At 63.4% G+C, this 56312-nt stretch carries 54 protein-coding genes, 3 tRNA genes and 1 pseudogene (2 of these 58 running past the window's edge); 40 read left to right on the top strand and 18 right to left on the bottom strand.

Annotated features, from left to right (window positions below; translation table 11 throughout):
• Together mdoH and ACDA63_RS01695 are read left to right on the top strand one after the other, a co-directional pair.
• A protein-coding gene (mdoH, locus tag ACDA63_RS01690) for a glucans biosynthesis glucosyltransferase MdoH (RefSeq protein WP_373661430.1) crosses the window boundary here: on the top strand, nt 1-1243 show its 3' portion. 1049 nt of this gene lie to the left of the window's left edge; the window shows 1243 of its 2292 coding nt (coding positions 1050-2292); its start codon lies beyond the left edge, outside the window; the stop codon is at nt 1241-1243.
• A gap of 218 nt (nt 1244-1461) precedes the next feature.
• Complete coding sequence (locus ACDA63_RS01695) at nt 1462-1890, top strand: VOC family protein (RefSeq protein WP_373661431.1); 429 nt, start codon at nt 1462-1464, stop codon at nt 1888-1890.
• Here the strand turns inward: ACDA63_RS01695 and ACDA63_RS01700 are convergent.
• On the bottom strand, nt 1887-2609 hold the full coding sequence (locus tag ACDA63_RS01700) for a FadR/GntR family transcriptional regulator (protein WP_373661432.1): 723 nt from the start codon (nt 2607-2609) through the stop codon (nt 1887-1889). The genes ACDA63_RS01695 and ACDA63_RS01700 overlap by 4 nt on opposite strands.
• Before the next feature lie 254 nt (nt 2610-2863).
• Between ACDA63_RS01700 and ACDA63_RS01705 the strand changes: the two genes are divergently transcribed.
• From ACDA63_RS01705 to nagZ, 17 genes are all read left to right on the top strand, one after another.
• A complete protein-coding gene (locus tag ACDA63_RS01705) occupies nt 2864-4018 on the top strand; it encodes a mandelate racemase family protein (protein WP_373661433.1) in 1155 nt (384 codons plus the stop codon).
• 59 nt (nt 4019-4077) lie between these two features.
• Nucleotides 4078-5688, top strand: a complete 1611-nt coding sequence (locus tag ACDA63_RS01710) for an ABC transporter substrate-binding protein (RefSeq protein ID WP_373661434.1) — start codon at nt 4078-4080, stop codon at nt 5686-5688.
• A 69-nt stretch (nt 5689-5757) separates the two neighbouring features.
• Nucleotides 5758-6795, top strand: coding sequence for an ABC transporter permease (locus tag ACDA63_RS01715; protein WP_373661435.1), 1038 nt, complete (start codon nt 5758-5760; stop codon nt 6793-6795).
• On the top strand, nt 6795-7712 hold the full coding sequence (locus ACDA63_RS01720) for an ABC transporter permease (protein ID WP_373661436.1): 918 nt from the start codon (nt 6795-6797) through the stop codon (nt 7710-7712). Before ACDA63_RS01715 ends, ACDA63_RS01720 begins: the two co-directional genes overlap by 1 nt.
• Before the next feature lie 13 nt (nt 7713-7725).
• On the top strand, nt 7726-8565 hold the full coding sequence (locus tag ACDA63_RS01725; protein ID WP_373661437.1) for an ABC transporter ATP-binding protein: 840 nt from the start codon (nt 7726-7728) through the stop codon (nt 8563-8565).
• 16 nt (nt 8566-8581) lie between these two features.
• Nucleotides 8582-9358, top strand: coding sequence for an ABC transporter ATP-binding protein (locus tag ACDA63_RS01730; RefSeq protein WP_373661438.1), 777 nt, complete (start codon nt 8582-8584; stop codon nt 9356-9358).
• 23 nt (nt 9359-9381) lie between these two features.
• Nucleotides 9382-10170, top strand: a complete 789-nt coding sequence (locus ACDA63_RS01735; RefSeq protein ID WP_373661439.1) for an aldolase/citrate lyase family protein — start codon at nt 9382-9384, stop codon at nt 10168-10170.
• A 224-nt stretch (nt 10171-10394) separates the two neighbouring features.
• A complete protein-coding gene (gene garR / locus ACDA63_RS01740) occupies nt 10395-11288 on the top strand; it encodes a 2-hydroxy-3-oxopropionate reductase (protein WP_373661440.1) in 894 nt (297 codons plus the stop codon).
• A gap of 181 nt (nt 11289-11469) precedes the next feature.
• Nucleotides 11470-12647 (top strand): IS3 family transposase gene (locus ACDA63_RS01745; RefSeq protein WP_373661441.1). Its coding sequence is split into 2 segments (ribosomal slippage): nt 11470-11704 and nt 11704-12647, totalling 1179 coding nucleotides; the frame shifts between segments, so codons are not numbered across the junction.
• 577 nt (nt 12648-13224) lie between these two features.
• Nucleotides 13225-14238 carry a porin gene (locus tag ACDA63_RS01750; protein WP_373661442.1) on the top strand — a complete coding sequence of 338 codons (1014 nt, stop codon included), beginning with the start codon at nt 13225-13227 and terminating at the stop codon, nt 14236-14238.
• Between the two features lie 316 nt (nt 14239-14554).
• Nucleotides 14555-15682 carry an alginate lyase family protein gene (locus tag ACDA63_RS01755; protein ID WP_373661443.1) on the top strand — a complete coding sequence of 376 codons (1128 nt, stop codon included), beginning with the start codon at nt 14555-14557 and terminating at the stop codon, nt 15680-15682.
• A 39-nt stretch (nt 15683-15721) separates the two neighbouring features.
• Nucleotides 15722-16717, top strand: a complete 996-nt coding sequence (locus ACDA63_RS01760) for a mannonate dehydratase (RefSeq protein ID WP_373661444.1) — start codon at nt 15722-15724, stop codon at nt 16715-16717.
• Nucleotides 16718-17114: 397 nt separating this feature from the next.
• Nucleotides 17115-17276: a hypothetical protein gene (locus ACDA63_RS01765; RefSeq protein WP_373661445.1), complete on the top strand. Its 162-nt coding sequence runs from the start codon at nt 17115-17117 to the stop codon at nt 17274-17276.
• A 95-nt stretch (nt 17277-17371) separates the two neighbouring features.
• Nucleotides 17372-18103, top strand: coding sequence for a DNA repair protein RecO (gene recO, locus ACDA63_RS01770; protein WP_373661446.1), 732 nt, complete (start codon nt 17372-17374; stop codon nt 18101-18103).
• On the top strand, nt 18100-18852 hold the full coding sequence (locus tag ACDA63_RS01775) for a pyridoxine 5'-phosphate synthase (RefSeq protein WP_373661447.1): 753 nt from the start codon (nt 18100-18102) through the stop codon (nt 18850-18852). Before recO ends, ACDA63_RS01775 begins: the two co-directional genes overlap by 4 nt.
• Entirely contained in the window at nt 18849-19226 is a 378-nt protein-coding gene (gene acpS, locus ACDA63_RS01780) for a holo-ACP synthase (protein WP_373661448.1), read from the top strand. The genes ACDA63_RS01775 and acpS overlap by 4 nt, the downstream gene beginning before the upstream one ends.
• A 45-nt stretch (nt 19227-19271) precedes the next feature.
• Nucleotides 19272-20312, top strand: a complete 1041-nt coding sequence (gene nagZ, locus ACDA63_RS01785; protein WP_373661449.1) for a beta-N-acetylhexosaminidase — start codon at nt 19272-19274, stop codon at nt 20310-20312.
• A gap of 4 nt (nt 20313-20316) precedes the next feature.
• Here nagZ and ACDA63_RS01790 read toward each other — a convergent pair whose 3' ends face one another.
• Together ACDA63_RS01790 and alaC are read right to left on the bottom strand one after the other, a co-directional pair.
• A complete protein-coding gene (locus ACDA63_RS01790; protein WP_373661450.1) occupies nt 20317-20949 on the bottom strand; it encodes an FMN-binding negative transcriptional regulator in 633 nt (210 codons plus the stop codon).
• A gap of 150 nt (nt 20950-21099) precedes the next feature.
• A complete protein-coding gene (gene alaC / locus ACDA63_RS01795) occupies nt 21100-22326 on the bottom strand; it encodes an alanine transaminase (RefSeq protein WP_373661451.1) in 1227 nt (408 codons plus the stop codon).
• A gap of 205 nt (nt 22327-22531) precedes the next feature.
• On the opposite strand from alaC, the gene ACDA63_RS01800 reads away from it, so the two are divergent.
• Nucleotides 22532-24643 (top strand): YCF48-related protein, encoded by a 2112-nt coding sequence (locus ACDA63_RS01800; RefSeq protein ID WP_373661452.1) that lies wholly within the window; start codon nt 22532-22534, stop codon nt 24641-24643.
• 76 nt (nt 24644-24719) lie between these two features.
• Here the strand turns inward: ACDA63_RS01800 and ACDA63_RS01805 are convergent, their stop codons facing one another.
• Nucleotides 24720-25898, bottom strand: coding sequence for a pectate lyase (locus ACDA63_RS01805; protein ID WP_373661453.1), 1179 nt, complete (start codon nt 25896-25898; stop codon nt 24720-24722).
• A gap of 563 nt (nt 25899-26461) precedes the next feature.
• Between ACDA63_RS01805 and ACDA63_RS01810 the strand changes: the two genes are divergently transcribed.
• Nucleotides 26462-26731 (top strand): hypothetical protein, encoded by a 270-nt coding sequence (locus tag ACDA63_RS01810; protein WP_373661454.1) that lies wholly within the window; start codon nt 26462-26464, stop codon nt 26729-26731.
• 137 nt (nt 26732-26868) lie between these two features.
• Here the strand turns inward: ACDA63_RS01810 and ACDA63_RS01815 are convergent, their stop codons facing one another.
• On the bottom strand, nt 26869-27453 hold the full coding sequence (locus ACDA63_RS01815; protein WP_373661455.1) for a YSC84-related protein: 585 nt from the start codon (nt 27451-27453) through the stop codon (nt 26869-26871).
• Nucleotides 27454-27679: 226 nt separating this feature from the next.
• Here ACDA63_RS01815 and uvrC point away from each other — a divergent pair, with 226 nt between their 5' ends.
• From uvrC to ACDA63_RS01845, 6 genes and pseudogenes are all read left to right on the top strand, one after another.
• A complete protein-coding gene (gene uvrC / locus ACDA63_RS01820) occupies nt 27680-29479 on the top strand; it encodes an excinuclease ABC subunit UvrC (protein WP_373661456.1) in 1800 nt (599 codons plus the stop codon).
• A 28-nt stretch (nt 29480-29507) separates the two neighbouring features.
• Nucleotides 29508-30077 (top strand): CDP-diacylglycerol--glycerol-3-phosphate 3-phosphatidyltransferase, encoded by a 570-nt coding sequence (gene pgsA / locus ACDA63_RS01825; RefSeq protein ID WP_373661457.1) that lies wholly within the window; start codon nt 29508-29510, stop codon nt 30075-30077.
• 62 nt (nt 30078-30139) lie between these two features.
• Nucleotides 30140-30215, top strand: a tRNA-Gly gene (locus ACDA63_RS01830).
• A gap of 81 nt (nt 30216-30296) precedes the next feature.
• A tRNA-Cys gene (locus ACDA63_RS01835) sits at nt 30297-30370 on the top strand.
• Nucleotides 30371-30466: 96 nt separating this feature from the next.
• On the top strand, nt 30467-30913 hold the full coding sequence (locus tag ACDA63_RS01840; protein WP_373661458.1) for a low affinity iron permease family protein: 447 nt from the start codon (nt 30467-30469) through the stop codon (nt 30911-30913).
• A gap of 376 nt (nt 30914-31289) precedes the next feature.
• Nucleotides 31290-32129, top strand: a pseudogene (locus ACDA63_RS01845) (alginate lyase family protein); the annotation flags it as partial.
• Nucleotides 32130-32384: 255 nt separating this feature from the next.
• Here the strand turns inward: ACDA63_RS01845 and ACDA63_RS01850 are convergent.
• Nucleotides 32385-33101 carry a SapC family protein gene (locus ACDA63_RS01850; protein ID WP_373661459.1) on the bottom strand — a complete coding sequence of 239 codons (717 nt, stop codon included), beginning with the start codon at nt 33099-33101 and terminating at the stop codon, nt 32385-32387.
• A gap of 209 nt (nt 33102-33310) precedes the next feature.
• Here ACDA63_RS01850 and ACDA63_RS01855 point away from each other — a divergent pair.
• The 3 genes from ACDA63_RS01855 to ACDA63_RS01865 all read left to right on the top strand — a co-directional run bounded on the left by ACDA63_RS01855 (nt 33311) and on the right by ACDA63_RS01865 (nt 35000).
• Nucleotides 33311-33386 (top strand) — tRNA-Gly (locus ACDA63_RS01855).
• 52 nt (nt 33387-33438) lie between these two features.
• Nucleotides 33439-34662 (top strand): alkaline phosphatase family protein, encoded by a 1224-nt coding sequence (locus ACDA63_RS01860; RefSeq protein ID WP_373661460.1) that lies wholly within the window; start codon nt 33439-33441, stop codon nt 34660-34662.
• Nucleotides 34663-34802: 140 nt separating this feature from the next.
• A complete protein-coding gene (locus tag ACDA63_RS01865) occupies nt 34803-35000 on the top strand; it encodes a hypothetical protein (RefSeq protein WP_373661461.1) in 198 nt (65 codons plus the stop codon).
• A 12-nt stretch (nt 35001-35012) separates the two neighbouring features.
• Here ACDA63_RS01865 and ACDA63_RS01870 read toward each other — a convergent pair whose 3' ends face one another.
• Nucleotides 35013-35573: a DUF1178 family protein gene (locus tag ACDA63_RS01870; protein WP_373661462.1), complete on the bottom strand. Its 561-nt coding sequence runs from the start codon at nt 35571-35573 to the stop codon at nt 35013-35015.
• Between ACDA63_RS01870 and ACDA63_RS01875 the strand changes: the two genes are divergently transcribed.
• Genes ACDA63_RS01875 through ACDA63_RS01885 form a run of 3 tightly spaced genes read left to right on the top strand, consistent with a single transcriptional unit; the run spans nt 35557 to nt 37547 of the window.
• Nucleotides 35557-36477, top strand: a complete 921-nt coding sequence (locus ACDA63_RS01875; protein ID WP_373661463.1) for a tRNA dihydrouridine synthase — start codon at nt 35557-35559, stop codon at nt 36475-36477. The two genes, ACDA63_RS01870 and ACDA63_RS01875, sit on opposite strands and share 17 nt — an antisense overlap.
• A 6-nt stretch (nt 36478-36483) precedes the next feature.
• The gene (locus tag ACDA63_RS01880; RefSeq protein WP_373661464.1) at nt 36484-37191 is read left to right on the top strand and encodes a tRNA (guanosine(46)-N(7))-methyltransferase TrmB; all 708 of its coding nucleotides are present in this window, start codon (nt 36484-36486) and stop codon (nt 37189-37191) included.
• Entirely contained in the window at nt 37188-37547 is a 360-nt protein-coding gene (locus tag ACDA63_RS01885; protein WP_373661465.1) for a YkgJ family cysteine cluster protein, read from the top strand. Before ACDA63_RS01880 ends, ACDA63_RS01885 begins: the two co-directional genes overlap by 4 nt.
• A gap of 53 nt (nt 37548-37600) precedes the next feature.
• Here ACDA63_RS01885 and lysM read toward each other — a convergent pair whose 3' ends face one another.
• From lysM to ACDA63_RS01900, 3 genes are all read right to left on the bottom strand, one after another.
• Entirely contained in the window at nt 37601-38074 is a 474-nt protein-coding gene (lysM, locus tag ACDA63_RS01890; RefSeq protein WP_373661466.1) for a peptidoglycan-binding protein LysM, read from the bottom strand.
• A gap of 221 nt (nt 38075-38295) precedes the next feature.
• Nucleotides 38296-39648 carry a glucuronide transporter gene (gene uidB / locus ACDA63_RS01895; protein WP_373661467.1) on the bottom strand — a complete coding sequence of 451 codons (1353 nt, stop codon included), beginning with the start codon at nt 39646-39648 and terminating at the stop codon, nt 38296-38298.
• 45 nt (nt 39649-39693) lie between these two features.
• Complete coding sequence (locus tag ACDA63_RS01900) at nt 39694-40584, bottom strand: LysR substrate-binding domain-containing protein (RefSeq protein WP_373661468.1); 891 nt, start codon at nt 40582-40584, stop codon at nt 39694-39696.
• Nucleotides 40585-40849: 265 nt separating this feature from the next.
• Here ACDA63_RS01900 and ACDA63_RS01905 point away from each other — a divergent pair, with 265 nt between their 5' ends.
• Nucleotides 40850-43447 carry a beta-glucosidase gene (locus ACDA63_RS01905; protein ID WP_373661469.1) on the top strand — a complete coding sequence of 866 codons (2598 nt, stop codon included), beginning with the start codon at nt 40850-40852 and terminating at the stop codon, nt 43445-43447.
• 117 nt (nt 43448-43564) lie between these two features.
• Nucleotides 43565-44383 carry a peptidyl-prolyl cis-trans isomerase gene (locus ACDA63_RS01910; RefSeq protein ID WP_373661470.1) on the top strand — a complete coding sequence of 273 codons (819 nt, stop codon included), beginning with the start codon at nt 43565-43567 and terminating at the stop codon, nt 44381-44383.
• On the opposite strand, the gene sixA is transcribed toward ACDA63_RS01910, so the two are convergent.
• The 3 genes from sixA to moaC form a co-directional block, all read right to left on the bottom strand.
• On the bottom strand, nt 44380-44850 hold the full coding sequence (gene sixA / locus ACDA63_RS01915) for a phosphohistidine phosphatase SixA (RefSeq protein WP_373661471.1): 471 nt from the start codon (nt 44848-44850) through the stop codon (nt 44380-44382). The genes ACDA63_RS01910 and sixA overlap by 4 nt on opposite strands.
• A gap of 17 nt (nt 44851-44867) precedes the next feature.
• A complete protein-coding gene (locus ACDA63_RS01920) occupies nt 44868-46349 on the bottom strand; it encodes a CHAD domain-containing protein (protein ID WP_373661472.1) in 1482 nt (493 codons plus the stop codon).
• 72 nt (nt 46350-46421) lie between these two features.
• On the bottom strand, nt 46422-46931 hold the full coding sequence (moaC, locus tag ACDA63_RS01925; RefSeq protein WP_373661473.1) for a cyclic pyranopterin monophosphate synthase MoaC: 510 nt from the start codon (nt 46929-46931) through the stop codon (nt 46422-46424).
• Nucleotides 46932-47046: 115 nt separating this feature from the next.
• On the opposite strand from moaC, the gene ACDA63_RS01930 reads away from it, so the two are divergent.
• The 5 genes from ACDA63_RS01930 to ACDA63_RS01950 all read left to right on the top strand — a co-directional run bounded on the left by ACDA63_RS01930 (nt 47047) and on the right by ACDA63_RS01950 (nt 51081).
• Entirely contained in the window at nt 47047-48459 is a 1413-nt protein-coding gene (locus ACDA63_RS01930) for a M48 family metalloprotease (RefSeq protein WP_373661474.1), read from the top strand.
• Nucleotides 48460-48524: 65 nt separating this feature from the next.
• Nucleotides 48525-48755, top strand: a complete 231-nt coding sequence (locus tag ACDA63_RS01935) for a sulfurtransferase TusA family protein (protein ID WP_373661475.1) — start codon at nt 48525-48527, stop codon at nt 48753-48755.
• A gap of 9 nt (nt 48756-48764) precedes the next feature.
• The gene (locus ACDA63_RS01940; protein WP_373661476.1) at nt 48765-49307 is read left to right on the top strand and encodes a YaeQ family protein; all 543 of its coding nucleotides are present in this window, start codon (nt 48765-48767) and stop codon (nt 49305-49307) included.
• Nucleotides 49308-49309: 2 nt separating this feature from the next.
• Entirely contained in the window at nt 49310-50608 is a 1299-nt protein-coding gene (locus tag ACDA63_RS01945; RefSeq protein WP_373661477.1) for a DNA recombination protein RmuC, read from the top strand.
• An 8-nt stretch (nt 50609-50616) separates the two neighbouring features.
• Entirely contained in the window at nt 50617-51081 is a 465-nt protein-coding gene (locus tag ACDA63_RS01950) for a tRNA (cytidine(34)-2'-O)-methyltransferase (RefSeq protein ID WP_373661478.1), read from the top strand.
• An 85-nt stretch (nt 51082-51166) separates the two neighbouring features.
• On the opposite strand, the gene ACDA63_RS01955 is transcribed toward ACDA63_RS01950, so the two are convergent.
• The 5 genes from ACDA63_RS01955 to ACDA63_RS01975 all read right to left on the bottom strand — a co-directional run.
• Nucleotides 51167-52285, bottom strand: a complete 1119-nt coding sequence (locus ACDA63_RS01955; RefSeq protein ID WP_373661479.1) for a GNAT family N-acetyltransferase — start codon at nt 52283-52285, stop codon at nt 51167-51169.
• A gap of 171 nt (nt 52286-52456) precedes the next feature.
• Nucleotides 52457-53737, bottom strand: a complete 1281-nt coding sequence (locus ACDA63_RS01960) for a TRAP transporter large permease (RefSeq protein WP_373661480.1) — start codon at nt 53735-53737, stop codon at nt 52457-52459.
• On the bottom strand, nt 53734-54243 hold the full coding sequence (locus ACDA63_RS01965; RefSeq protein ID WP_373661481.1) for a TRAP transporter small permease: 510 nt from the start codon (nt 54241-54243) through the stop codon (nt 53734-53736). Before ACDA63_RS01965 ends, ACDA63_RS01960 begins: the two co-directional genes overlap by 4 nt.
• 69 nt (nt 54244-54312) lie before the next feature.
• Nucleotides 54313-55281: a TRAP transporter substrate-binding protein gene (locus ACDA63_RS01970; RefSeq protein WP_373661482.1), complete on the bottom strand. Its 969-nt coding sequence runs from the start codon at nt 55279-55281 to the stop codon at nt 54313-54315.
• A gap of 43 nt (nt 55282-55324) precedes the next feature.
• On the bottom strand, nt 55325-56312 hold the 3' portion of the coding sequence (locus ACDA63_RS01975; RefSeq protein WP_373661483.1) for a Zn-dependent oxidoreductase. Its footprint extends 29 nt past the window's final position; 988 of the gene's 1017 nt are visible here — the last part of the coding sequence; its start codon lies off the right edge, out of view; the stop codon is at nt 55325-55327.

Genomic DNA, 56312 nt, shown 5'->3' on the forward strand with positions numbered 1-56312 from the left:
GCCCTTCATGCAGTTCTGCGCGCTCGCGCCGGTCAACGGCCGCGACATCATGTCGCACGACTTCGTCGAAGCCGCACTCATGCGCCGTGCCGGATTCCACGTGTGGGTCGCGCACGACCTGCCGGGCAGCTACGAACAACAACCGCCGCACCTGGCCGCCGAACTGCAGCGCGACCGCCGGTGGTGCCAGGGCAACCTGCAGAACGCACAGCTCATTACCGAGCCCGGTCTGCATGCCGTGCATCGCGCCATGCTGCTCACCGGCGCCCTGGCGTACGGTTCGGCGCCGCTGTGGATGCTGTTCCTCGTGATGGGCGCGGCGGCGTGGATGATCCCGGAAGAGACCGCCGCCTACTCGGCCGTCAACGCACTGTTCTGGCTGTGGTGCGCCGTCATGTCGGTCCTCATGGCGCCGCGCGTGCTCGGCGCGCTGGCCGTGGTCGTCAAAGGCGAACAAGCGCAATACGGCGGTATCCTCGGGCTGGTGCGCAGCACCGTGCTCGAAGCGCTGATGTCGGCCTTCCAGGCGCCGATCCGCATGGTCGGCCACACCCTGTTCGTGATCGCCGCGTTGACCGGCCTGCGCATCGAATGGAAGTCGCCGCCGCGTGAGGCGAGCGCCTTGCTGTGGCGCGACGCCATCGGCCACTTCGGCACGATGTCGGTGATCGCCGGCGCGCTGACCGTGACGGCTCTCTTCCTCGACGCGGTTTCCGCCGTGTGGCTGTTGCCGGTGGTGTTGCCCATCGCCTTGTCGGTGCCGCTCACCGTGCTGACCAGTCGTGTCGGTCTCGGTCGCGATCTGCGTCGGGCACGTACGCTGTTGATTCCGGAAGAGGTCTTCGTGCCGGCCGTGATCCAGCAAGCCGAAGCGCACGCCGCCGCTGTACCGGCATCGCCCGGGTGGCGCGACGTCGTCGGCAATGCGTGGTTGCTCGGCGTCGTGCGCAACGCGCTGGGCCGTCGCGACACATCACGCGGCATGCGTGGTCGGGCGCGTCGTCACTATGTCCGCGCCCTGCCGCTGGGACAGACGCTGGAAGCGATGCCCGCCCCAGCGCGCATGCGTGTCCTGAACGAACCGTACTTTCTCAACCAGCTTCATCTGCGTGCCAGCGTGGCCGACACCTTGGTACCGGCGCCGACGCCCGCGCGGGTGCAGGCGGAAGGGGCGGTCCCATTGCGCGTGCCTGCGATGGCGCAGGTGCGGGATGCGTCGTTTGGTATGCGGGGGATGGCTTAGGTTTTCAGACTTTGCTGTTCGCATGACCAGAGAGCGCACCTTGGTGCGCTCTTTTTCGTTTGCGCGGCACGTCGTGATGGGCACCCGCAACGTGCACACCGCCAGGCAGCGACCTGGCACAGACCACCCGCGAAACGGCCTCCGATCCCTTCGCATTGGCTCAGCAAGGACGACGCTGCTATGGTGGTCAGAATCCCCAACAACACGGAGCGCGCATCATGGAAACCCAACAACTCCACCGTGGCCGCCTCATCGACCACATCCAGCTCGTCGTGCGCGATGTCGCGGCGAGCCAGCGCTTTTATCAGGCGGTATTCGATGCGCTCGGAATCCCCATGGGCGGAACGGGGCCGGGCTTTTTCTGGGCGGATGAACTGTTCATCTCGTCGGCCGATAGCCCCGCTGCGCACGGTGAATTGACCGGTCGTTGCCATCTCGCTTTCCAGGCCAATGACAAAGGTATGGTCGACGCTTTCCACCGCGCTGCGCTGGCCCATGGCGGGCGCGACAACGGCGCGCCGGGCGAACGTCCGTATCATCCGGGCTACTACGCCGCTTTCGTGCTCGACCCGGATGGTAACAACATCGAAGCCGTCTTTCATGGCGAGGCACGCCGTAGCGCCTCGTCGGTGCTGATCGATTTCTAGCCCTGCGACGACATCTGCGACAGGCTCTGTTCCAGCCGCTGCTTGCTGCGTGACAGGTGCATGCGCAGCGCGGCGCGGGCCGCTTCGGAGTCGCGCTGTTCGATGGCGTAGTAGATCTGTTCGTGCTCGCGCTGGATGCGATCGAGGTATTCGCGCGAGGGGTGCTGGATGCGCGCGGCCTGCAACTTGGCGCGTGGGATGAGCAGTTCGCCGAGGTAGTTGAAGAGTTTCAGGAAGTGATCGTTGCCCGACGCTTCCGCGATCGAGCGGTGGAAGTCAATGTCGGCCTGCACCGCGTCTTCTCCTTTCGCCACGGCGTCGCCGAACGCTCGCAGCGCTGTATGCATGGCGCTCAGTTGGGCGTCGGTGCGGCGCTGTGCGGCGAGCACGGCGGCTTCGGACTCCAGCGCGATGCGCAGCTCCAGCGCCGAAACCATCTCTTTCACCAGCGACAAGGCCCCCGCGTCGATGGTGAACGCTGCGACTTCATCCTGCTTCATCACGAAAGCGCCAACGCCTTGCATGGTCGTGAGCCAGCCGCCAGCGCGCAGGTTGGCGATGGCTTCGCGCACCACCGTGCGGCTGACGTTGAATTCGTCGATCAGTTCCTGCTCGCTGGGCAGGCGCTGGCCGAGCTTGTACTGCCCGGATGCGATGCGCTCGGTGAGCGATTTCACGACCTGGTCGGAGAGGGTTTCGCGGCGGCGCAATGTCTGCATGATGGTGTCGATTCAAATATCCAGATTGTTGCCCTATTGTAGCGCTGCTTGTATGACAGGCAATCCATTTCTGGTTGTTGCTTGTGTGACGTGTTTATTTATGATCCACGTTGTAGGAATGTGGTCATTTCCCGTTTTCCATTTGATGTGCAGTAATGGTGAGCGTATACCCCAGTCAAAATCCCGTTGACGCGTTCGTTTGCCGCTTCTAAAGTTCGATCAACTTGTATGATGACATACGACATGGGGGTGGTATGAAGATCGAAAAAGTAGAAGGCAGAGTATTTACGTATCCGGCCAAGCGCTCGGTGGATTCGGCCGGGCATGCGCACCCAGGCCCAGAAATTCAGGCCAGCATGGGTATGGTCACGATCACCGCAGACGACGGGACACAGGGGCACGCTTTCGCGCTGCCGGAGATCATTCGGGCGCATGTTCTGAATGCTTTTGCCCGCAAGGTGCTCATCGGTCAGGACCCGTTCGACCGCGAACGGCTGTGGCAAGAACTCGAGCATTGGCAGCGAGGTAGCCAAGGGCAATTGACTGATCGGGCGCTTGGCGCTTTCGAATCCGCCTTGTGGGATCTGGCTGGCCGCAAGCTGGGTTTGCCGGTCCACAAACTCATTGGCTCGTACCGCGAGAAGGTGCCGGCCTACGGCAGCACGATGTGCGGTGATGAACTCGAAGGCGGCTTGAAGACGCCCGAGGACTATGGCCGCTTCGGCGAGAAACTCGTCAAGCGCGGCTACAAGGCGATCAAGCTGCATACGTGGATGCCGCCCGTTTCCTTTGCGCCCGATCCCCGCATGGACGTGAAGGCCTGCGCCGCCGTGCGCGAGGCCGTTGGGCCCGACATTGCGCTGATGCTCGATGGCTATCACTGGTATAGCCGCACTGACGCGCTGTATATCGGGCGCGAATTGCAGAAGCTCGACTTTGCCTGGTTTGAGGAGCCAATGAACGAGCAAAGCACAGCGTCATACGCCTGGCTATCCGAGCAACTCGACATTCCGGTCATCGGACCTGAATCCTTGGCGGGCAAGCATTTCTCACGAGCCGATTGGGTGACGGCCAAGGCTTGCGACATTCTGCGTGCCGGCGTGCCGGGCGTAGGAGGCATCGGGCCATGTCTGAAGGCCGCGCATCTGGCCGAGTCGTTCGGCATGGATTGTGAAGTGCACGGCAACGGCGCGGCCAACCTCGCGGTGACGGCGGCCATCAAGAATTGCCGCTGGTACGAGCGTGGGTTGCTGCACCCGTTCCTCGACTACGACGTTCCGCCTGCCTATCTCAACAGCCTTGTCGACCCCATGGACGAAGAGGGATTCGTGCATCTGCCGACCCGCCCCGGCCTCGGCGAGGACATAAATTTCGAGTACATCGAAGCCCATACCACCTCGCGCTACTGATATCGCATGTCGATGGCGTCGGAACAGGCGCCAAGCATTCAATCTGGAGGAGACACACCGTGAGATTCGCCAAGCTCTTGTCCGCGTGCGCCGTGGCCGCCGCGCTGGCCGCCGTGCCGCTGGCGCCGGCCCAGGCCGCAACACCCGCTGACCAGCTCATCATCGGCATGAGCATGAATAACCTGCTATCGCTAGATCCCGCTGCCGCCACTGGCAACGATGTGGTCGAAATCGACGCCAACTTGTATGACGCGCTGGTCGAACTCGATCCAAAGAACCCGTCGAAGGTCTTGCCAGCTCTGGCCGAGAGTTGGGCGGTGAGCGATGACAACAAAACGCTGACGTTCAAGGTTCGCAAGGGCGTCAAGTTCCAGTCTGGCAACCCGCTGACTGCCGACGATGCCGCGTGGTCGCTGCAACGCGTACTCAAGCTGAATATGGCATTGGCGAGTGCATGGAAGTCGTACGGCTTCACTGCACAGAACGTCGACAAGCTGATCCGTGCAACCGACCCGACCACCCTCGTCATCGAATTCCCGCAGCCCACTGACCCCAAAATGGTGGTCTATTCGCTGGCCACTTCGGTTAGCGCCAACGTGCTCGATCGCAAGAAGGTCATGGAAAACGAGAAGAACGGCGATCTGGGCAATGCGTGGCTGACTACGCACGCCGCCGGCTCCGGTCCGTTCGTTCTCAATGACTGGCGCGCCAAGGATGCGCTGATCGCGACGCGCTTCGACGGGTACTGGCGTGGTGCGCCCAAGCTGCGCCGCGTCATCTGGCGCCACATGACTGAGTCGCAGGCGCTGCGGCTGATGATCGGTCGCGGCGACATCGACATCGCTGCCGGCATGTCGGTGCCGGACGTCGAAGCTATGAAGCGCGACGCCAACGTCAAGATCGAATCAGTCCAGCGCGGGACCTTGTATTACGTGGCGGTGAGCATGAAAGACCCGCGCTTCGCCAACAAGAGCGTGCGACTGGCCCTGCGCAACTTGATCGACTACAAGGGCATCAACGATACCGTCATGCCCAACTACGGTGTGCTGCATCAGCGCCCAATCTCGCTCGGTCTGCCGGCAACACTGCCCGAGCCGGGCTACAAGCTGGATGTGGACGCCGCGAAGAAGCTGCTTGCCGCGGCCGGCTATCCGAATGGATTCAAGACCACCATCCGTGTGCTTTCCGATCCGCCGTTCATCAACATCGCAACGTCGTTGCAGGCCACGCTCGCCAAGGCCGGCATAGAAGCCAGCGTGATCTCCGGCACCGGCAACCAGATCTACGGTGCGATGCGCGATCGCAGTTTCGAGATCGTCGTCGGCCGCGGCGGTGGCGGAGCGGAGCCGCATCCGCATTCGAGCCTGCGCGCCTTGATCTACAACCCGGATAACTCTGATGCGGCCAAGCTCACCAACTTCCAGGGCTGGCGCACTTCGTTCTATAGCCCGAAGCTGAACGAGCTCATCGATGGGGCACTCATCGAAAAGAACGAGGTCAAGCAGAAAGAGATGTACCAGGAGATCCAGCGCGTCTATGACAGCGAAGTCGGCGCCATTCAGCCGGTCTCTCAGATGGTCGACACGGTCGTCATCCGCAAGGACATCCGCAACTACGCGGGCCATCCCTCGGCCACCACGCATCTGCGTGACGTCTTCAAGCAGCGCTGATCAATCGGTGCCTCGTTCCAATACCGGCGCGGCTGATGTTCGCGCCGGCTTTGCGGGAGATCTCGCTTCATGAGCGCTTCTCACATTCACGTATCGGGCCAGACTTTGCGTGCAGCAGGGCAGCGGCTTGCCACGGTGCTGGCCACGCTTTTCGGTCTGCTCGTACTGACTTTCTTCATCGGGCGGGTTATGCCACTCGATCCGGTGCTGGCCATCGTCGGACCCGATGCCGATCATTCCACCTACCAGCAGGTATTCATCCGTCTAGGGTTGGATCGCCCGCTGTACGTCCAGTTCGCGTACTACGTGCGCGACCTCTTGCATGGTGATCTGGGCAACGCGCTACTGACCGGCCACGCCGTCGTGGACGACATCCGGCGCGTGATGCCCGCAACCATCGAGTTAGCGACCATCGCCATCATCGTGGGTACGGGCGTAGGGGTGCCGCTTGGCGTGTATGCCGCGACCCGCCACGGTCGAATGGCCGATCAGGTAGTGCGTCTCATCAGCCTGTTTGGCTATTCAGTGCCGGTGTTCTGGTTCGGCATGATGGGGCTGTTGGTGTTCTATTCGTGGCTGGGTTGGGCTGGCGGTTCGGGGCGCATCGATCTTGCTTACGATGGCCTGATCGATTCGCGCACCGGATTCCTTGTGCTCGACGCCTTGTTGGCCGGCGATTGGGAGGTTCTTGCCAGCGCGCTGTCGCACATCTGGTTGCCGGCCTGCATTCTCGGCCTGCATTCGATGGCTTACATCAGCCGCATGACGCGTAGCTTTATGCTCGGCCAGCTCAAGCAGGAATACATCATCACCGCACGGGTGAAGGGCCTGCCGGAACGCACCATCATCTGGCGCCATGCCTTCCGCAACATCCTCGTGCAGTTGCTGACCATCGTGGCGCTGGCCTACGGCTCGCTGCTAGAAGGCGCGGTGCTGATCGAGACTGTGTATTCGTGGCCCGGCTTCGGTTCGTACCTCACCAGTAGTCTGCTGCTCGGCGACATGAACGCCGTGATGGGCTGCGTGCTGCTGATCGGGATCATTTTCGTCACGCTCAACCTGGTGGCCGACGCGCTGTACCGGGTGTTCGATCCGAGGACTCGTTGATGAGCAACCAAGCAAGCATCATCATGCCCGCCGAAGCGGCACCCGCTCGAACGGCGCCACATTCTGCGACTCAGGCCATGCGCGAAAGCACGGCCCGTGCATTGCGCCGGCTATTCCGCAATCCGCTGACCGTCGTTGGACTGATCGTCGTGGCCCTGTTGATTCTGGTGGCGATCTTCGCACCGCTGCTGGCCAACCACGATCCGCTCGTGCAGAACCTGCCGCGCGCATTGATGGCGCCCAGTGCCGATAACTGGTTCGGGACCGACGAGTACGGGCGCGACATATACAGCCGCATAGTCTACGGTTCGCGCATCACGCTGTACGTCATTGGGTTGGTGACGATCATCGTTGGACCGGTGGGGCTCGCCATCGGTACGACGTCGGGCTATTTCGGTGGCTGGGTCGACACGCTATTCATGCGGGTGACGGATATCTTTATCTCATTCCCAAGTCTGGTGCTGGCACTGGCTTTTGTTGCCGCGCTTGGACCGGGGCTGGAGCATGCGGTGATCGCCATCGCGCTCACCGCATGGCCACCCATCGCGCGCTTGGCACGCGCCGAGACACTCTCGATCCGCAAGGCCGACTTTGTCGCTGTCGCGCAATTGCAGGGCGCCTCGCCGCTACGAATCATTGTGCGCTACATCGTTCCCCTCTGCCTGTCGTCGGTGATCGTGCGCCTGACCATGAACATGGCAGGGATCGTGCTGACGGCCGCCGGTCTTGGCTTTCTCGGGCTGGGCGCTTTGCCGCCAGCGCCCGAATGGGGGGCGATGATTTCGGCGGGACGCCGCTACATGATGGAGTGCTGGTGGCTGGTAGCCATGCCCGGCATGGCGATCATGATGGTGAGCCTCGCGTTCAACCTTCTTGGCGATGGGCTGCGCGATGTTCTCGATCCGCGAAATGACTGAAGGAGGCTCCTGCATGACGCCGCAACTGGAAATCAATGATCTGCGCGTGAGCTTCAAGACACCGGACGGGTATGTCGACGCGGTGCGTGGCGTGTCCCTGCAACTTGGGCGCGAGAAGCTGGCGATCGTAGGTGAGTCTGGCTCGGGCAAATCGACAGTGGGGCGTGCCATCCTGCGCCTGCATCCGCACAGTGCGCGTATCACGGCGAAAACCATGCGTTTCTGTGAGGTCGACCTGCTGAGCGCTTCCGAAAAGACCATGCGCAGTATTCGAGGGGCGCGCATTTCGATGATCCTGCAAGATCCGAAGTACTCGCTCAATCCGGTCGTCCGGGTCGGCGATCAGATCGCCGAGTCGTATCTTGCACACCACCCCAAGGCATCGCGCGCCGAAGCACGCGAGCGCGCACTGGCAATGCTTGAGACCGTCCGCATACGCGATCCCCAACGCGTGTTTTCTCTGTACCCGCACGAAGTCTCGGGCGGTATGGGACAACGCATCATGATCGCCATGATGCTGATCACCGAGCCGGACATCATCATCGCGGATGAGCCGACTTCGGCGCTGGATGTCTCAGTGCGCACGCAGATTCTCGCCATTCTCGATGACCTCGTCGGTGAGCGTGGCCTGGGTCTGCTCTTCATCAGTCACGATCTGAATCTGGTGCGCAGCTTCTGCGACCGCGTGATCGTGATGTATGCCGGGCGGATCGTCGAAACGATCGATGCCGATCGTCTGGGGGAGGCGACTCATCCTTACACGCGCGGCCTATTGGACTCGCTGCCCGAAATCGACCATCGCCGCGCGCGCTTGCCGGTTCTGCAGCGCGATCCGTCGTGGCTGACGGCCTAGGAGGAAGAGCATGTCAATGATCAAGTCAAAAGGCCTGTCGATGGCTTTCGGCATCGGCAGCAAGGCACGCGACGTGCTCACGGATGTGAACTTCAGCGTTGCCGAAGGCGAAGTGTTTGGCCTCGTGGGAGAGTCCGGCTCCGGCAAGACCACGGTCCTACGCTGCCTCGCCGGCCTATACACGCACTGGCGTGGTGAGCTCGAAATCGCAGGCAAGCAACTGGAGCATCGTCTGGACCGATCGCAATGCCGGATCGTGCAAATGGTCTTCCAGGATCCGTACGGTTCGCTGCATCCGCGCCACACAGTCGCTACGGCGCTGGCCGAGCCGCTTCGCATCCATGGCATCGGCGACGTGGATCGCCGCATAGATGAGACGCTGGAACGCGTGGGACTGAACGGGAGTTTTCGTTATCGCTATCCGCATCAGTTGTCAGGCGGTCAGCGTCAGCGTGTCGCGATTGCTCGCGCGCTGATTCTTGAGCCACGCGTGCTATTGCTGGATGAGCCCACGTCGGCGCTGGACGTTTCCGTGCAGGCGGAAATTCTCAATCTGCTGGCAGACCTCCGCGCACGCGACGGGCTGACCTATCTGCTCGTGACTCACGATCTGGGTGTGGTGGCACATCTATGCGACCGACTGGCCGTCATGCAGAGCGGGCGCATCGTCGAGACACTGACCGTCGACACCTTGTGCTCTGGTGCTGCCGCCGAACCCTACACACGGACGCTATTGCAGGCCAGTCGTCAATACAGCCGCGAGTTGGCGACCGCAACGGCCATGGAAGCATGACAACAACCATTCGGGGAAACGCAATGGATATGCCAATCAACACCTTCAAGCGGGCCATCGTTGAACGCAAGCGCCAGATCGGACTGTGGTCGCATCTTTCGAGCTACGTCAGCATGGAGGTCATCGCGGGTGCCGGTTTCGACTGGATACTCATCGATATGGAGCACTCGCCCAATGAACTATTTCAGGTACATCAGCAACTGTTGGCAATGGCCGAATACGCCACACAGCCCGTTGTTCGTGTCGCGTGGAACGACAAAGTCATGATCAAGCGAGTCATCGACATTGGTGCGCAGACCATCCTGGTGCCGTATGTGCAGAACGCCGACGAGGCGCGTGCCGCGGTCGCCGCGACCCGCTACCCGAGCGGAGCCGGCGGATTGCGGGGTTTCACCGCGCAGTCGCGTGCTTCGCGTTTCGGCCGCGTGAAGGACTACCACCAGCGAGCCGCTCAAGAGATGTGCGTCATTGTGCAGGTCGAGACGCGCGAAGCCCTCGACAACATTGAAGCCATCGCGGCCGTCGATGGCGTCGATGGCGTGTTCATTGGTCCGGGAGATCTGTCGGCTTCGCTCGGATTTCTTGGTGACGCGGGGCACGCCGACGTGCAACGGGTGGTCATTGAGTCCATCGACCGTATCGTGGCTGCCGGCAAGCCCGCCGGCATCCTGACCGGCGATCGTTCTCTGGCCAAGAACTACATCGAACGCGGTTGCACTTTCGCAGCGGTTGGCGCGGATATCGCTCTGCTTGCGCGAGCGGCGGAACAGTTGGCGCAAGAATTTGGGTGCGCGTCCGGTGCTCGACGTTGAGCGCGTCAAACTGACTGTGAGGGGCCCGACAGCCCCTTTCCTTGATTGAATGTCTTTCGCTTCAGACCATGTTGGCATCCCGATCCCTCCTCGACCCCGAGAGGCGAGGTCATCGAAATGACGTGATCTGAAAATTGACACGCCTACAACTCGGCGCGAACTCACGGATGCGACTGATCCCGCAGAAACGTGATGCGCCGGACACACCAGCTAAGGATATGGATATGAAAATAGGATTTATTGGGCTCGGCATCATGGGTCGCCCCATGAGCAAGAATCTTCTCAAAGCGGGTTATTCGCTGGTCGTGCTCGACCGCAACGCGGACAGCGTGCGGGATGTCACCGCCGCAGGTGCGGCGGCTGCCGCCACGCTCGCCGAACTGACCGCGCAGGTGGACCTAATCATCACCATGCTGCCCAACTCGCCGCAGGTGAAGGAAGTCGTTCTTGGCGAAGGCGGCGTGCTGCAGCATGCGCGCGCCGGGCAGGCAGTGATCGACATGAGTTCGATCGCGCCCCTGGTGAGCCGCGAGGTCGGCGCGGCATTGGCGAAGAAGGGCGTGGACTTTCTCGACGCGCCGGTGAGCGGCGGCGAGCCGAAGGCCATCGACGGCACGTTGTCCGTGATGGTCGGCGGCGCGCAAACGGTGTTCGACAAGTACTACGCGGTCATGAAGGCCATGGCGGGCTCGGTGGTGCGCACGGGGGACGTGGGCGCCGGCAACGTGACCAAGCTCGCCAACCAGGTGATCGTGGCGTTGAATATCGCGGCAGTGTCCGAAGCGATGATTCTCGCCACCAAGGCGGGCGTGGAGCCCGACCTGGTCTATCAGGCCATCCGCGGCGGACTGGCCGGCAGCACGGTGCTCGACGCCAAGGCGCCGCTGATGATGGACCGCCGTTTCGCGCCGGGCTTCCGCATTGAACTGCACATCAAGGATCTGGCCAACGCGCTGGAGACATCGCATGAAGTCGGCTCCTCTCTGCCGCTGACCGCCGCCGTCATGGAGATGATGCAGGCACTGCGTACGGACGGTTGTGGCGGTGAAGACCACAGCAGTCTCGTCAAATACTACGAAAAGCTCGCCAAGGCAGAAGTACATCGCACACGCTCGTGATGACACGAGGAGCGTTTTCCGGTCCGGCATACGTCATGGCGAGCAACGCAGAACACGCGAGCATGCTGACGTATTTCTGAGTGATTTCCGTCCTCAGATAGCCGGGCCGAGCGTGAGCCCGTTCCGGCCGTTCTGATACATCGGGGCCGGGCCACACAAGCGCAAGCAAGAGGAACCATCTGTGAGCAGCAAGCGTTACGCGGAAGCATTCAAGCTCGAAGCAGTTAAACAAGTCATTGAATACGGTCAAAGCGTACCCGATGTGGCCGCGCGCCTGAACGTGAGTCCTCCGACCTTGTACGCATGGCTCAGACGCTATGGCGTGCCCATGCATGCGCGACAGACGCACGATCAACAGCAGGCAGAACTACGGCGCTTGCATGCCGAACTCAAACGCGTCACCGAAGATCACGACATCTTAAAAAAGGCCGCAGCGTACTTTGCCAATCAGTTCGGGTGAAGTACGCATTCATTGAGGCCCACCACGGTCAATGGCCCATCCGTCGCCTATGCAGGGTCCTGAATGTTCACCCGAGTGGATACTACGCTTGGGCGAGCCAACCTTTATCTGTGCGCGCCGAGGACGACGCGCGCATGCGGAGGCTGATCAGCCGGAGCTGGCTTGAGAGCGGCGGCGTATACGGGTATCGCAGGATCACGCGTGAACTTCGCGAGTTAGGGGAGGGTTGCGGCAAGCATCGGGTCGCTCGATTGATGGGTCAGATTGGACTTCAATCGGCAATCGGATACCTCCGCCATCCTGGGAAAGATGGGAAACGTCCCATGCAGCCGCCTGCCTATCATCAGTGGCACGAACTCAGTGTCTCGCAGCCAAACATGGTCTGGATGATAGAGGTTACGTACATTCGAACCTACCAGGGCAAGCTGTTCGTGGCGACCGTGTCGGATGTGTTCTCACGCAAGGTGGTGGGTTGGTCGGCAGAAGCGGCCATGTCGCCGGAACTGGTGCTCAAGGCTCTGGCGATGGCCGTCCTGCGACGAGAGCCCGCGCCAGGCGTCCTCGTGAATTTCGGTCAAGGCAGTCAGTTCAGCCGCCATGATTTGCGACTCTTTTTGCGCGCGTTTCGCCTTAAGGCCTACATAAGCAGGCGCAAGGATCGCCATCGAAATGGCATTGCCGATGGCTTCTCACAGTATCTTCAGCGCGAACGCGTAAGGCGAAAAATCTATCGCACGTCCGAGGAAGCCCGACGAGAAGTGTCGGACTACGTTGAGACGTTCTACAACCCCATGCGACGCCATCGTCATACGGGTGGGTTATCTCCCGACGAGTACGAGAGGCGGCATTTCGAGAAGCTCAATGGGCTGCCTCGGCGTCATGATGCGTCTCACCTATAGATCGTGAGACCGCATAGATCTCCGGTTTGAGGCCATCCAAGCGCGCACCAGCGGGAAATCTGGTTGGCGCGCTCGAGCGTTCGCTCATTTCTTCAGTCTGCTCGATCAAGGCGTAGTCATCGCCGTGAGACGGATGCCCATGTCCCGGCTGGCGCTTGGACAGGGGGCTTAGCGGCCGAGTCAATGTACTCCCCGTGGCTTCTCCATCCCAATCATCCATCGGAACGCGAGTCGTTTTCTGACTCTCGCGCATTCACTGCGTTGCTGTCGCCACGTTGATGCGCCACTAGCGCGTCGCACGTCGGAACCACAACTGATCGTAGAACTGCTCACAACGCGACTTCTTTCTTTCGCTCCTGTCTGCGCAGTTGCCCCCCGGCGAACGCGTCGACGGCGCGAGACGTATCCACTTGAAGCTCAGAGCGATCTACAGAACCCGGGGCGATTCGGCAAGCCATGTTCTGCGATGACATTTGTCTGCCGTTTTACTCCTGGCGCTGATCACCATGCTCTCGCACGCGCGCAAGGCGTGCCGGGGGGCGTATCGCACCCCCGAGTCAATCGAGGAGAACAAGTGATGCAAGCAAGATTGATCGGCGCAGCAATGTGCCTTTCCTTTATGGTCCCCGCTTTTGCTCAGTCGAATGTGACGGTCTATGGTCGCGTCGACATGGGATATCGCACATTCACCAATGATGGAAAGGCAACGCTGGAGGATCAAGAGTCAGGCAACCGTTGGGGCCTGATCGGAGAGGAAGATCTTGGAGATGGATTGAGTACATTCTTCCAGTTGGAGAATCGCTTCTATCTTGACACCGGGATGCAGGACAGTGACCGTCAATGGAAGGACAAGGCATTTGTCGGTCTGAAGAGCAAGCGCTGGGGCTCGGTGACGCTGGGCCGTCAGTCCTCCGTGTCCGATCTGCTCTACGGCGGGGGCGATTTCGAAGCTTTCGGTGGCGACACAATCGGCAAGATGCCGAATCGTCGTGCCAGGTCCGTTGCCAAGTGGGACAACGCATTCAAGTATGAAAGCCCCTACATTGGCGGCGTGGTCCAGGCCATCGCCACCGTGGGCCTGAAGGAGAATGCAGTCGTCCAGAAGAACCCCTGGGGTGTAGGCGCAAAGGTGAACCTGGGCGCCTTCAAGGCAGACCTGGTCTATCAAAAAGATGCTGTCGACGGCACCAAGGCAGCGCTGTGGAAGACTTGGTTCGTAGCGGGTTCCTATGACTTTCAGGTTGTGAAGGTCATGGCTGGGGTCGCCCGCTCCAAGGGGTATGAGTGGGCGGGAATGGGTGACAAGAACGCGACCCAGACGGCGTACCAGATGGGACTTCGTGTTCCGTTCGGGGCCAACACGATCATGGCGACACTCGGTCGGATCGAAGACAACGCGAGCGGCACCAAGACCAAGAGCAACCACGTCGGACTGGGCTATTGGTACTCGCTGTCAAAGCGAACGACCTTGATGGCTAACCTGAGCTACGACTCGATCGACCGCGACGGTGCGGCCCTGCTGTATGGCGAACCCAAGGGTGCAAAGGAGAACTCAATGGGTACAGAACTGGCCATTCGCCACACCTTCTAAGCGCGGGCACTCGGGAACATCGGATCCTGTTCGGGTCCGATGTTTATTTCATCTGGCGGACTGGACTCGACGAAAGGCGATACGTGCTCCCGCAATGGATGGTCTCCCGACACGCTTCCCCTTGGCCTCGCGTGCTGCGCATTCATATCAGGCGGCCAGGTGCGCCGGAAATCTTTCCGAGGCTGAAGGTGCGTCCGTTGGTGACCCGGCGCATCTCTCCGGATTGCGCACAATACCGTTCCATCGGGAAAATACGTGTAGCTCGCCGATCTGTTGGTGCCGAGTTATTTCATTCCCGAACAAGGAAGCAACAACGATGACTTATCCGCTGTCGTTCGATATTGCCGCATACGAAAGGGACCGGCTCGTATGCAATGCCATGGCAGCCCTTGGCGCGCCGGTGCGCAGCATCGTCCAGTCGGTCAACCCGCGCAGCCCCGGTTCGCCGCACGATTTTTCCTCCGAGGCCGATTACTGGTGGCCCGATCCGGACAATCCCGAGGGGCCGTACATCCAGCGCGACGGATTGACCAATCCGGACAACTTCACCGCCCACCGCGAGCTGATGATCGACTTTGCTCGCGACGTCGGGGCGCTGGCGGGCGCGTGGCTGGTCAACGGAGATGCGCGCTTCATCGACGCCGCGCGTCGCCACCTGATGGCGTGGTTCGTCGATCCGGCCACGCGCATGAATCCGGATCTCCAGTACGCGCAGGCCATCAAGGGCGTGTGTACGGGCCGCGGTATCGGCATCATCGACACGGTGCATCTGGCCGAGGTCGCGCTGGCGGTGAAAGCGGCACACGCCGTGGGTGGAATTCCGGATAGTGAATTCGGAGCGATCCAGGCGTGGTTCGCCGACTATCTCGCATGGATTTCCACGCACCCGTATGGCGTTGCGGAGAGCAACTGGCACAACAACCACGGCACGTGCTGGGCCCTGCAGGCTGCGGCGTTCGCACATCTGACCGGCAACGCGGCCGCGCTGGCCGATTGCCGTCGCCGTTTGCTCGAGGTGCTCATGCCGCAGCAGATGGCAGCCAACGGCGGCTTTCCCAAGGAGCTGGCGCGCACCAAGCCATTCGGCTATTCGATCTTCAATCTCGACGTCATGAGCGCGTTGGCGCAACTGCTGTCGACGCCGGACGAAAACCTGTTGCGTCACGAATTGCCCGATGGTCGCTCGATGGTGCGTGGCATCGAATTCCTCGCGCCATTTCTTGCCGACAAGGACACGTGGCCGGGCGCGGAGGACGTCATGTACTGGGACGAATGGCCTGTCCGGCAGCCCGCACTGCTGTTCGGCGCGCTGTCGGCGGGGCGCGAGGATTGGCTCGCGCTGTGGCAGCGCCTGCCCGCGGACCCCGAGGTTTTCGAGGTGCGCCGCAATTACCCCGTACGCAACCCATCGATCTGGCTGGCCGTGGTGCCGCTCGCGCGCTGACGCCGCCCCAATACCAGGCTGACCTGGAGGAGATAACGCATGTACATCGGGACGCAATTCCCTGCCCGCAACGATGACGACTACCGCGTCATGGCGCAGCTCGGGCTCAAGCGCATCTGCGCCAACCCGCCGGGCCACCCGCGCGAATGGACGCTGGATGCGCTGCTGCGCCATCGCGAGCACATCGAGAGCTTCGGGCTCGAACTGGACATGATTCAGTTGCCCATGTCGCCACGCGTGGTGGAAAAGCACGACTTCCCGGACATCATGATGGCCGGCCCCAAGCGCGACGAGCAGATCGACTTCATCTGCAAGCTCATCGAGAACGCAGCGCGCGTGGGTATTCCCGCTGCGCGCTACAACCTCAACATGATCGGCATTCCGCGTTCAGAACCGGAACTTGGCCGGGGTGGTTCGATCAACGACGCCTTCCGCTGGGACAAGATGGACCAGAACGCACCGCCGACCGCTGCGGGCGTCGTCGACGAAGACGAAAACTGGGCGCGCATCGATTACTTCCTCGAACGCGTGGTGCCGGTGGCCGAATCGAATCGTGTACGCATCGCATGCCATCCGCATGATCCGTACACGCCCGATGGCTATCGGGGCGTGAAGCGCGTGCTGGGCACTGTCGAAGGGCTGAAGAAATTCGTGCAGATGCATGAGAGCCCGTACCACGGACTCAACTTCTGCCAGGGTACGGTCGCCGAAATGCTCGAGGACCCGGCCACCGAGATCTTCGACGTCATCCGCTGGTTCGGCGAGCGCGGCAAGATCTTCAATGTGCACTTCCGCAATATCCGCGGCTGTCGTCTGTCGTTCATGGAAACCTTCCCCGACGAAGGCGACATGGACATGTGGAAGTCGCTGCTCACGTATGCCGAGGTCGGCTACCAATACATGCTCATGCCCGACCACGTACCGCATGTATCGGGCGGCGACTCGAAAAATACGGCCTTCGGTTTCACGTACGGTTACATCACCGCCATGCTCGAAGTGCTGCGCAGCATGCCGAAAAATGCGGTGGCAAGATGAAAGACAACGCGTTCATCGGAGTAGGGGCGCCAATGTCAGCCGGGGCGGACATCATCCCCTGACCCAGCACCACGTTGTCGCCGGTCACAAGCGCTAAGCTTCCTGCTTTGAGGGGATTGTCGATGCGTCGGGTTCTATTGCGGTGGACAAGGGGTTGCGTCCTCGCCGGCCTCGTCGGTGCGCTGGCCAGTTGCGGCTATGTGAGCTGCGCGGCCCGCGGCGGTTCCGGCGGGGGCGTGCAGGGCGGTTGCGGGGTGGGGGTCGGGGTGCGAATCTAGCCGACCGCCTCGGGCGAAACAGGCGTACGCTGGACAAGGATCGTTTCGGCGGCACGGCCCTTGCCGCATACGGGAAACCGGCGCTGTGCTGCGCTGCCACCTTCTTGCAGGAGGTCGCCATGACATCCATTCGCCCTATTCTTGTCCGCCTGGCTCTTGCTGGCTTGACGGCCGTACTGCTGCCAGCGTGCGCGCTGAGTCCGAACACCGGCGTCGGCTGCGCAGCGCGTACCGGCAGCGGTGGCACCGCAGCCGGCTGTGGTGGCGGCATGGGCTTTTGAGGCTGTGGGCCGCCGGTAAACACGGACCGGCCTGCATCCCGTAACATAGGCGACCGTTTTTTCCTCTCGACCGGACCGCAATCGGCGGTCGTCCCATGAGCCGTCAGCGCATCGACGAACAGGCCGCTTTCGTTTTGCACACGTACCCTTGGCGCGAGACCAGTCTCGTCGTCGAGGTGTTCTCGCGCGAGCACGGCCGTCTGCCGCTGGTGGCCAAGGGCGCGCGGCGCCCGGGCTCGCAACTGCGTGGCGTGCTGATGGCATTCCAGCCTTTGCAGGTATCGTGGAGCGGACGCGGCGAGGTAAAGACCCTGACCGGGGCGAACTGGCGCGGCGGTCAGCCCTTGCTGGGCGGCGTGGCCCTGTTGTCGGGCTATTACCTCAACGAGCTGCTGCTGCGCTTGCTGCCGCGCGAGGACGCGCATGTTGCGCTGTTCGACCACTACGCGGCGACCCTGCTGCAATTGGCGCACGGCGAGCCGCATGCGCCGCTGCTGCGCGCGTTCGAGCTGGCCTTGTTGCGTGAGCTGGGGTATGCGCCCACGCTCGATCGCCTGGCCGACAGCGGCGAGCCGGTGAGTCCGCAGGGCACCTACCTGTATCTTGCCGAGCGCGGGGTGATCGCGGCGACGGATAATTTTGGCGACGCGCCGACATTGTCGGGGCGCGTGTTGCTGGATATGGCGCGCGGGGATTTTTCCGCCGCCGATACACTGGTGCAGGCGCGCGCCCTGATGCGCCGCCTCATCCAGCATCATCTGGGCGGGCAGACGCTGGAGTCCCGCCGCATACTTATCGAATTGCAGGACATAGGAGCCGGATTGTGATTGAACTGGGCGTCAACATCGACCACGTCGCCACGCTGCGCCAGGCGCGCCGCACCTACGAACCGGACCCCGTCTGGGCCGCGGTGGAAGCCCACCTTGGCGGTGCCGACGGCATTACCGTCCACCTTCGCGAAGACCGCCGCCACATCCAGGACGCCGATGTGCGCCGCCTGCGCGAGCTCACGCACATCAAGCTGAACCTCGAAATGGCCGCGACCGACGAGATGGTCGACATCGCCCGCGAACTCAAGCCGGAGATGGCGATGCTGGTGCCGGAAGGCCGCCAGGAAGTCACCACCGAAGGCGGGCTCGACATCGTCGGGCAGGAATCGCGCATCCGCGACGTGGTGGCGCGACTGGCCGATGCGGGCATCATGACGAGCGTTTTCATCGATGCCGAAATCCCGCAGGTCGAAGCCGCTGCACGGGTGGGCGCGCGCGTGTGCGAAATCCACACCGGTCCGTACGCGCACGCTTTCTTCGCGCGCGGACGCGACGCCAAGAGCCCGGCCGTACTCGAAGAAATCGCACGCATCCGCATGGCGGGCGAAGCGATCATCGGGCTGGGCATGCGCTTCAACGCGGGTCACGCGCTCAACTACTTCAACGTGCAGCCGATCGCAGCGCTGCCGGGCGTGCGCGAGCTGCACATCGGCCACGCCATCATCAGCCGCTCCGTGTTCGTCGGCCTGCGCGAAGCGGTTGCCGAAATGAAGCGCCTGATGCGTGAAGCGGCGCCGCGCGAATGATCTACGGCATCGGGACCGACATCGTGGCGGTGGCGCGCATCCGTAGCGCCATCGAACGGCATGGCGAACGCTTTGCCGAACACATCCTGACCGAAGCCGAACTCATCGAGCTGGCGCGTGCGCCCGACGCCGCACGCTTTCTCGCCAAGCGCTTTGCCGCCAAGGAGGCGTTCGCCAAGGCGTATGGCACGGGCCTGCGCGCGCCGGTGACGCTGCATGCGATGGCCGTCACGCACGACGCGCTCGGCAAGCCCTTTTTTGTGTACGACGAAACGCTCGACGCGCTGATGGAAGAGGACGGGTTGCATTGCTTCCTGTCGATCAGTGATGAGCGCGAGCACGTTGTCGCCATGGCGGTGATCGAGCGCCGCTGATACTGATTGCAGACTGCGCCCCTGCGTGGCGCGGTGGAGAACGATATGCCTTTGTCTTTGCCGCTTGGTCCCGTCATGTGCGACGTGGCGGGCTTTTCGCTGACCGACGCCGAGCGTGAGACGCTATGCCATCCGCTGGTCGGCGGTGTGATCCTGTTCACCCGCAATTACCAGAGCCCCGAGCAGCTTGAAGCGCTGACGGCGGAAATCCACTCGCTGCGGACCCCCGCGCTCATCATCGCCGTCGACCACGAGGGCGGCCGCGTGCAGCGCTTCCGTCCGAATTTCACCAGACTGCCCGCGATGCGCGTGCTGGGCGAGTTGTTCGACCAGGACGAACACCGTGCGCGCGACGCCGCCCGCGACACGGGTTTCGTGCTTGCCGCCGAGTTGCTGGCGCACGGGCTGGACCTGTCTTTCACACCGGTGCTGGATCTCGATTACGGCCGCAGTGGCGTCATCGGCAACCGGGCTTTCCATGGCGATCCGCTCGTCGCCGCGGACCTGGCCTACGCGCTCGCCACCGGCCTGCGCGAAGCGGGCATGAGCTGCGTGGGCAAGCACTTTCCCGGCCACGGTTTTGCCGAAGCAGACTCGCATGTGGCGATGCCGGTCGACGCGCGCGATTTCGACACCATCTGGGAGCAGGACATCGCTCCGTACCGCCAGAGCATCGGGCGCATGCTGGGCGGCGTGATGCCGGCGCATGTGGTCTACGAAAAGGTCGATCCGAATCCGGCCGGGTTCTCGCGTTATTGGCTGCAGGACGTTCTGCGCGGCAAGTTGCGGTTCAAGGGCGTGATCTTCAGCGATGATCTGACGATGGAAGGCGCGACCACCGTCGGCGGTATCGTGGCGCGTGCCGAGGCCGCGCACAGCGCCGGCTGCGACGTGGTGCTGGTATGCAATCGCCCCGATCTCACCCACGAACTGCTCGCCGGCTGGCAGCCGCAAGTGAGCGACGAATCGCGCGCCCGCATCACCGCGCTGGCGCCGACCGGTCGCCCCGATCACACCGCACTGTCGCTGGATGCGCGCTTCCAGCAAGCGTGGCAGACGGTGCAGGGGCTGACGGAAGTCGCCTGATCGCTCAGTCTTTCTTTTCGCGCATCGCACTCGCGATTGCGCGTTCCCCACGATCCTCCAGCGCCTGCGCGGCGCTGGCGCGGTCGCGCCCATCGCGGTTCTGGCCCAGCTTCCACTTGGCTTCGATACGCGTGATGGCGATCTCCAGCCCGATGATGTGAGCGAGCAATCCATCGATGTAATCGGCTGGCGCGTCACCCATCTTCCACGCGCGTTCCCCGTTGACGGCGGCTTCATGCTTGCGCATCAGACGGGCCACCACGCCACGCACGAATCGTTCGTCGTCGCGCACGGTGAGCTTGCCGTGCACATGCGCCACGCGGTAATTCCACGTCGGCACCTGTCGGTGCATCTCTTGTTTGCTCGGATACCAGTTGGGCGAGATGTAGGCGTCCTCGCCGCGGAATATCACCAGCACTTCGGCGCCATCGCACGCGTTCCGCCACACAGAATTGGCACGCGCGACGTGGGCGATGAGGCGGTCGTGCGGGCCATCGTTGCGGTCGAGCAGGAAGGGAATATGGTTGGCATCGAGCCCGTCGGGCCCTAGCGTGACGAGCGCGCCCAGCGGATGGTCTTCGATGAGTTGGTGGATCTGCTGGAGATCGGGGGCTTCGAAATGGCGAGGGAGGTACATCGTCGCTTTCTCCGTGTGGAGCATGCTCCGCTTTCCACAGAAGCTGTGGACAACCTTGGGGACGCTGCGCGGACAGTGGTGCTAACTACTTGATACGCAAACAAGGTGCGGCACCTGCTCAAAGTTTCAGCAGATGCCGCGGGGTGTTTCTCATGCGCTGCGGGCAGTGGCCGGTGCCACGAGTCCGTCGGCCTTGAACATGGCCTTGATGCCGCGCACGGCCTGACGGATACGCGATTCGTTTTCGATCAGCGCGAAGCGCACGTGGTCGTCGCCGTGGTCGCCGAAGCCGATGCCGGGCGATACCGACACCTTGGCCTTTTCCAGCAACTGCTTGGCGAATTCCAGCGAGCCGAGTGCGCGATACGGTTGCGGGATGCGCGCCCAGATGTACATCGATGCGCGTGGGAGTTCGACCTCCCAGCCCGCTTCGATCAGCCCCTTGTAGAGCACGTCACGACGGCGCTCGTAGGTGGCGGCGATCTCGCGCACGCATTGCTGGTCGCCTTCGAGCGCGGCGATGGCGGCGACCTGCACCGGCGTGAAAGTGCCGTAGTCGTGGTAGCTCTTCATGCGGGCCAGTGCGGCGACGAGGTCCGGATTGCCGACCATGAACCCGATGCGCCAGCCGGCCATGTTGTAGCTCTTCGACAGCGTGAAAAACTCCACTGCCACGTCCTTCGCGCCCGGCACCTGCATGATCGAAGGTGCCTTCCAGCCGTCGAACACGATGTCGGCGTAAGCCAGGTCATGCACGACGAGGATGTCATGCTTTCTGGCCAGCGCGACGACGCGCTCGAAGAAATCCAGTTCCACGCATTGCGCGGTCGGGTTGGAGGGAAAGCCGAGCACCATCATCTTGGGCTTGGGGTAGCTGCCACGGATGGCGTCTTCGAGTTCGGCGAAAAAGTCCACGCCGGGGACCAGCGGCACCGAGCGCACGTGTGCGCCGGCAATGACCGCGCCGTAGATGTGGATCGGATAGCTCGGGTCCGGCACCAGTACGGTGTCGCCGCGATCGAGCGTGGCGAGCATGAGGTGCGCCAGCCCTTCCTTGGAGCCGATGGTGACGATGGCTTCGGCGTCTGGATCGATATTGACGTCGTAGCGTTCCTTGTACCAATGCGCGATGGCGCGACGCAGGCGCGGGATGCCGCGCGATGCAGAGTAGCCGTGCGTGTCCGGACGCTGGGCGACTTCGACGAGCTTGGCGACGATGTGCGCGGGCGTGGCGCCATCGGGGTTGCCCATGCTCATGTCGATGATGTCTTCACCGCGACGGCGGGCGGCCAGCTTGAGTTCGGCGGTGATGTTGAAAACGTAGGGCGGAAGGCGATCGATGCGCGCAAAGCGGCGCTTGCCTGAGAGGGCTGACATGGTGATCCTTGACGTAAGCGCCCGGAACCGTCCGAGCGACGCGGGCCGACTGTCTTCGGCCCGGCAAGCATGCTAACCGATGTTGGCGCCGCTGTGTCCGCCTGCGTGCGAAATTGGCGTGGCGCCGTGCGTCGGTTGGGCGCTCCGCCGGGTCGCCTGATGTCACAATCCGCTCACGACAAGAACATATCGACGGAGACATCGCGTGACTGCACGACCCCATCGTTTGTGTGCCGTGGCACTGGCCTGTGCGCTGGTTTTTTCGTCTGCGCCCGACGCGCGCGCCGCGACCTTGGCGCTGCCCGTCGCAAGCGCCGACGCGGGAATCGACGGCGCACGGGTGGTCAACGCCTCACTTTTCGTCGGGCACTACGACGCGGTTCGCGGCGCGCTGCTCATTGGCGGCACCGACGGCGCGATCATCCGGTCGATCGATGGCGGGCAGCGCTGGCAAGCGGGTGCAACGCCGGGCGGCATGGTCATCGGCGCGATCGCCGACGACGGTCGCGGGGGCACTTTGCTGGCGGTGGGAGCCGGGCCGGATGTGTGGCGTTCGACCGATGGTGGCGCGACGTGGCTCGCACACCCAAGCGGCGCGCAATCCGCGTTGCGCACAGTGTTGCGGGATGCGCGGCGCGCAGCCTGGCTGGCGGCGGGGGCTCGCGGCACGATGCTGCGGTCGAACGACGATGGCCGTACCTGGATGACTCTCGATACGCCGGCCGCTGGCGCCATCGCGGCGATGCTGCAGACCGCGAGCGGTACCTTCATTGCGGCGGGCGAGCGCGGTCTGCTGATGCGTTCGGAAGATGGCGGCACCACGTGGCGCGCGTTGCCGATTGAAACGGACGCAGGTGTCACGCGACTGGCGCAGCGCGGTTCGCTCCTGCTTGCCACGTGCACGGACGGGCAGGTACTGCGCTCGTTCGATGACGGCCGCAGTTGGCAACGTGTGGCGACCGGGGCCGACGACTATCTGACGACGGTACTTGCTCCGTCGCACTTCTCGCGCATTTTCGTGGGTACCGCCAAGGGCGCGGTGCTCACATCCGACGACATGGGCGCGCACTGGCGACGTATTCCGCTGGGCGCGTCGATCTATGTGAGTGCCCTGGTGGCCGATGGGGCCACGGTGTACGCGTCCGGCGACCATGGTGTCGTCATGCGTTCGACAGACGGGGGCGACCATTGGCAACCGTTCAGCACCGGCGAGGTCACCAACATTGAATCGCTTGCGCTGGACCCCACTCTGCACACGCTGACGGCTTTCGGCGGAGGAGGGCTGCTGCTGACAAGCAGGGCCGGTGCGGCGTGGTCACGGGTGCAGGCGGATATCGGCCGCTACGTACACGACATTGTGACCGTGCCGGGGTCGGACGATCTGGTCGGCGTGGGTGTCGAAGGCGCGGTGATCCGCTCGCGCGACGGCGGGCGCAGTTGGCAGCCGGTTCAAGCGGGGCTCGGCGGCGCGAGTTATCTGATGACCGCCGTGACGACACGCGGTGGTGCGATTCTGGCGGCCGGCCCCGGCTTCATCGTTCGCTCCACCGATGGCGGCCTGTCATGGCCGAAGGTCTTTGCGGTGGACGATGCCGCGCGCGCGAACTTCCAGAAACTCATCCTCCTGCCGGACGACGATGGCATCGTCGCCCTCGCCAGTCCTGGCGTGGTGATGGTGTCGCACGACGATGGCAAGACGTGGCAGTCGACGGACGCTGACACCCGACGCCATTTGTTCTCGGGGGTCGCGCTGCGTGGTGGTGTCATGATCGGGGTCGGTAATGCCGGCGCCATTGCGCGCTCGGTGGACGGCGGGCATCGCTGGTCGATGGTCGATGCCGGCGTCACGGAAAGCGTGGACGGCGTCTATTCGCCCGACGGCGTGCGCGAGGTGTGGGCCATGTCCGGCAAGAACCTGCTGCATTCGAGCGATGCCGGTGAGCACTGGACCATCCAGCCGACGCCCGCGACCGGGCCGTTGCGGTTCATGCTGGCGCTGCCCGGCGCGCGCACGCTGGTGGCAGTGGGCGGGGACGGCGCCATCGTGCGTTCGACCGATGCGGGGACGACCTGGCGTGCCGTGGCTTCGGGCGTGCAGTCGAATCTGCGCGGACCCTTGCGCGAGCCGCGCGGTGGCGATCTCTACGTGCCGGGGCGTGACGGTGTGCTGCTTCGCTCCGTCGATGATGGCGCGCATTGGTCACAAGTGGCGACCGGTACGCAGAAGCATCTCAAGTCGCTTGTCATCGATCCGCAGGGCGATGCTCTGTTGAGCACAGGGGAACGCCTTGTGCGCATTCCGCTGCCGCGTCCTTGAGCTGCTCACGACAACAAAAAACCCCATCGTCCCTGGAGGACGATGGGGTTGCTCAAGGTGGTGGGATGACGACGACTCAGAAGCTCGTCACGTCGGTGGTCTTCACGTCGCAGGCCGTGGTGTTCCATTGCTGGCCGATCTTGGTCGACGCGTTGTGCGTGCGAGTGCCGACGTAGGCGTCGCAGACCGTCGGCGTGCTCTTCACGCCATCGCTCGACAGCTTGTAGTCCTGGATCCGCAGGTTGCGCAGGATCGCCTTGTCGGGCGTCGCATCCGAACCGGTGACGGTGCTGTCCCATTGCACGTTGATGCCGACGATGGTGCTGATGCCGGCACCGGAGGAGCGGGTCACGCGGTCGCTCTGAACGTGCTTGACGGTCAGGCCGTCCATGTCGAGCGTGCGCGGGCCGGCGTTGGTCGAGCAGTCGCCGCAGGTGCGCAGGATCTTGCCCGAGCTGGACAGGCTGCCGTCCGTGTCGACCATGACGGCGGTGAAGTTGCGCACCACCATCTTGGAGTTCTTGGCGTTGTCCTGGAAGAACTTGTCCGGCTTGCCGCCGTCAGCCGTTGCCGAATCGAGGTTCTGATAGGCGGTGCTGTTGGTGATGGTGTAGACCGAACCTTCGCCGTAGTTGCCGGCGGCGTGTTCGCACACTTCGTCCCAGGTCACGTTATCCAGCGTGCAGTTGCCCGACAGGCACGAGATGCCATGACCGCCGCCGCCTGCCGCCACGTGGAGATTTTTGACGGTGGCATTATTGAGCGACAACACGGCGGGCTGCCCTTCGGCATCGCCGTCGCACGACAGACCCAGGGTCTTGCCGCCGCAGTCGACGATTTCGTTGGTGAAGGTCGCACCGGCTACGCACTTGCTGCTGCCGGCGACGCTGGACGAAGAGGATGACGACGACGAGGCCACGCTGCTCGACGACGAAGCGGCGCTGGACGACGAGGACGAGGCCACCGACGAAGAGCTGCTCGAGGATGAACTGCTCGACGCATCAGGCGCGTATGAACACCACACCGAATTGCTCGGCGCCCCCGGGAAATTGGCCAGATCGCAGACCACGCTATTGGTATAGGTGGCGTAGGCGAATACGCCGGCCTTGCCCATGGCCACTTGGCGCGTTCCAGTGAATGTGCACGTGCCCCCCGGCTGTGCACACTTGGTGAAGCCGCTCGGCGCGTCTGACAGCGCGTACGCGGACGTGACGCTGAGAGCGGTAACAAAGCCGATCAACAGTTTGCGAAGCATTGTTTCTCCTTTGATGAGGTGATGCTCCTGCGAGTGACCCACGCGCTGCAATGGATACCAGGCGTGTGCCACGAATCCAGAAGCCGGGGCGGTGGATTGATTGTTAGACAAACCGCCCGGCGCAAGAGTATGTCAATCGAATTCAGACGGTCAATACCAGTCGTGTAGGAAAAAACGCATGGCGCAAAGATGCCAAATAGATTTGATGTATTGCATTGTTGCGCGGCCAAAAGTGCATTCAACCCAATGAAATATAACGTAATGTGGCGTCAATCCTCGAGGTGTGCATGTCCGGGCACGGCATTGTCATCCCTCTCTGCATGGATTGATGATATGCGTGCTGCATTGCGCAATTTGCCCAAATGTTGTCTGGCATGTCGGTGCGCGAAGAAACATGCGCTATGACGGCTGCAATGTGTGGCGCAGATACTACGCCGCGCAAGGAGAACCGATGACGCCCCTTTGCCATGTGTCCTACAGGCGTGCGGTCGCGGGATGGCGATGATGGAAGCGTCGCCGCTGGATGCGTGCGGCTGTCTCGCTAATAGAAGAGGAGAAACGCCATGGACAAATCGATCAAGACGATGACCATCGCCGGCTCACTGGCCGCCTTGCTGACGGTGCCGGCCTTTGCCCAGACCGCCACGGCTCCGAGCAATGCCACATCGGACCCGTATGTTCAGCGTCGCGTCGAGAACAAAGCGGCCAAGGATGAATACAACGCCAAGAAGGACGCCGCAAAGGGCGAGTACAAACAGCAGGTCGATTCCGCCAAGACGCAGTTGAAGACGGAAAAGAAGCAGAACATGGATGAGCTGAAGGCCAACAAGTAACGGCGCTTCCGCGCGAATGAAACGGCCATGCGCAGCGCATGGCCGTTTTTTTTGTGCGCAATCGCAAGGCAATCCGACGGTACGACAAAAAAAAAGGCAGGCCTGATGGCCTGCCTTTGTTGCACGGACGCGGGCGATCAGTTCAGGTCGTCCGACTTCCAGTACTTGCGGCCTGCAGCGGCGGCGCCGACCGCCAGGCCTGTCTTGGTCATGGGATAGATGGTGATCCGGTCTTGCTTGGCTTCTTCGCGCTTGCCGCCAGCGGCCGCTGTTTCGGCCGTGGCGCCGGTGCTGCCGGCCTTGGCGGTGGCTTGCGCGCCGCCCGAGAATTCCCAGCCGGAATTGATGAACTTGTCCAGGGTGGCCTTATCGAGGAAGACCAGCACTTCGCGGTAGTCCTTGATGCCAATGTCCACACCGGCGGAGGCCTGGCCCATGTTCATGAAAGTGTCGTGCTTGGCCTTGTTGTCATGGACAAGTCCGCTGCCGCCTGCGCCGCCGATCAGGAATGAGATCCCGAAGCTGGAAAAGCAGCCGTAGCCGGCCGACGATTCCACTTGCTTGCGCGCCTCGGGCTTGGCCTTGTAGAGCGTAGCCAGGGCCTCGTCGCACATCTTGCGTACTTGGGCTTGCTTCTCGGCTTTGGAAGCGTCGGCGGCCAATACCGGCTGAGCGATCAGCGTCGACATCACAATGGCTGCACAGATGCTGAGTTTGTTCATGGTTTTGTCCTGTAGGCAATGGATGCGTCATGCCGCACGAGAACGCCGATGCGCCTCGGCGGCGGATATCGTCGCTTCGTCCTTCACCCGACGATGATTCATCGTAGTTCACGATTTGGCCGAATTTGATGCTCCGATGGAGTTTGTCCTACGCAGCCTTGTCATCTCCTCGGGCACCGGGCAGGTAATAATGTCGGACCTAACGTTTTCCGACATCGCGGTTCCAATGCCCTTTGACGCCAAGACCTTTCTCCGCAGCCTGACCGAGCAGCCGGGCGTGTATCGCATGATCGGCGCGGACGAAGAGGTGCTCTACGTCGGCAAGGCCAAGAACCTCAAGCGGCGCGTCAGCAATTACTTTCAGAAGACGCCGAGCAGTCCGCGCATCGGTCTGATGGTGCAGCGCGTGGAGCGGGTGGATATCACCGTGGTGCGCTCCGAGGCCGAGGCGCTGATCCTCGAAAACAACCTCATCAAGACGTATCGCCCGCGCTACAACATTCTGTTCCGCGACGATAAGTCGTATCCCTACATTGCCATTTCGGGCGACGATTTCCCGCGTCTCGCCTATTACCGCGGGGCGTTCGAGAAGGGTGTGCGCTATTTCGGACCCTATCCGAACGGCGGTGCCGCGCGCGAAAGCATCCATCTTCTGCAACGCCTGTTCTTGCTCCGTACGTGCGAGAACAGCATGTTTGCCAATCGTTCGCGGCCGTGCCTGCTCTACCAGATCAAACGGTGCACCGCTCCGTGCGTCGGGCATATCGATGCGGAAGGCTATGCCCGCGATGTGCGGCTGGCGACGATGTTCCTGAACGGGCGTCATAACGAGGTTGTCGATCAACTGGCCAACCGGATGCAGGATGCATCCGAGCGCCTGGCCTTCGAGGAGGCTGCCGCGTTTCGTGACCAGATCCGCTCAATCCAGACGATCCTGCACAAGCAGTACGTGGATTCGGGCAAGGACGAGAACGTCGACATCGTCGTTGCTGTCGAGCGCAATGGCACCGTGTGCCTGAACCTCGCCATGGTGCGCGGCGGCCGGCACCTGGGCGACCGGCCGCAGTTTCCGCAGACGGGCGAGGGGTTGGGGGCGGTCGACGCGTTGCTGGCTTTTGTCGAGCAGCACTATCTGGAGCATCCGCTGCCCGAGAAGATCATCGTTGCCGCGGCAGAGCCGGACGATGTGCGTGCCGCGCTGGAGGACTCCGTCGATGCCATGCCGATCGTGGCCCAGGCCCGCTTTGCCGCCGAAAAGGCCTGGGTCGAGATGGCCGAGAACAACGCGCAACTGGCCATTGAAACGCGCGTGCGCGAGACTGGCCGCGCCGGCGCGCAACTCGAAGCGTTGCGGGTGGCGATGGAGCTGGCCGAGCCGATCGAGCGGATCGAGTGCTTCGACATCAGCCACACCATGGGCGAGGCGACGGTGGCGTCATGCGTGGTGTGGGATGACGGGGGGATGAAGAAGTCCGAGTACCGGCGCTTCAACATCGCTGGTATCGAGCCCGGCGACGACTACGCTGCGATGCGTCAGGCGCTCACGCGTCGCTACGAGAGGGTGGCGAGCGGCGAGGGCGTGCGGCCCGACCTGATCCTCATCGACGGCGGCAAGGGCCAACTGGGCGTGGCGCTCGAAGTGCTCACCGAACTGGGACTGGAGTCGATCCGCATGGTGGGCGTGGCCAAGGGCGAGGAGCGCAAGGCCGGCATGGAGCAACTCATCTTTACCGACGGGCGAGAGCCGGTGCGGCTGGGCGGCGAGCACCCCGCGCTGCACCTGATCCAGATCGTGCGCGACGAGGCGCACCGTTTTGCCATTACCGGCCACCGCGCCCGTCGCAACAAGGCGCGCCTGTCATCGAAGCTCGAAGACATCCCCGGAATCGGGCCCACGCGCCGCAAGCGACTCATCGAAACCTTCGGTGGGCTGGCGGGCGTACGGGCAGCAACAGTCGAAGATCTCTGCCGCGTGGAAGGGATCAATCGTAAAATCGCGGAACAGATCTACAACGCACTGCGCTGAGCGGTCCGCAAAAGAACATACGCCATACATGCCCAATAACATTCCCAACGCGCTGACCTGGGCGCGCATCATCATGATCCCGTTCTTCGTGGGGATCCTGTATCTGCCCGATCACGTGCTGGCACCGCACTGGCAGAACCTTATCGCGTGCGTCACCTTCGTGGTGGCTGCCGTTACCGACTGGTTCGACGGCTATCTTGCGCGCGCTTGGGGGCAGACTTCGGCCTTCGGCGCCTTCCTCGATCCGGTCGCCGACAAGCTGATGGTGTGCGCGGCGCTGGTGATCCTGGTGCAGTTGGAGCGGTGCGATGCCATCGTCGCCTTTGTCATCATCGGTCGCGAAATCACCATCTCGGCCCTGCGCGAATGGATGGCCAAGATCGGCGCCGCCAAGAGCGTGGCGGTGTCTTTCGTTGGCAAGCTCAAGACGGCCGCCCAGATGACCGCCATCCCCATGCTGCTGTATCGCGACGACCTGTTTGGTCTGCCGATCCTCAAGATCGGTACGGTGCTGATCTTTGTCGCGGCCGCGCTCACGGTATGGTCGATGGCGTACTACCTGCGCCGCGCGGCGCCCGAGTTGATGCGGCATTCCTGAACGTGCGCTGCATGCGGATGTTGACTTTGTGACCGCATGCATTAAAATGCGCGGCTCCTAACGCGGGAGTAGCTCAGTTGGTAGAGCGCAACCTTGCCAAGGTTGAGGTCGCGAGTTCGAGACTCGTCTCCCGCTCCAGATTCCGAAAGGGAAAGCAGCGCTTTCCCTTTTTAGTTTCAACGGCGCATTCGGCAAACAGCCGAATGTCCGTCGCCAGACGGCGCGATAGCAAAGCGGTTATGCAGTGGATTGCAAATCCATCTAGGTCGGTTCGACTCCGGCTCGCGCCTCCACTCCCTCTTCTCTGAATCAGCCTGGCGTCGGTCGTCGGGAATACGCCTTGCGCATCCGTTTTCGTCGAAGCTTCGGCTTCATGACGGAGACGTGGCATGCCTACCGATGCAGTTCGCGCCGGTTCCAATTGGTTCGGCGATTTGTCCCGCTGGCTCTCTGACCTCACTGGCAAGGCCGGTGCATTCATCGCAGCACTGACCTTCGTACTCGCCTGGGCCGTGAGCGGGCCGATTTTTGGCTTCAGCGATACTTGGCAACTGGTCATCAACACCTCTACGACCATCATCACTTTCCTGATGGTCTTCCTGATGCAGAGCTCGCAGAACCGCGATACGCGGGCACTGCAGATCAAGCTGGATGAATTGATCCGCGCAACGCAAGGCGCCCACAACGCCTTGATGAGCCTGGAAAGCCTCAGCGAAGATGAGCTCGCGGTATTCCAGGACCGCTTCGCCTGCCTCGCCGACAAGGCCAAGCGGGCGCTCAACGCCGGCTTGCGGGATACCGATTCGCCAGAACTCGACGAAAGCGCCAAGGCTTGACAGAGCGCGAAGCCCTTCCGGCAATGCTCCACATTCGACTCCTGCTCCGTTCGGGTTAGCGCTGAGTGCAAGCCGGCGGATAAACGTTTACCTTTCCGGTTTATTCGGGAATTTTCCGCAAGCATTGGAAAAATTTCCGAATCCAGACAAGACAACAATGGAGAAAGACGTGGGCGGAGAAGTTTCAGTCAAACGATTTATCGGTGCAGTGGCGCTATCGGGCGCGATGTCGATGGGCGCGCAGGCGGCCGCACCGGCGGTGATCACCATGGACGGGGCCTACCTGGAGATCGCCCGCGCGCGCATCGCCGAAAAAGCCCCTGAACTGCAGCCGGCGTATGCCAAGCTCATTGGCGATGCCAATGCAGCGCTGTCGATGAAGGCGGAGTCGGTCACCTACAAGAAGATCACACCGCCTTCGGGCGACATGCACGACTACATGAGTCTGGCTCCGTACTGGTGGCCGGACCCATCCAAGCCGGACGGCCTGCCCTACATCCAGAAGGACGGCCAGTTCAATCCTTCGTCCAAGAACGGCGATACCGACTCGGTGCGCATGCAACTGATGTGCCTCGGCGCGCAGACGCTGTCGCTGGCCTATTACTTCTCGGGCGACGCCAAGTACGCCAAGAAGACGGCCGAGGTGATCCGCACCTGGTTCCTCGACCCCAAAACGCGCATGAATCCCAACCTGCGCTATGGCCAAGCCGTGATGGGGCGTGTGGATGGGCGCGGCATCGGCCTGATCGACACGCGCAACATGTGGATGGTGATCGACGCCGTGCAGCTCGTCCAGGCAAGCGGGGAACTGAGCGCGGACGAAGTCTCGCAGATGAAGACCTGGTTCCGGGAGTTCACCAACTGGATGCTCACCAGCGACACCGGCATCGAAGAGTTCAACGCGCACAACAACCACGGCACGTTCTACGACATGCAGGTGGCCAACTACGCACTGTTCTACGGTGACAAGGAACTGGCCAAACGCACGGTCGAGCGGGGCATGGACCTGCGCATCGCCAGCCAGATTTCGATCGAAGGCAAGCAATACGCCGAACTGGAGCGCACCACGCCGTTCCATTACGCGTCCTTCAACCTCGATGCCATGACCAACATCGCCCGCTACGGCGAACAAGTCGGCGTGAAGGTGTGGACGACGCGGGCCAAAACGCGCGGCCTGCGCAATGGGATCGACTACATGGTGCCGTTCTCCAACGGCAGCCAGCCCTGGCCATACAAGGAACTGAAAGAGGCCGAAACCGAACTCATGCTGCCCGTGCTGCTGCGCGCGGAGCGGGCTTACCAAGGCGGCAAGTACGCGGCGGCCGCTGCCGCGTTGCCGGTGCGCAAGCTCGACACGCAGGAGATCATTGCGTTCTCGAAGACCTTGGGCGTCGAGCAGCCGACCACGGTCAACTCGGTCGATCGCCTGATCTGGCCTGTCAAGTAAGCACGTGCGGGGGCACGGGCAGCGTCAGTGCTGTCCGTGCATATCGATGAGCCGTCTGAAGGCGCGCTGCGAATGCAGGTGCGCGATGATCGTGTCCATTTCGCCAGTGCGCACCAGCTCGCCCAGTCGCGAATTGCTCAGCGAATTCAGGAAGGGCCGGTCGACGATATAGAACGGGCCGAGGCGCATCGACGCGCCGCCTTTGACGAAGGCATCGACGTGCATCGCTTGCAGCAGGTCGAGGTGAGCCAGCGAGCTGGCGAATGCCTCGGTAGCCATCCGGTCGGTCTCGTACTGCCGCATGAAGTCGATGACTTCCTGCAGATATGGGCTGGGAGCGCCGTTGGCAAACAACGGTTGTCCGCGGCCCGCCCGGTTGATGCCCGGATGACCGGCGTCGACGCACAGTCGGTTGTCACCTTCGCCTGTCGCGACGAGGGCGAAGGGATAACGCCGGACATACGCCGGGGTGTAGTCGCCGAGCCAGCGTCCATCGGCACTCACGAAATTGTTGGTCTTGTCACGCAGGCCGAGGATCGCGACGGGAAACCAGGATTTTCCGCCCCGCACGAAGACCACCGGATATTCGCTGGACGCCGAAACGAATTCCTGCATGTTGATGCGAACAGCGTTCGTCTGCCGCGCGAAGGAGAACTGGTGTCCGTCTTCTTCGATCCAGATGTCGGCATGCCGTTGGGCGTTGAGCACCACGGGGCGCCGATAGAATAAAGGAAAGCTCATTCGGGAACAGTTGGAGTGTGGCTGTCTGGCCCCTGATTCTGTCTGGCTTTGCTAAACGCCGGAATCAGAGCATTCTGACTAGTAGTGTCGAATTGAGGCAGGAATTCGCCGTCCAATCACTTTTGCCGAAAAACTTTGACTTTCCCGAAATCGATGCTAATATTTCGCTCCTCAGTTCGCTGCGCATCGCAGTGAATTGAAGACTCCAAGCGGGAGTAGCTCAGTTGGTAGAGCGCAACCTTGCCAAGGTTGAGGTCGCGAGTTCGAGACTCGTCTCCCGCTCCAGAATATGCAAAGGGGGAAGGTGAGAGCCTTCCCCCTTTTTGTTTGTTCGCCCATGAGCCTATCCGCACCCGGCGCTTGTCCGCCTGTTCTTCAGCCGGCCGTGGTCAATGGCAGCATCGTCCTGCCGGACTACCAGGGTGGCGGGCTTTTCAATCTTGCCGTTTCGGTGGCGCGGCTCTGCGGCGCGGACACGCCGGGCGACTACGCGGACTTGTCTCTGCCCAATGTCGGCAACGCCAGCAACGCATGGGCGCGGCATGACAGCGTCGTCCTTTTCCTCGTCGACGGCCTGGGCGATGAATTCCTGTCCCGTCATCGCGACATGGCGCCCAACCTGTGGCGCGACCGCGCAACGCGCCTGACTTCAGTCTTTCCCAGTACCACCGCGACCGCCATCACCACGCTGATGACGGCTCGGCCGGCATCCCAGCACGGTCTGCTGGGATGGTTCGTTCGCGAAAGCCACTCGGGCCGGCTCGTGGCGCCCCTGCCGATGCGCTACCGCAACGATGGGCCCGTGGACGATCCAGAGATCGTCCGGCGCATCCTGAGCGAGCCGCCCACGTTCGGACGTGCTCGCCGGCAAGGGCACATCGTCACTCTGCCGTATCTCGCGGGAGGGCCGTATTCCGCGCATCACACGGGCGCGGCGAGCGTGCACCCTTACGCCGATCTGGCGGCGCTGCCGCAGGTCGTCGCCAGTGTGAAGGCTGCCTGCGCGGCACCGCACTTCATCTACTGCTACACGCCTTTGCTCGACGCCATGGGCCACGACCACGGCACGCACTCGCCCGAGGCGCTGGCGGCGTTGGCGCAGGTCGATGCAGCCTATGCCGCCTTGCGGCAGGCCTTGCCGGATTCGCTCATCGTCCTCACCGCCGACCATGGTTTCGTCGATTCGCCACCGGAGCGCAACGTCGACCTCGGCACGCATTCCGCGCTCCATTCCATGCTGGCGGCGCCGCTGTCCGGCGAGGGGCGCTGCGCGTATTGCCACGTCAGGCCAGGCATGGTCGCCGCATTCGGCGAAGCGGCAGAAGCGGCGCTGGGCCGCATCATGCATGTCGTGCCCTCCGCCCAATTGTTCGATGCCGGACTGTTCGGCCCGGGCGAAGAACAGCCCGCACGCGAGCGAGCCGGAGACTGGGCGCTGATCGGGCGTGACGATTGGACGGTCTACGATCGTTTGCCCGGCGAGCGCCGCCATCCCATGCTCGGCGTTCATGGCGGCCTGTCGCCGGCCGAGATGTACGTGCCGCTGGTCCTGAGCGCCTGACACCACACCGGGCTTGCCGACCGCGACCGCTGGTCTTTGTTTCGACCCCAGATGGCGTTTGTGCGCTTTCGATGACTTGTCACATCCGTCCGCTAGGCTACAAAGGATGTTGGGGGCGTCATTACGCAAGGGAGAGCGCGATGAGACTGACTCAAACGGTACAGGGGTGGTGGCGGCCCGGCGCTGGCAAGGTGTCGGAACAGGAACGCGGGGGCTGGTGGAAGACGGCGGGTGTGGAGCCCCTGTTCGCCGTCCCCGAGAGAGTATGGGCAGACCGCGAGGCCGAAGCCGCGCCGGTCGAGCCGATGGAAGCCGACGAATCGCAGCGACGCGCCTGAACGGCGCGCCGTTCAGTGCATGTTTTTCTTGGATGGAGGCACCGGCAGGACCGCGATGCCTTCTTCGAGGAGGGATTTCATTTCATCCGTCGACGCCTGCCCCTTGATGGCGCGATCTTCCGCATCGCCACGCTGGATGCGGCGTGCTTCTTCGGGGAACTGCTCGCCGACGTCTTCGGACTGCGCCGCCACCGCGCGCAACTGATCCATCAGCTTTGCCAGTTCAGGGATCTGCTCGGCCGACTTGGGGCCCTCGTAGCGTTCCATGGCGCGCACGCGCTGCACATGCGGAGCCGAGGGCAGCTTGCGGATTTCGTGGCCGCCGCAGACAGGGCACAGCACCATGCTCGATTCCAGTTGCTTCTCGAAGGCCTCGTGCGAGGCGAACCACCCCTCGAACCGGTGATCCTGTCCGCAGGACAGATTCAAAACAATCACGACAGACACTTTCAACTGCAAAGGCGCGAAGATAACATGCGCCCCCATGTCAGACATCCGGGCAAGCAACAAATTCGGTGACGAGGCGCCGCGCATCCTGCTGGCGCCCATGGAGGGCATGGTCGACGAGATCATGCGCGACGTCCTCACGCGCGCCGCACCTTACGACTGGTGCGTGACCGAGTTCGCCCGCGTTTCGGGCACCTTGCTGCCCGTGCGCTTCTTCAATCGCCTCGTGCCGGAACTGCGCCACGGGTCGCGCACTGCTGCCGGCACGCCCGTGCGCGTGCAACTGCTCGGCTCGGATCCCGAGAGCATGGCCGAGAACGCCGATCGTCTGGCCAGCCTCGCGCCGGCCGGCATCGATCTGAACTTCGGCTGCCCCGCACCGACGGTCAACAAACATCGTGGCGGCGCCGTATTGCTCGACGAACCCGAATTGCTGCACCGGATTGTCTCGGCGCTGAATCGAGCCATCGGCGGACGCGTGCCGCTGACCGCCAAGATGCGCCTGGGCGTGCGCGACACGCATCGTGCCGTGGAGGCCGCACAGGCACTGGCCGACGGCGGCGCCGAGATGCTGGTGGTGCATGCCCGCACCAAGGAAGACGGCTATCGTCCGCCCGCGCATTGGCCGTGGATCGCCCGCATTGCAGAGAGCGTGCGCGTGCCCGTGGTCGCCAACGGCGAAATCTGGACCGTCGATGACTACGAACGCTGTCGCAGTGAAAGCGGCATGCGCGACGTGATGCTCGGACGCGGGGCGGTGGCGGACCCGTTCCTGGTAGAACGCCTGCGCGCCCATCTGGCCGGTACTGAAGTGCGCTCGCCGGATGGTGACTGGAACCGGGTCAAGCCGCTGATCGATACCCACTGGCAAGCGGTGCTGCAGAAGGTCGAGCCGCGCCACGCGCCCGGTCGGCTCAAGCAATGGCTGAATTTGCTGCGCCGTCACTACTCACAGGCCGAAGCCTTGTATGCGCGCGTGCGCCCGCTACGCATGCCGGACGACATCACGCCGTTGCTGGCGCAGGCTTGACGGCCCATGTACGGCAACTCCTACGTCATCCAGAGCGCGCAGACTGGGCCGCACGAAAAGCTCGCCGAGGTCGTGCTCCGCCATCGCGACACCGTATTCCGCAAGCCTGTCGCCGCCCACAGCCGGCACGCGTTCGACGAGGCGATGTCGCATTGGGACGGCCGCGCGCCGATCGTGCTTGATGCCGGCTGCGGCGTGGGCTGGAGCACGTTGAACCTGGCGCGGGAATTTCCCGATCATCTGGTGCTGGGCGTGGACCAATCGTCCGATCGGCTGGCGCGAGGCAAGCCTGAAACGCGCGACAACGCGCATTTCGTGCGCGCTGACCTGGTCGATTTCTGGCGCCTGCTGCATGCCGCCGGCGTGCGCGTGGCGCGCCACTACATCCTGTATCCGAATCCGTGGCCCAAGATCGGACAGTTGACGCGGCGCTGGCACGGCATGGCCGTGTTCCCGACCGTCCTTGCACTGGGCGGCCGGCTCGAATGCCGCAGCAACTGGCAGATATACGCGGAAGAATTCGCTCTGGCCGTCGGCTTGCTGACGGGCGCGACACCTGCCGTCGAACCGTGGAACCCGCGGCACGCCATCACACCATTCGAGCGTAAATATCAGGATTCTGGCCAGCCGCTGTATCGCGTGGTCATTGATCTGCCCTTTGTGCCCATGGCGACGGACACCGTGGCCGCGCTTCAATCCGGGTCGCCATCATGAGCGTCGTAGACAATCCCTGCCAGCAATGCGGCGCCTGCTGCGCCAGTTTTCGCGTGAGCTTTCACCGCTCGCAACTCGACTCTGAACCGGGCGGCTACGTACCTGCTGCGCTGGCGGACGACGAGACTGCTTCGACCTGCCGCATGCGCGGCACAGATCGCTATCCACCACGTTGCGTGGCCTTGGTTGGCAAGGTGGGGGAATCAGTACGCTGCGGCATCTACGAGTTCCGCCCCGATCCATGCCGGGAGTTCGCCGCCCACGGTGTCTATGGCATTGCCAACCGAGCCTGCAACGATGCCCGCGCGCGACATGGGCTGCCTCCGCTGGAAGTCAGCGGGCCGCCCTTGCTGTAATGTCCATGGGCGTAAAAAAACCGGCCGAGGCCGGTTTTTTTACGTTGGAAAAGTCAGGCCAGCGGCGGAATGCGCAACACCTGACCGGGATAGATCTTGTCAGGGTGCGCCAGCATCGGCCGGTTGGCTTCGAAGATGCGGTTGTATTCCGCGCCCTTGCCCTTACCGTAGGCCTTCTCTGCGATCGCCCACAGCGTGTCGCCCTTGACGACCGTATGCCACTGCGATTCTTGCGCAGCCTGCTGCACGGTCATGTTGTCGATGACTTCCTGCACGCCGTTCGTATTGCCGCAGCACAGCACGATCTTCTCGCGCGTGGCTTGATCGGCGGCCTGTCCGGCGACGGTCACCTTCCCCTGCGTCATGTCGGCCTCGAGCGCCAGGCCGTCGGCGCGCAGGTTCATCTTGGTGATGTAATTGAGGATCGACGTCACGGCCAACAGGTTGTCCGCCGCCGCGTCCGTCGTGGCCGGCTTGCTGCCGAAGAGTTTTTCGCCGGCTTCCTTGATGAAACTGAAAATGCCCATGGATAGGTCCTCGCTGGAATGAACGGAATGCGCCGTTCGCGCGAGGAATATAGGGGGCTTCAAGGGATTCTCCGGGAACGGCGGCGGCTTCTGCTGCGGGCCGTCAAGTGTTGGCAAGTCGTGCAGAATTGGCTGACAAAATCGCTCACCAAATCTCCTGCGCAGGTCGGCGGCGACACCTGCCAATCAGGGATCACTCCCTCCTGCGCGCGCGATTTCTCTCACCGGCGCGAACGGATCTCCGCCAGCATTTCCACGAAGCGCCTTTCCGACAGCGGATAAAAGCTCATCACGATGCTGGCCAGTGCGAATGCCGCGGCTGGCATGAGCGTGATCGCCATGCGAATGGCGTTGAGCACTTCGGGGGTCTGCGCTGCTTGGTTCGGTGCGTAGGCCGTGCCGGCGAGCAGGAATGCCGGGATCGAGCCGCCCAGCGCCAGCCCGCATTTGCGCATCAGCGAGTACAGCGAGTAATTGAGACCTTCGAGCCGCATGCCGGTCAGCCATTCGCCATACTCCACCGTGTCCGCTTCCAGCGCCCACATCACCACCATCGCCAGCATCAATCCAGCCGAGCCGACGGCGAGCCAGGCGAAGGTTGCCGCCACGCCGATCGCCGGCGCGAAATACAGGGTGCCGTGTGAGATCGCCGCCAGCGCCATGCCTCCCTGGAAGACGCTTTTCTTGCCAAAGCGCGCGGCCAGCGATGGCCCCGTCAGCACCGAGACAACGGTGCCGAACAGCGTGGTGCTGAGCATGAACGTGATGAAGTGACCCGCGTCGCCCAGCACGTAACGCGTGAAGTACAGCGCCGAGGCGCCGCTCGAACTCGCACCGATCAAGGTGCACAAGGCCGCTACGCACAGCACCTGCAGGGCGCGGTTACGCGTGACCGTGCCGATGCTGTCGCGCAGCGGCGGGCGCGCCACCGTGCGGGCCACGATTTCGCGCGTGCCCGCAAAACAGGCCACATAGAACAGACAGCCGATCGCCGCGAGCGCCAGCGTGAGCCACGTCAGCGTCGTTTGCAGCGCGTCGTGGTGCGTGCCGCGCAGGGCGGGTGCAAGCACGAGCGCCAGCAGGATCATCGTGCTGGTTGCCATCACCGTTCGCGTGGCCGAAAGGCGTGCCCGCTCATGGGGCACCTGCGTCATCACGCCGGCCAGCGATCCATATGGAATATTGGTGAATGAGTAGGCTGTGCCGAGCAGTGCGTAACTGACGTAGGCATAGATGAGTCTGCCTTCGGTGCTCCACGTCGACGGCACGGAGAATACGGCGACATTCAGCAGCAGCAAGGGCACGCCGCCCCACAGCAACCACGGACGGAACCTGCCGTGGCGCGCGTCGAGATGCCCCCGGTCGATGATCCGGCCGGCGACCAGATCCATGAATGCATCGTAGATGCGCACGACCAGCAAGAGCGTGCCGGCCGCCGCCGCGCCGATGCCGGCCACGTCCGTGTAGTAGTGGAGCAGGAACAGCATGCCCATCGAAAACACGAAGTTGTTCGCCATCTCGCCCAGGCCGTAGCCGGCGAGCGCGGTCCATCTGAGCGGGGATGCGTGATGCATGAAGGGCACTTTGTCGATCGATGGTGACGTTGGGTGTGCGACGGGCTATTGCAGCAACTCAGCCTGTGCGGTGCGGAATTCGCGGATGGTCTCCAGCATTGCCTGCACGGCGGGCGACGTGTCATCGCGCCGATACATGCATTGCAGGTCAAATGGGATGCGCTGCGGCTCGGTGTAGGGCAGGAATACAACGTTCTCTATGTGCAGCGATGCCATCGACGCTGGCGCGAAGCCAATGCCGCAGCCGGCGCCGACCAGCGCCAGCACGGTGAGCGAATCATCGGCGCGATGTTGCACCACGGGCGTGTGCCCGAACACCTGGGCCAGGCGTGCCGCCATCGGACTGTCGAAGTTCGCGCCGATGCGCGGCTCGCCGGCGAGGTCAGCGGCGTCCACCGATTCGCGTGTCGCCAGCCGGTGATCCTTGTGCACGGCCACGCACAGGCGCTCGCGGCTGACCAGTTCAAAGGCGAGGTCAGGCTCCTGCGGCAGATAACGATCGAAGGCCACCTGGATGGTGCCTCGCCGCAGCAGTTCGACGAGTTGGTCTTTGCGCACGTTGTGCAAGCAGTATTCCGTGCGCGGGTGTCGCGCGAGAAAGGCAGCCAATACCTTCGGCACGGTATTGAGGATGGCCGAGCCATAGACGCCGACGTCGAGCACGAACGGCTGCGCATCGCAGGCGTGTACGACATTGGTCTTGGCCTGCGCGAGTTCCGCCCGGATGGCGCGGGCGTGGCGCAGCAGGGTCGTCCCGGCCGGTGTGATGTCCATGCCCGCCGTCGTGCGGGTGAACAGCGGCACGCCGACTTCATCTTCGAGCGACTTGATCTGCCGGGTGAGCGCCGGCTGGGTGATATGCAGACGTGTCGCCGCGCGGCCGATGTTGCGCTCTTCGGCGACGGCGATGAAGTACAGAAGCGAGCGAGTTTCCAATTGTCGTGTTCCTTCGCGGCCCACGCCGCCGGCCGAATATCGGTAGTGACCGCTGCACGGTCGATATGGGAAAACCCCCATCAACACTCGGCATGAAGCTCATGCCAATAAGGCATTGGACCTGCATCCAGGTGGGCGGAAGAATGCTGCTACGATGCTAGGATACAAGTTCTGACAAGCGTCTGGCGCATTGCGCAGACGGCCTGTCTTCAACGTGATTCCAGCATCGCCACGATTCTAAAGCTGGAATGACAGGAGACAGGAAATGCAGGGCTTCAACACCCGTAGATCCGCGCTGGCGCTCGCCGTCGCCGCGGCCCTCACCCTGGGTCTCGCCGCGTGCGGCGATGACAACGACGACACCGCATCGGATAGTTCGTCGTCTGCGCCCACCACCGCGACCAATGCCTGGATGACCAAGGCGATCATCGCCGAACAGGCCGCCGCCACGACCGACGCCGCGAAAGAGGCTGTCGCCAATCGCCGCGCCAAGCTGCTCATCGCCGCCATGACCCTGCCGCAGAAGATGCAGCAGCTCACCGGCAGCATGCCGGAGGTGGTGCCCGAGTTGCCCGAGTGCTACGGTGGGCGCCATGTCGCCGGCATCGCCAGCCTGAACATTCCGACCTTCCGCATCACCAACGGGCCGGTCGGCGTCGGGCAGAACGATTGCATCGCCGCCAGCATCTATGACGAGGTCAAGACCGGCAAGAAGTCGTTTACCGCCGCCTATACCGACCCCAGTTCCGCCAAGGCCACGGCACTGCCGTCGGCAATGGGCGTGGCGGCCTCGTTCGATCCCAACGTCGCCAGCGCTTTCGGCGATGTCATCGCCACCGAAATGAACAACCTGGCGCTGCACGTATTCGAAGCGCCGGGCGTGAACATGGCGCGCATCCCCGTGCTGGGCCGCAACTTCGAGTACTTCGGCGAAGATCCGTACCTGACCGGCACGATGGCGGTGTCCGAGATCAAGGCAATCCAGGGCAAGGGCCTCATCGCCATGCCCAAGCACTTCGTGGGCAATGAGCAAGAGGCCAATCGCCAGAAGATCCAGACGACCATCGACCCGCAGGTGCTGCGCGAAATCTACCTGCTGCCTTTCGAAATGGCGGTCAAGGACGGCAAGGTCGCTTCGATCATGTGCGCCTACAACTACGTCAATGGCGTGCACTCCTGCGAGAACAAGGAACTGCTCAACGGCGTGGTGCGCAATGACTGGGGCTTCACCGGTTACGTGCAGTCCGACTTCTTCGCCATCAAGAGCACCATCGGCACGATGCTCGGCGGCATGGACCACGAAATGCCGATCCCGCAGTACTGGTCGCCGACCAATCTGACTGCTGCACTGGCGTCCGGCTCGATCACGACGGCGATGATCGACACCGCGCTGGAGCGCCGCTACACGCAAACCTTCAAGTACGGCATCTTCGATCGCCCCGTCAAACAGACCGCCATCGACTTTGCTGGCAACGGCCAGAAGGCGCGCGACATCGGCACCAAGGCCGCCGTACTGCTGCAGAACAACGGCGCGTTGCCGTTCGCATCGTCGGTGCAGAAGGTGGTCGTCATCGGCAAGGCTTCGCAGGTCTACGCGCAGCAGGCCGTGGCGGGTGGCGCACGCGTGGGCGTCGTCGTGGCGGGCGGCAGTTCGGATGTCATGCCCAACTACACCGTGACGCCGGTCGACGGCATCAAGAACGCGCTGCAAAGCCTCGGCAACACGACGGCCAAGGTGCAGTTGATCCTGGTGGATGACGCCAACGGCACCGCCACCATCGACGGCGCAGCCAAGACCTTTGCCGATGCGCAGGCCGCCGCCGCAGGTGCGGACGCCGTCATCATGATGGCCGGCACCATCGCCGAAGAAGGTGCCGACCGCCTGACCGCCGCCGACGGCAGTTCGTTGTCGACCAACACCGTGCCGCTTGCGCCGGGTGCCTCTGCCGCCGACGGCTCGACGCTCGACTGGTACGTGGCCGGTTCGCTGACCGTGCCGGCAACGCCCAACGGCGCGGCCGCGATGGTCAAGAACAGCAATACGGTGGCGATGATCAAGGCCATCATGGGCACGACATCGACCACGGCCAGGACCATGGTCCAGAAGACCGCGCTGGTGCTCAAGGACAACGCTGGCGTGGCGATGGACCCGGCGCTGGTGGGGGCGGGCGGGCCGTCGATTCTCGAAGCGTGGTTCCCGGGCCAGGAAGACGGCAACATCGTCGCCGACCTGCTGTTTGGCCTGAAGAACCCCTCCGGCAAGTTGCCGGTCACCTTCCCGTACGTGGGCAAGGGCTTCCTCGACAGCGCCACCGAGAACCAGTACCCCGGCAAAGTGGCGGGCGATGGCGTGACGCAGACGGTTGAATACACCGAACAACTGCACATGGGCTATCGCTGGTACGACGGCAATCTGGGCGGCCAATGCGCGCCGGTCTCCGGCGTGAATCCGTGCGTGGCGTTCCCCTTCGGCCATGGCCTGTCCTACACCAGCTTTACCGTGACGGCGCCGAGCGTCGCGCTGGCCAGTTCCAAGTACACGGTCAAGGCCACGGTGACCAACACGGGTGCCAAGGCGGGTTCGGAAGTCGTGCAGGTGTATGTGTCGCTGCCCACGGGCGCCAGTTCGGTCGGCGTGACGCAGCCGCCCAAGCGCCTGGTCGGATTCCAGAAGGTCGACCTCGCGGCCGGTGAATCCAAGACCGTGACCATCACCATCGATCCGGCGGCCAGCAACCACCCGCTGAGTGCCTGGAGCAAGGCGTACAACATGTGGATCACGCCGGCGGGTGCCTACACCGTGTATGTGGGTACTTCGTCGTCTCCGAAGGACCTTGCCCAAGCCGGCAGCTTCAATCGCTAGTGCCGGCGCCGCTGCCGCGCCGCGCAGTCCGGCGGCCGGCAGCGGTTCCTTTTTTGAAGATTCACGGATGCCCGCCGCGCCTGCGGCGGCGTGTCCGGCAGTTCAGAGAGTGGATGCATGCAGAACGTATTCCGACTGGCGGCCCCGGCGTTGGCCGCCATATTCATGTCGGCGGCCAGCGTTGCGGCCGACAGAGCTTTCGTGACGGTCAACGGTGTGGCGATCAAACAGGACGTTGCCGACATCTTCATCGCGCAGGCCGTGGCCACCGGGCAACCCGACGATGCGCAGCTCCAGCAAAACGTGCGTGAAGAACTGGTCCGGCGCGAACTGATGTACCAGGCGGCCACGCGTGCAGGGGTCGACAAGCGGCCGGACGTTGCCGCCCAGGTCGACGCGGCGACGCGCCACTGGATGGCGCAAGCCGACGCCGCACGGCAAGCCATCGTCGCGCGCGCCTATGCCGAGGACTACCTCAAGCAGCATCCGGTCACCGACGCGCAATTGCGCAAGACCTACGACGCCTATCGCGCACGCGGCGGCAATACCGAGTACAAGCTGCGTCACATCGTGGTGGCGACGGATGCAGAGGCGCGCGCCGTCATCGCGCGGCTGAACAAGGGTGAGAAGTTCGCCGATCTTGCATCGCTATCCATCGACGCGAGTACGCGCGGCAGTGGCGGCGATCTGGGATGGGCCGGGCCCGCGCGCTTCGCAAAGCCATTCGGTGACGCTCTGGCAGGCATCAAGAAAGGGCGCTACAGCGCCGCACCGGTCAGGACGGAATTCGGCTACCACGTCATTGCGGTGGAAGACACGCGGCCGCTGAAAGTGCCGTCGTTCAATGAACTCAAGCCGATGTTGCAGAAAGAGGCCGAAGCAGGCGTGATCGACGCGATGCTCGCGCAGCAACGTGCCGCCGCCACCATCCGCTAACGTTCGTCCTTGCCGCCGGCCATTTCGGCCGTCATGACGCTGTGCAGGACGGTCTGGGGCTCGCCGTCGCGCAGGCGATGGCGCAGCCACCATACGGCGCCTTTCTTGAAGGCGGTCGGCGTAGGAGCGCCGTGCAGCAGCAGGGAAGCCACCTCGCCCAGTGTCGGCTGGTGGCCTACGATCATCACCGGCCGCCGTGAATCCGGCCAGCCCGCAGCGCGGATGAGGTCCTGCGCGCGGGCGTGCGTGCCGAGCTCGGCGACGGTTTCATAGTCGTGCGTCCAGGCCTGCACGGTCTGCTGCGTGCGCACGGCGGGGCTGACGATGATGCGTAGATCCTTGGGTGCGTGCCGGTCGAGCCAGCGCGCCATCCGTTCGGCCTGGCGCACGCCGTTGGCGGTCAGTTCGCGCGCGTCGTCGGGGCTGCCGTCGGCAGCTTCGGCGTGACGCCACAGCAGAAGGTCCATGTCGGTCTCCCCGGGGGTCAATCGGTGATCTTGCGCAACAGGTTCAGTGCATTGCGCCGTGCCTGTGCTGCGCAATGTGCGTGCCAGCCGAGCAGGTAAGCACGCGCTTCGAGCATGGGAACGTCGTCCTGGGCCCAGTCGGCCAGCGTGGCCTGTGTGGTGCGCAGATCGTTCAGGTAGCCGAGTTCCTTTTGCACGCGTGCCAGGCGTTCCTGCCGCGTGGTGCGTTTTTTTCCGCGCACGGCCAGCAGCGCATCGGAGATGTAGCGCAGGCGCTTGCATGCGATACGCAGCGAATGCAGGCGCGCGCCATCCTGGCCGGACTCGGCCGCCTCCAGCCGCTTGGCGACGCGTCGGCGGGCGCGCCGCAGCGCCCTGCGTGCCAGCGTGGGCAAGTCGACATCCGACGAGGCGGCTGGCAGGGCGTGGAGCGCGCGGGCAAGCGACAGCATCGGCACGCCGACGCCGGCTTCCGAGAGGTCGGCACGCACGGCGGCGCGGACGACGGCGATTTCCTGCTCGGTGCGCGCGATCAGTCGCTCGGCGACGATGGCGTCGAAGGTCTCGCCGCTGTCGGCCAGCGGTTGCAGGATGCCGGTGCGCATGACGTCGAGGTCGCGCGCCAGCCCCAACCGCCCGGCAAGTTCGGAGAGCAGTTCTTCCCAGTGCGTGGCGAAGTCCTCGTCGAGCACTTCTTCAAACGCGTGGATCAGCGAACGCAGTCGCCGCATCGCCACCCGCGCCTGGTGGATGAAGGCGTCGTCGTCCTGGCTGCGGGCCAGCGCGATGTTGGCCTGCCAGGCACTGAGGCAGTCGTAGGCCAGCAGCTTGAAGGCGGCCACCGGCTCGGTCTTCGGATCGATGGTCACGTGGCCGGAACGCACCACCTGGGGTTCCGTGCCGAGGAACAGGTCGAAGCCGCGCTGGGCCTTGCTGGCGTCTTCCGGCAGCAGGGGCAGGGCGGATGCCAGTTGGAGGGCGAATTCGAAGAGGTCTTCGGCCGAGCCTTCGGCCAGTTCGAGTTCCACTTCGCTGATGGCCTGTTCGCGATCGGCGGCTTCGATCCTGCCATTGTCGATCATCACCAGGATACGCACGCCTGCGCGCGGTTCGGCCAGGCGCGTATCGCGTTCGAAATTGGTGGTAAACACCGGCACGATCTCGTTGGCGTGGGCGTCGAGCAATCCACGTGCGAATTCGTCATCGACGGCGGTGAAATCGAATTTCCCGTCGTACGGTTGTTCCCATTCGGGCCGCGACGACAACCCGCCGGCCGAGGGAGCCGCGCACTTGACGGTCTGCAGCCAGCGTTCGCCGATCTGCCGCGTGCGCACCGCCACGCGCGCCGCCCGCAAAGCGAAATCGGGGGTATCGAAGTAGGTGTTGATGAGCAGGGCGGGCGGCTCCGCTCGTGGGGCTGAGGCAATGAGCGGGTGCGCCAGCAGGCGCTCGCGCGCCCTGGGCGGCAACGCCAGTTTCAGTTCGATTTCCTTGGCCATGAGATGTCCGAGCAGGTGTCCGGCGTGTTTATCCGAAATTCGTGCCGCGATGCCGGAGAAAGTTCCGTTCCGTCAGGCGCTCTCCGCCCGCCAACTGCCCGATTTGCCACCGTCTTTTTCGAGCAGGCCGATGCCTTCGATGCGCATCCCGCGATCGACGGCCTTGCACATGTCATAGATGGTCAGCAGCCCGGCCGAAACAGCGCACAGGGCTTCCATCTCGACGCCGGTCTGGCCGACGCATTCGGCGGTAACGGTGCAGCGGACGGCGTGATCGCCTTCTTCAATATCGAATTCGACCGCAACGCGGGTCAACGCGATGGGGTGGCAAAGGGGAATCGTGTCGCTGGCGCGCTTGGCGCCCTGGATGGCTGCGATGCGGGCCACGCCCAGTACGTCGCCCTTGCGGGCCGAGCCCTGGAGAATGGTGTCCAGGGTGGTCGGCAGCATGCGGATGCGCCCGCTGGCGACCGCCCGCCGGGCGGTGGCGGGCTTGGCGCCGACATCGACCATGTGAGCCTGCCCGGCAGCGTCGAAGTGGGTCAGACCGGTGGGCGTGTCTTTTGGATGTGATTGGTTCATAGTCATTCGTTACATACCGCACATGGCCGTGCCAAATCGCCGGGAAGTATCATACCCCCCCATGAACGTCCGCCATTGTCTCCGCAGTTGCCTGGCTCTCACGCTTTCGGCCCTCATGGCCGTCCAGCCCGTTGCCGCGCAGCTTGCCAACACGTTGCCCGACCTGGGTGATTCCTCGCAGGCCGGGCTGTCGCCGGCACAGGAACGCAAGATCGGCGAACAGGTCATGCGCGAAATCCGCTTCCAGGACGCAACCTACCTGGACGACCCCGAAGTCGAGGACTACCTCAACGTCTTGGGCAATCGGCTGGTGTCGGCCAGCGGCATGCGCGGACAGGACTTCTATTTCTTCGTGCTGCGCGACCCGACCATCAACGCCTTTGCCATGCCGGGCGGCTATATCGGGGTGCATACGGGGCTGATCCTGGCGGCACAGGCCGAATCCGAACTGGCTTCGGTGCTGGCGCACGAAATCGGCCACATCGAACAGCGCCACATCGCCCGCCAGCTCGCGCTGCAAAGCAACGCCACGGTGACCATGCTGGCTTCGCTGCTGGTGGCGATCCTGGCTTCGCGCGTACCGAATTCGCAGATTTCCGAAGCGGCGATCGTGGCCGGGCAGGCGGCCGCCATCCAGGGGCAACTGGCCTATTCGCGCGACTTCGAGCGCGAGGCCGACCGCGTCGGCTTCCAGACGCTCGACGCCGCCGGTTTCGACGTGCAGGGCATGGCGATGTTCTTCGAACGCCTGCAGAAGGCCAATCGGCTGAACGAAGCCAATGCGCCGGCTTACCTGCAGACCCACCCGCTGACCATGGATCGCATCGCCGACATGGAGAACCGCGCGCAGGGCATGAAATACCGGCAAGTCGTCGATTCGCCCGAATTCACCATGGTGCGTGCCAAGCTGGAGGCGCTGAACGGCACGCCGGCCGAGGCGGTGGCTCGCTTCAAGAACCGCACCGGTACGCGGCAGGTTGAACTGCTCGCCAAGAACTACGGCCTGGCGCGGGCCAACCTGCGGGCACGCAACAATGCCGACGCCGAAGCCGCGTTGAAGGCGCTGCGCGACATGAAGATATCCAGTCCGATGATGGACGGCCTGGCGGCCGATGTTGCCAGCGCGCAGGGCAAGTACGCCGACGCCGCGCGCATCTGCCGCGACGCGCGCGGGCACTTCCCGCGCAGCCATGCCCTGGTGTATTGCGAGATCGACGCCTACCTGGATGGCAACCAGCCGCAGCAGGCGCTGTCGATGATGCGCGACCTGATCTTCAATTCGCAGGACGATCGCCTCTACGCCTTGCAGGCGCGCGCCTACGAGGCGCTCAATCAACCGGCGCAGCAGCATCGCTCGCTGGCAGAGATGTACGTGTTGCGCGGCAACGTGCCGGCGGCCATCGATCAGTTGCGCGTGGCCCAGCGTAGCGGGGGCGGAGACTACTACGAGCAGGCTTCGATCGACGCACGCCTGCGCGAGCTGCGCGCCCGCCAGCTCGAAGACAAGAAGGATCGCGAGGGCAAGTGACCGTTGGCGCCTCGCGGTGACGCGCGGCGCGAGCGGGTAGAATGCGCCGGTCCACGGAGAACAAAATGGAATTCGACCAAGAACTCGACGTCAAGGGCCTCAGGTGCCCGCTGCCCATTCTGCGCGCCAAGAAAGCGCTGGCTGTGCTTGAAACCGGCAAGGTGCTGCGCGTGGTGGCCACCGATCCGGCCACGGTGCAGGATTTCGCGGCCTTCGCCCGCCAGACCGGGCATGAACTGCTGGACACCACCGAAACACCGCCGGATGAGTTCGTCTTTCTCATCCGCCGCAAGTAAGGGGACGTCTTGGCTCTTCGTTCCACGGTCTTCAAGGCCGAGGTCGGCATTGCCGATCTCGACCGTCAGTATTACGCCGACCACGCCCTGACGCTGGCGCGGCATCCTTCCGAAACCGACGAGCGCCTGATGGTGCGGCTGCTCGCCTTCGTCCTCAATGCCAGTGAGTCGCTGGAATTCGGCCGCGGCATCTCGACCGACGACGAACCGGCCCTGTGGGACCGCGACCTTACCGGGGCGATCCGCACATGGATCGAAGTCGGCCAGCCCGATGAGCGCATCCTGCGTCGTGCCTGCGGGCGCTCCGATCGCGTGCTGCTGTACGTATACGGCCGCGCGCAGGACATATGGTGGCGCCAGAACGAATCCGCCCTGCGCGCGCTGCCCAAGCTCGAGGTCTGGCGCATCTCGCCGCAGGACTGCGCCGCGCTCACCGCGCTGGCCGAACGCGGTATGCAACTGCAGTGCACGATCCAGGACGGCGCCGTGATCGTCGCGGCCGAATCCGATACCGTCCAGATCGAACCCGAACGACTCAATCCGGAGCCCTGAGCATGAACCCGATGTGGCTGATGGCTGCCGCGCTGTGCGTGCTGGTGGCCGTGGTGATATGGATGGCGCTGCGCCAGGGGCGTCTGGCCGCTGCGCGCGATGCGCACGATGAAACACTCCTGCAGCGCATGGATGCGGCGATGTCGAGCAGCCATCGCGCCATGCTCAACGACATGTACGCGGGACTCGATCGCGTGAGCGAACGCATTGCCGGCGTACAGACCGACAGCACGGAACGCATTGGCGCATTGTCGGCGAGTGTCGCCCAGCGTCTGGACCAGTTGCGCAGCGATCTGGTCGCGCAGACGCTGCAGAGCCTGTCGGAGACTGCACGCGCTGACCGCGAGCTGCTGCAGAACGGCCTGCGCGGGGCGTCGGCCCAGCAGGCGGTGAGCATCGAAGCGCTCACGCGGACCATCAACGAGCGGCTCGATGCCATTACGGGTGTGGTGAATCAGCGATTGGACGAAGGCTTCAAGAAGACCAACGAGACCTTCACCAGCGTCATGGCACGCCTGGCGACCATCGACGAAGCGCAGAAGAAGATCGGCGATCTGACCACCAACGTGGTGAGTCTGCAGGAGCTGTTGGGCGACAAGAAAGCGCGTGGCGCCTTTGGCGAAGTGCAGCTCGAGTCGCTGGTGCGCAATGCGCTGCCGCCGGACGCGTATGGCTTCCAGGTCACGCTGCGCTCCGGCGTGCGCGCCGACTGCCTGCTGCGCCTGCCTGAGCCGACGGGCAACGTGGCGGTGGACGCCAAGTTCCCGCTCGAGAACTACCACCGCATGTTCGATGCTTCGCTCGGCGACATCGATCGCAAGACGGCGCAGAACGCTTTCCGCGCGGACATCAAGCGACACGTCGACGCCATTGCCGACAAGTACATCGTGGCGGGCGAGACCGCTGACGGCGCGGTCATGTTCGTGCCGGCCGAGGCGGTGTTCGCCGAAATCCATGCCTACCACCCGGAAGTCGTCGTGCATGCGCAGAGCCGCCATGTGTGGATCGTGTCGCCGACCACGTTGATGGCGGTGCTCAACACCGCACGTGCGGTGATCAAGGACGTGGAAACGCGCAAGCAGATCCACTTGATCAAGGATGCGCTGGGCAAGCTGGCCAAGGATTTCTCGCGCTTCGACGAGCGCATGCAGAAGTTGGCCACCCACATCCGCCAGGCCAACGACGACGTGCAGGACGTGCACACCAGCAGCAAAAAGATCAGCGGTCACTTCGCCAAGATCGAAGCCGTGCAACTGGACGAAGTCGCCGCCGCGCTGGCGGCGCCGGACGAAGTGGAGTGAGTGCTCGCATGTTCCACGTCGTACTTCATCAGCCGGAAATCCCGCCCAACACGGGCAACGTCATGCGCCTGTGCGCCAATGCGGGTGTGCGCCTGCATCTGGTCGAGCCGCTGGGGTTTGAACTCTCGGACAAGCATCTGGCGCGGGCGGGCATGGACTACCGCGATCTCGTCAATGTCACGGTCCATCCCGATTGGGAGAGCTGCCGCGCCGCGCTCGAAGGGCATCGCTTCTTTGCGCTGACTACGCGCGCGAGCCGCCCATATGGCGAGATCGAATACCTGCCAGGCGACGTGTTCGTCTTTGGCGCCGAGTCGCAAGGCTTGCCCGAACACGTTCGTGAGAGCTTTCCCGCGGAGCGCCGGCTGCGCATTCCCATGCGACCCGGCAGCCGCAGCCTCAATCTTTCCAATAGCGTGGCGGTGGTGGTCTACGAGGCGTGGCGGCAGCAAGGCTACGCGCTTGGCGAATGACTTTGTCAGCGCTGCAGTGCGTCGCTGGGTCTGCTTAAGACCGGGCGAAGCGCTCCGGTGATACCTTGAAGCAGCCGTCCCGGCGTCACGCCTGCCTGAACGGTCGCCGCCCCTCAAGTTCGTTGATATACAACTCAACGCCGCCAGTCTCCCGCTGCAGGTAGCGTGACACTGCATCGTGAAAGCGCGCGTCGCGCAGCCAGTGCAGCGATCGCGTGCGCACGGGGTCGAGGCCCCGCGCGAGTTTGTGCTCGCCTTGCGCGCCGCCTTCGAAGCGCCTCAGGCCCTGTTCGATGGCATATTCGATCGGCGCGTAATAGCAGGCTTCGAAATGCAGGCAGGGGATCTGCTCGACGGCGCCCCAGTAGCGGCCATACAGTGCCGTGTCGTCGCGTAGCAGAAGGCTGGCGGCGACAGGCTGGCTTCCACGTTCTGCGAGCAGCATGACGCACGCGTCCGGCAGCCGTTCGCCGAGCGCGCGGAAAAAGGCGAGGTTCAGGTAAGGCGTTGCGCCATGCAGCGCGTAGGTGGTCGTGTAGCAGCGCACGAAGAAGCGCCAGTCCGCTGCTGTGATTTCCTCGCCTTCCAGCACGCGCAGCACGACGCCTGCTTCTGCCACCTTGCGACGTTCCTGCCGGATCTTCTTGCGCTTGTCGTGCGCGAGCGCCGCGAGGAAACCGTCGAAATCCGCGTAACCGTTGTTGTGCCAATGGAACTGCACGCCTTCGCGCACCAGCATGCCGCGGGCGGCTCCCGCGGCGATCTCGTCGTCGTTGGCGAAGAGGATGTGAAGCGACGAAACACCGCTGGTGTCGATGTGCGCAAGCAATCCATCGAGCAGGGCCGCGCGGGCCATCGAATCGCGCGCCAGCAAGCGCGTGCCCGGCACAGGGGTAAAGGGCAGGGCGCACAGCCACTTCGGGTAGTAGGGCAGACCGTGCTGCTGATAGGCGTCGGCCCAGGCCCAGTCGAAGACGTATTCGCCCCACGAGTGCGCTTTGGCATAGAGCGGGGCCGCCGCGATGAGCGTGTCGCCCTCCCACAGCGTGGCATGTCGAGGCATCCATCCCGTGCCGGGCCCGACGCAGTGCGTGTCCTCCATGGCGGCCAGGAAGGCATGCGCAAGACACGGCTGGTTGCCGGCCAGCGCATCCCATTGCTGCGCGGGGATTTCGCTGATGCGGGCGTGGAAGCGCAGGGTCATCGAGATATCCATGCGTTAGGGCGAACGACAGGGTACCGGATGAGAGCGAAAAGCGTGTAACGACGCGAACGTCGTCCCCCGACGACGGGTGCGGTCCGGGTTGGCGCAAGGTCCAAAAAAGAAGGCCGGCGATGTGCCGGCCTTCAGCTACGGACGTCTGCTGCCGATGGGTTACATGCCGAACAACGCGGGCAGCCACAAGGACAACCCGGGAATGTAGGCCACGAAGAACAGCAGCACGATGTTGCCGATGATGAAGGGCGCGGCGGCCTTGGCGATCTCGACGAGCGATACGCGGGCAATGCCCTGTGCCACGAACAGACACACGCCGACCGGTGGCGTGGTCAGACCGATCACGAGGTTGATCACCATCATCACCGCAAAGTGGATCGGGTCCATGCCGATCTGCGTGGCGACCGCCAGCAGCGGCGTGAAGAGGATCAGCAGCGCGGCGATCGTTTCCATGAACATGCCCACCAGCAACAGCAGCAGGTTGATGAGCAGGATCAGCAGGTACTTGTTGTCGGTGATCGACAGCAGACCGGCCGCGATCTGCTGCGGGATGCCTTCGGAAGTCAGGATCCACGCGAAAACATTGGCAAAGCCGACGAGCAACAGGATGCCAGTGGTGCCGCTGATCGTCTCCGCCATGCAGGCCAGCATCTTGCCGATGGTGAGGTCCTTGTAGACGAAGAAGCCCACCAGCAGCGAGAAGACGACGGCGAAGATGGAGGCTTCGGTTGGCGTGAAGATGCCGGACACCAGTCCGCCGATGAGCAGCACCGGCATCAGGATCGCCCAGATCGCGCCGCGCGTGGCGCGCAGGCGTTCGCGCATGCTGACCTTCTCGCCCTTCGGGTAGCCGCGCTTGCAGGCGATCACATAGGCGATGGTGGCCATGGTCAGACCCATCAGGAGGCCCGGCACCGCACCGGCGATGAACAGCTTGCCCACCGACAGGCCGGTCAGCGTGCCGACGATGATCATCGGCACGCTCGGCGGAATGATCGGCCCGACGGTCGACGCCACCGCCGTGACGGCGCCCGAGAACGGCGCGTCGTAGCCGCTGCGCTTCATGGCAGGAATCATCACCGAGCCGATGCTGGCGGCTTCCGACACGGCCGTGCCCGAGATGCCGGCGAAGATCATCGATGCCGATACGTTCGCCATGGCAAGCCCGCCGCGGATGTGGCCGAACCACGCGTTGCCGAACGACACGATGCGGTCGGTGATACCGCCGCCGTTCATGAGGCCGCCCGCCAGCAGGAAGCCCGGAATGCACAGCAGGACGAACGAATCCATGCCGCTGTAGAACTGGTTGGCCATGATGGCCAGCCCCATGTCGGCGATCAGCAGATAGCAGATCGACGACAACGCGAGCGCGATGGCGACCGGCACGCCGGCCATGAGCGCGACGAAGAAAATGGCGAATAGTGCAACGGTCGGGCTCATGCAGCGTTCTCCTGGCTGGGTTCGGCTGTGGTGCCGCGAACGAGTTGGACGAAATCCGTGACGAGATTCCAGAGCGTGAACAACGCGATGTTGGCCATGATGACCAGCACGCAGGTGGTGATCCATGACATCTGGATCGGGACGGTGGTCGCCTCACGCATGGCGGTGTGTTCGACGTACTCGATCGCATTGACGAACAGCAGCACGGTGCACACCAGGATGATCAGGTCGATGACGATGTGCAGTGCGGCGCGCGGACGGGCGGGCAACAGGTTGACCAGGATGTCCACGTTGACCAGCTCGCGATGTCGTGTGGCCATGGCGCAGCCGAACGCGACCACGTAGACCATCAGGAAGCGCGCCACCTCTTCGGTCCACGGCGGAGAGGGAATGGGCAGCGGCCGGGCAACGACCTGGATCAGCACGACGCAGATGAGTACGACGAGCAGCAGCGTTGCGGCAATGAGGTTGATGCGCTCGATGAAGCGCATGAAGGATGAAAGCATGAGGCGCCCTCGAATGACAGATAGGAATTGCGGCCGTCCCTCGCGAAACGGCCGCCGGTGCCGGGGGGCTTACTTGACCGCGAGCGCCTTCTGGTAGAGGTCGCGGATTTCGGGCTTGATGGCCTTGTCCACGGCCGGACGGGCCACGTCGGCGAAGGCCTTCTGGTCGACCTCGACCACCTTCATGCCCTTGGCCTGCAAGTCGGTGATGAGCTTGGCTTCGTCCTTGAGGAAGATCTCGTGCTCGTACGCCTGGGCTTCCTTCGCGGCGGCGGTGATCGCCTGCTGGTACTCGGGCTTGAGCTTGCCGAACTTGCGGTCGCCAATGACCATGTAGATCCAGCTACGCACATGCTCGGTCTTGCAGATGTACTTCTGCACCTCGAAGAAGCTGCCGCTCATGGTCAGCGAGAGCGGATTCTCCTGCGCCTGCACCACGCCCTGTTGCAGGCCGGTGAACACCTCGGACAGCGCCATCGGCGTCGGTTGGGCGCCCAGTGCCTTCCAGGTGGAGATGAATAGCGGCACGTTGGGCAGGCGCAGGATCAGGCCGTTCAGTTCGCTCGGCTTGGTGATCGGGCGGTTGGCGGTGAGGTTGCGCGGGCCGCGCTCGAACCAGGCCAGCGTGCGCAGCTTGGTCTTGGAGAGGATTTCGTCGGTGATTTCCTTGCCGATCGGACCATCGACGATGCGCTTCATCTGGTCGGAGCCGCTGATCATGTAGGGCACGCCGAGCAGTGCGGCCTTGGGTGCCCAGTTCTGCAGCGATTCGCCGGTGATGGTCATGTCCACACTGCCCAACTGCACCGCGTTGATGATGTCCATTTCCTTGCCGAGGGATTCGTTCGGGTAGACCTTCACCTCGACGGCGCCCTTGGTCTTCGCGGCGACCAGTTCGGCGAACTTCAGCGATGCCTTGTGCCAGCTATGTTCTTCGTTGCCCTGATGGCCGAGCTTGAGGGTGACCTCGGCGGCCAGCGCACCGAGGCTGGCGGAAGCCAGTACGGCGGCGGCCAACAGGCGTAGGCGGTTCTTCATGGTGTGTCTCCTTTGGTGTCGTGCAGGGATGATGCAAAGTCCGTCAGCGGGTCAGATCGAGCAGGACCTTGCGGGTGAGGTGCGGCTGCGTCTCGATGAGCGCGAACGCCTGTTCGACGCTGCGGTAGTCGAGTACGTGGCTGATGAGCCGATCGGGATGCAGGCGTCCGGCGCGCATCCATTCGATGACGCGCGGGAACATGTTGTTGTTCAGACGTGAAGCGAAGAGCGACAGCTCGCGGCGGGTCATCTCTTGCTGGACGAGCGCGGTGGCTTCCGACGAAAAGCCGAGCAGGCCGATGCGCGCGGCGGGCGACGCGATGCGCACGGCTTCTTCGAGGATCGACGGGTGACATACCGCGTCGATGATCAGCGTAGGCGCGCAACCCATCCGCTCGAGCGTTGCGGGCAACTCGTCGCGCGCGGTGTTGATCACGTGGTCGGCGCCGCACTGGCGGGCGATGTCGAGCCGCTCGTCCAGCCGGTCGGTGGCGATCACGGTGGCGCCGAACACGTTCTTGAGGACATCGATCACGGTCAGCCCTGCGGGGCCCGCGCCGTAGACCAGTGCAATGTCACTGGCATCCGCCCCGGTTCGATGCGTGACATTGGCGGCGACCGCGTACGGCTCGATGGTGGTCGCGTGCCGGTCGGAGATATCACTGGGCACGGCAAACGCATTCCGGGCCGGCACGCAGGCGTACTGGCTGAAGCCACCGTCGCGATGTACGCCGATGACCTGCAGGCGCGTGCACACGTTCGATCGGCCGACGGAACAGGGATAGCACTCGCCGCAACTGATGACAGGATCGACCACCACGCGCTGGCCGACGCGATCGGGTGAGACACCGTCGCCGACCGCGTCGATGTGGCCGAAGAATTCGTGCCCGACGACGCGCGGATAGACCGCAAACGGATTGCGGCCATGATGGATATGCAGATCGGAACCGCAGATCCCCGCGGCGCGTACCCTGATCCTGACCTCGCCGGGTGCGGGCGGCACGTCGGGGCGCTCGGCGATGACGAGTTTT

Origin of the sequence: Uliginosibacterium sp. sgz301328 (assembly GCF_041807905.1) — a bacterium.
Taxonomy (GTDB): Bacteria; Pseudomonadota; Gammaproteobacteria; order Burkholderiales; family Rhodocyclaceae; genus JBGVSA01.

Excerpts from the sequence above, each read along its gene's own strand:
- ACDA63_RS01695 (WP_373661431.1), top strand. The coding sequence starts at position 1,462 with ATGGAAACCCAACAACTCCACCGTGGCCGCCTCATCGACCACATCCAG.
- ACDA63_RS01700 (WP_373661432.1), bottom strand. The coding sequence starts at position 2,609 with ATGCAGACATTGCGCCGCCGCGAAACCCTCTCCGACCAGGTCGTGAAA.
- ACDA63_RS01705 (WP_373661433.1), top strand. The coding sequence starts at position 2,864 with ATGAAGATCGAAAAAGTAGAAGGCAGAGTATTTACGTATCCGGCCAAG.
- ACDA63_RS01715 (WP_373661435.1), top strand. The coding sequence starts at position 5,758 with ATGAGCGCTTCTCACATTCACGTATCGGGCCAGACTTTGCGTGCAGCA.
- ACDA63_RS01720 (WP_373661436.1), top strand. The coding sequence starts at position 6,795 with ATGAGCAACCAAGCAAGCATCATCATGCCCGCCGAAGCGGCACCCGCT.
- ACDA63_RS01725 (WP_373661437.1), top strand. The coding sequence starts at position 7,726 with ATGACGCCGCAACTGGAAATCAATGATCTGCGCGTGAGCTTCAAGACA.
- ACDA63_RS01730 (WP_373661438.1), top strand. The coding sequence starts at position 8,582 with ATGATCAAGTCAAAAGGCCTGTCGATGGCTTTCGGCATCGGCAGCAAG.
- ACDA63_RS01735 (WP_373661439.1), top strand. The coding sequence starts at position 9,382 with ATGGATATGCCAATCAACACCTTCAAGCGGGCCATCGTTGAACGCAAG.
- garR (WP_373661440.1), top strand. The coding sequence starts at position 10,395 with ATGAAAATAGGATTTATTGGGCTCGGCATCATGGGTCGCCCCATGAGC.
- ACDA63_RS01750 (WP_373661442.1), top strand. The coding sequence starts at position 13,225 with ATGCAAGCAAGATTGATCGGCGCAGCAATGTGCCTTTCCTTTATGGTC.
- ACDA63_RS01755 (WP_373661443.1), top strand. The coding sequence starts at position 14,555 with ATGACTTATCCGCTGTCGTTCGATATTGCCGCATACGAAAGGGACCGG.
- ACDA63_RS01760 (WP_373661444.1), top strand. The coding sequence starts at position 15,722 with ATGTACATCGGGACGCAATTCCCTGCCCGCAACGATGACGACTACCGC.
- ACDA63_RS01765 (WP_373661445.1), top strand. The coding sequence starts at position 17,115 with ATGACATCCATTCGCCCTATTCTTGTCCGCCTGGCTCTTGCTGGCTTG.
- recO (WP_373661446.1), top strand. The coding sequence starts at position 17,372 with ATGAGCCGTCAGCGCATCGACGAACAGGCCGCTTTCGTTTTGCACACG.
- acpS (WP_373661448.1), top strand. The coding sequence starts at position 18,849 with ATGATCTACGGCATCGGGACCGACATCGTGGCGGTGGCGCGCATCCGT.
- nagZ (WP_373661449.1), top strand. The coding sequence starts at position 19,272 with ATGCCTTTGTCTTTGCCGCTTGGTCCCGTCATGTGCGACGTGGCGGGC.
- ACDA63_RS01790 (WP_373661450.1), bottom strand. The coding sequence starts at position 20,949 with ATGTACCTCCCTCGCCATTTCGAAGCCCCCGATCTCCAGCAGATCCAC.
- alaC (WP_373661451.1), bottom strand. The coding sequence starts at position 22,326 with ATGTCAGCCCTCTCAGGCAAGCGCCGCTTTGCGCGCATCGATCGCCTT.
- ACDA63_RS01805 (WP_373661453.1), bottom strand. The coding sequence starts at position 25,898 with ATGCTTCGCAAACTGTTGATCGGCTTTGTTACCGCTCTCAGCGTCACG.
- ACDA63_RS01810 (WP_373661454.1), top strand. The coding sequence starts at position 26,462 with ATGGACAAATCGATCAAGACGATGACCATCGCCGGCTCACTGGCCGCC.
- ACDA63_RS01815 (WP_373661455.1), bottom strand. The coding sequence starts at position 27,453 with ATGAACAAACTCAGCATCTGTGCAGCCATTGTGATGTCGACGCTGATC.
- uvrC (WP_373661456.1), top strand. The coding sequence starts at position 27,680 with ATGCCCTTTGACGCCAAGACCTTTCTCCGCAGCCTGACCGAGCAGCCG.
- pgsA (WP_373661457.1), top strand. The coding sequence starts at position 29,508 with ATGCCCAATAACATTCCCAACGCGCTGACCTGGGCGCGCATCATCATG.
- ACDA63_RS01840 (WP_373661458.1), top strand. The coding sequence starts at position 30,467 with ATGCCTACCGATGCAGTTCGCGCCGGTTCCAATTGGTTCGGCGATTTG.
- ACDA63_RS01850 (WP_373661459.1), bottom strand. The coding sequence starts at position 33,101 with ATGAGCTTTCCTTTATTCTATCGGCGCCCCGTGGTGCTCAACGCCCAA.
- ACDA63_RS01860 (WP_373661460.1), top strand. The coding sequence starts at position 33,439 with ATGAGCCTATCCGCACCCGGCGCTTGTCCGCCTGTTCTTCAGCCGGCC.
- ACDA63_RS01865 (WP_373661461.1), top strand. The coding sequence starts at position 34,803 with ATGAGACTGACTCAAACGGTACAGGGGTGGTGGCGGCCCGGCGCTGGC.
- ACDA63_RS01875 (WP_373661463.1), top strand. The coding sequence starts at position 35,557 with ATGGTCGACGAGATCATGCGCGACGTCCTCACGCGCGCCGCACCTTAC.
- ACDA63_RS01870 (WP_373661462.1), bottom strand. The coding sequence starts at position 35,573 with ATGATCTCGTCGACCATGCCCTCCATGGGCGCCAGCAGGATGCGCGGC.
- ACDA63_RS01880 (WP_373661464.1), top strand. The coding sequence starts at position 36,484 with ATGTACGGCAACTCCTACGTCATCCAGAGCGCGCAGACTGGGCCGCAC.
- ACDA63_RS01885 (WP_373661465.1), top strand. The coding sequence starts at position 37,188 with ATGAGCGTCGTAGACAATCCCTGCCAGCAATGCGGCGCCTGCTGCGCC.
- lysM (WP_373661466.1), bottom strand. The coding sequence starts at position 38,074 with ATGGGCATTTTCAGTTTCATCAAGGAAGCCGGCGAAAAACTCTTCGGC.
- uidB (WP_373661467.1), bottom strand. The coding sequence starts at position 39,648 with ATGCATCACGCATCCCCGCTCAGATGGACCGCGCTCGCCGGCTACGGC.
- ACDA63_RS01905 (WP_373661469.1), top strand. The coding sequence starts at position 40,850 with ATGCAGGGCTTCAACACCCGTAGATCCGCGCTGGCGCTCGCCGTCGCC.
- ACDA63_RS01910 (WP_373661470.1), top strand. The coding sequence starts at position 43,565 with ATGCAGAACGTATTCCGACTGGCGGCCCCGGCGTTGGCCGCCATATTC.
- sixA (WP_373661471.1), bottom strand. The coding sequence starts at position 44,850 with ATGGACCTTCTGCTGTGGCGTCACGCCGAAGCTGCCGACGGCAGCCCC.
- ACDA63_RS01920 (WP_373661472.1), bottom strand. The coding sequence starts at position 46,349 with ATGGCCAAGGAAATCGAACTGAAACTGGCGTTGCCGCCCAGGGCGCGC.
- moaC (WP_373661473.1), bottom strand. The coding sequence starts at position 46,931 with ATGAACCAATCACATCCAAAAGACACGCCCACCGGTCTGACCCACTTC.
- ACDA63_RS01930 (WP_373661474.1), top strand. The coding sequence starts at position 47,047 with ATGGCCGTCCAGCCCGTTGCCGCGCAGCTTGCCAACACGTTGCCCGAC.
- ACDA63_RS01935 (WP_373661475.1), top strand. The coding sequence starts at position 48,525 with ATGGAATTCGACCAAGAACTCGACGTCAAGGGCCTCAGGTGCCCGCTG.
- ACDA63_RS01945 (WP_373661477.1), top strand. The coding sequence starts at position 49,310 with ATGAACCCGATGTGGCTGATGGCTGCCGCGCTGTGCGTGCTGGTGGCC.
- ACDA63_RS01950 (WP_373661478.1), top strand. The coding sequence starts at position 50,617 with ATGTTCCACGTCGTACTTCATCAGCCGGAAATCCCGCCCAACACGGGC.
- ACDA63_RS01955 (WP_373661479.1), bottom strand. The coding sequence starts at position 52,285 with ATGACCCTGCGCTTCCACGCCCGCATCAGCGAAATCCCCGCGCAGCAA.
- ACDA63_RS01960 (WP_373661480.1), bottom strand. The coding sequence starts at position 53,737 with ATGAGCCCGACCGTTGCACTATTCGCCATTTTCTTCGTCGCGCTCATG.
- ACDA63_RS01965 (WP_373661481.1), bottom strand. The coding sequence starts at position 54,243 with ATGCTTTCATCCTTCATGCGCTTCATCGAGCGCATCAACCTCATTGCC.
- ACDA63_RS01970 (WP_373661482.1), bottom strand. The coding sequence starts at position 55,281 with ATGAAGAACCGCCTACGCCTGTTGGCCGCCGCCGTACTGGCTTCCGCC.